Consider the following 55,081-nt stretch of genomic DNA (forward strand, 5'->3'; position numbering starts at 1 on the left):
CATCCTTTAAAGATAGCGTAACAGCTCACTGGTCTAGTCAAGAGGTCCTGCGGCGAAGATGTAACGGGGCTCAAGCCACGAGCCGAAGCTTTGGATGCACTGTGAAGTGCGTGGTAGCGGAGCGTTCTGTGATATAGAACGCTGCCTCCTTACTTCCTTAGGGAAGATTGGAGGCAATGTTCTGACTGTGAAGCCGGGCTGTAAGGCATCCGGTGGAGTGATCAGAAGTGAGAATGTTGACATGAGTAGCGACAAACAGGGTGAGAGACCCTGTCGCCGAAAGTCCAAGGGTTCCTGCTTAAAGCTAATCTGAGCAGGGTAAGCCGGCCCCTAAGGCGAGGCCGAAAGGCGTAGTCGATGGGAACCAGGTTAATATTCCTGGGCCGTGAGATGGTGACGGATCTGAACCGTTGTTCACACTTATCGGATTGTGTGGGCAGCCTACAGGTCCCTGGAAATAGCCTCTCTATAAGACCGTACCCGAAACCGACACAGGTGGACTGGTAGAGAATACCAAGGCGCTTGAGAGAACCACGTTTAAGGAACTCGGCAAAATGCCTCCGTAAGTTCGCGAGAAGGAGGCCCCATCGCTAGGCAACTAGTGGTGGGGGGCACAAACTAGGGGGTGGCGACTGTTTACTTAAAACACAGGGCTGTGCGAAGCCGTAAGGCGACGTATACAGTCTGACGCCTGCCCGGTGCCGGAAGGTTAAAAGGAGGGGTGCAAGCTCTGAATTGAAGCCCCGGTAAACGGCGGCCGTAACTATAACGGTCCTAAGGTAGCGAAATTCCTTGTCGGGTAAGTTCCGACCTGCACGAATGGCGTAACGATCTCCCCGCTGTCTCAAACGTGGACTCAGCGAAATTGAACTGTGTGTCAAGATGCACACTACCCGCGGTTAGACGGAAAGACCCCATGAACCTTTACTACAGCTTCACACTGGCATCAGGATTGTGATGTGCAGGATAGGTGGTAGCCTTTGAAACCAGAACGCCAGTTCCGGTGGAGGCATCCTTGAGATACCACCCTTCGCACTCTTGATGTCTAACCGCGGTCCGTTATCCGGATCCGGGACCCTGTGTGGCGGGTAGTTTGACTGGGGCGGTCGCCTCCCAAAGAGTAACGGAGGCGCGCGAAGGTGGGCTCAGACCGGTCGGAAATCGGTCGTTGAGTGCAATGGCAAAAGCCTGCCTGACTGCGAGACTGACAAGTCGAGCAGAGACGAAAGTCGGCCATAGTGATCCGGTGGTCCCAAGTGGGAGGGCCATCGCTCAACGGATAAAAGGTACTCTGGGGATAACAGGCTGATGGTGCCCAAGAGTCCATATCGACGGCACCGTTTGGCACCTCGATGTCGGCTCATCTCATCCTGGGGCTGGAGCAGGTCCCAAGGGTACGGCTGTTCGCCGTTTAAAGAGGTACGTGAGCTGGGTTTAGAACGTCGTGAGACAGTTCGGTCCCTATCTGCCGTGGGTGTAGGATACTTGAGAAGAGTTGCCCCTAGTACGAGAGGACCGGGGTGAACGGACCACTGGTGGACCAGTTATCGTGCCAACGGTAGTGCTGGGTAGCTATGTCCGGACAGGATAACCGCTGAAAGCATCTAAGCGGGAAGCCCCCTTCAAAACTAGGTATCCCTTGAGGGCCGTGGAAGACCACCACGTCGATAGGCTGGAGATGTAAGTGCAGCAATGCATTCAGTTGACCAGTACTAATTGCCCGATTGGCTTGATTTGATCCAGTAGTAGACAGACACTCCTGCAGATCAAAATCATGCATACAACACAACTTGACTTGGACGCTCTTTATTCGGTTTGGTGGTCATAGCGCTGGCTATACACCCGGTCCCATTCCGAACCCGGCCGTTAAGGGCCAACACGCCAATGGTACTGCGTCTCAAGACGTGGGAGAGTAGGTCACCGCCAAACCTAATAAAGAGCGTCATTCATCTCTATAACGATAACACCCCCCAAATCAGACACAAATAACGCGGGATGGAGCAGCCCGGTAGCTCGTCAGGCTCATAACCTGAAGGTCGTAGGTTCAAATCCTACTCCCGCAACCAAATTTAGCGAACGAGCCGCAGAGCCTCCCTAGGGAGGCTTTTTTGTTGCCTATCAACACCTTGGAGCGAAGAAGGGCCTCCGAAGAGGCTCCCTACATTGCTGATGATCGTGATCCGCATCCCGTCTCGACTGTCTGGGTCCCCTATGAGCTCGACACGGTCGATAAGGCCTGTGAGGAACGCATTGGCGGCGATGAGCTGATCCGAGCCCGTCAGCAAGCTCTCCAGCCTAACCAGTTGTGAGTGGTAGATTAGCTTGAGGTCTTTGAGCGTCGGCATCTTGATCTCTTCAGGTGCGGAGGTGGCGGCGAGTTCGGTTTTGAGAGCCTTCAACTCCTCCTCCCGTAGGCGCAGCCGGTCGAGCATGGTCGCGCATAAATTCGGCGAGGAGGCGGTGGTCGATCTGCGTAACTTCAGCCTTGACGGCCCCGAGCGCAAGAAGATCCGCGCGGCTTATGCCCGCGCACAGCGCGACCAGATGAGCTTCGAGTTGGTGGACGGCCCGCATGATCTTGCGCTTCTGACCGAGCTGAAGATCATTTCGGACATATGGCTCCGCTCCAAGATCGGTGAGGAAAAGGGGTTTTCGGTCGGCAGTTTCGATCCTGCCTATCTCGACCGCACTCCCATCGCCCTTGCGCACCGTCGCAAGGCTCAAAAGTGCAGGCCTGCCAGAGATACGGGCCCCGAGTTCCTGCAAGACTGCGATCGGCCATAATAACGCCACGGGGATTTTCCTGCTTGGCGCGGGTATCTGCGTGACCTTTTGATATATCGCCACCAGATCCTGCATTGTGACATGATGCCCAGCCGCACGAGATTATTGCCCAATAGCCCGGTGGCACCAGTGACGAAAACGGTATGCATGAAAGATCTCCTTGCGGGCGCGCTCTGCGCCGCTTAGCGATTTGATAGCAAAGCCGGGCTTTGCGTAGAACGCACACCATGGCAAAACAGCTTTGTCAAAATGCACAGCAGAGAGCCAAGATGAACTGGGATGACATCCGATTGTTGCTGGCGATCTCGCGGAGCGGCAGTTTCCTCAGGGCGGGCGAGACGCTCGGCATGGCTGCCTCGACCCTCTCACGCCGGATCACGCAGCTGGAACATCAGATGGGCGCGGCGCTGGTCGAACGCGGCGCGGATGGAACGCGCCTAACCGAGAGGGGATCGACTTTGATCCAAGCGGCGCAGGAGTTCGAAAGCGCGCTTATCCTGCCACAGAAGAGCGCTGGTCTTTCCGGTCGCGTCAGGGTGACAGCGGGCGACGGGTTCATCGGGTTGGTTGCTGATGTTGCCGCGCGTTTCATTTCCGAGCATCCCGGCTGCTCTGTCGACATCACCAGTTCGCCCGAGTTCGTAAAACTGGCGCAGGGTGCCTCCGATATTGCAGTGCGCACCGCACATCTGGGAGAGCCGTCGCTGATCTATCAACGGATGCCTGAGGTTTCACTCGGCCTTTACGCGATCAAAGATCTTGGCATCAAACGGAACGCTCGCCCCGAGGACATACCGATGATCGGGCTTTTGCCGCCAATGGACCAGTTGCCCTATATGAAAGCCGCGGGGGCAGCAGGATTTGGCAACATCCGCATTAGGGTCTCGTCTTTTGCGGCCCAGATTCAGGCCGTAAAGCGGGGGCACGGAGCGGCGGTTCTCCCACATTCGTTAGCGGTGGGGCTTGTGGAGCTTTTCCCTAACGTGAGCCTTCCGAAACTGGACGTGTTTCTCGTTACGCGGCCTCAAGCTCTGCGCCAAACGCAGATCAGGGCATTCGCAGATCTTCTGAAAAAGCAGATGTCAGAGCAGGTAGCATGATGAGGCTCTCGCGGTTCTGTCGCCCTATGCGTAACGAAGGTCAGCGTTCCTTGCTGCGCGGCGCATGAATGGCCGCTATCCCAAACTCGCCACAGGCGCCAAGCCGCACTGCCGCAAGTCCGCTTTCCGCCCATTGTGTTCCGCAGGAAAAGGTCCGGTAGCGTCTAAAGTTTGTAAACGGTAAGATTTCGGTGGTGTCAGGCTCCCGCAACCAGCTTTAGCGAACGAGCCGCTCCCGAAAGGGATGCGGTTTTTTGTTGTCCGTGGCCTGTGTGGGGCGCGGCTTCTGTTCCCGAAGGCCCGCCCCGAGACGGAGGTTATTTGACCTTCAGGACGATCTTGCCGATATGGGTCGAGCTCTCCATGCGGGCGTGGGCTGCGGCGGCTTCGGTCAGGGGGTAGGTTGAATCCAGCAACACTTTCAGCTTGCCCGTTTCGACCATCGGCCAGACCCTTTGGAGCAACTCGCTTGCGATAACAGCTTTCTGCGCATCGGTTTGCGGGCGCAGCGTCGAGCCGGTGATGGTCAGACGGCGGGTCATCACGGGGGCGAAATTGATTTCGGCTTTCGGCCCTTGGAGGAAGGCGATAAAGACCAGCCGCCCGTCCATTGCCAAAGCTTTGAGGTCGCGCTTGATATACTCGCCTCCGACCATATCGAGGATCAGATCCGCACCGCCCTGAGCGGTGAGAATCTTGACGAAATCCTCCTCGCGATAATTGATGGCGGTGGCGCCCAGATCCGCGCAGGCCTTGCATTTTTCGGCAGAGCCCGCCGTGGCAAAAACCGTGGCGCCGAGCGCGCGGGCGATCTGGATGGCGGTGGTGCCGATGCCGGACGAGCCGCCATGCACCAGAAAGCGTTCGCCACCTTTCAGACCGCCGCGCATCACCACGTTGGACCAGACGGTGAAGCAGGTCTCGGGCAGGCAGGCGGCCAGTTTCAGGTCCATACCTTTCGGGACGGGCAGGGCATGGGCAGCAGGACAGGTGACAAATTCGGCATAGCCGCCACCGGGCAGAAGCGCGCAGACCTCGTCGCCCACGGACCAGTCGCTGACACCCGGCCCGCACGCAGCCACACGGCCCGAACATTCCAGCCCGGGCAAATCGGATGCGCCGGGCGGGGGATCATAGGCTCCGGCGCGTTGCAGCGCATCGGGACGGTTGACACCTGCATAGGCCACCTCGATCAGGATCTCGCCATAGCCCGGCACAGGCACGGCGCGATGGGCGGGTTGCAAGACCTCGGGGGCGCCCGGTTGGGTGATTTCCATCACCTGCATTTCATGGGGGAGGCTCATTTTTCAGTCCTTATCCTGCGGGGCCGCGGTTTTGCCGGGCAGATCCTCGCAGCCCTGCGGCGCGCGAATGCCCGAAAGCATGGTCTTCACAAAGGGCAGCTTCATGACGCTGCCCTTCACTTTCTCGAATTGCATGACATCCTCGATCCGGCGGTCGATAAAGGCCCAGGTCTCTGCATGGTCTTCGCTTTCATCGCCCATCCAGTACAGCACTGAAGCCGAATAGACGCCGGTCAGTGTCATGCGTTTGGTGTACCAGTTGTAATCGGTCGAGCTGTCGCCAAGCGTGGTCCAGATCAGGTCGCAGGTGTCCCAGACCAGTCGGGTGCCGGTCGCGGCATTTTGCGGCAGGGCAAAAGTTGCGGCCCCTCGGCGCACCAGTTCGGGGTCGACAGCCTCGAGGCGGGCGCGCAGGGCAAAGGCGACCCTGTCACGGAATTGCATCGCTGACAGATCGGCGGTCTTCAGGGCGCTTACCATCGCCCGATCCCCGCGCCGGTGATATTCCACCGCCAGATCCAGCGCCCCCCGAGGGCAGAGGATCTTGGCGACACCCGGGTCGATACCCGAATCACTTACGGCCATATCGAAGGCCGGTTTGGCCCAGCCATCGAAAGGAACATGGGGCAGGATCGCATCCAACAGCTCTGATTTGGCGCGATCGGCATCGAGATGATCGTTTTTCATGGCCTTTCCCTTTCGGGCCCCTTTCAGGTGGTGGACAAATGGAAGGTTTATAGCTATATGAAGCGCTCCTGCAAACCGATGCAACTCTAACTTAGGAAGGTGGTGACACCATGCAGGTCAGCGTTCGCGATAACAACGTCGATCAGGCGCTTCGTGCCCTGAAGAAGAAACTTCAACGTGAAGGCGTTTTCCGTGAAATGAAGCTTCGGCAACATTTCGAGAAGCCGTCCGTGAAGAAAGCGCGCGAGAAGGCGGAAGCCGTTCGCCGTGCCCGTAAACTGGCGCGTAAAAAAGCACAGCGTGAAGGGGCTCTCTGAGTTTCGACGTGTTGAGAAAGCTGGCGGGTTTGCCCGCACCATGAACCCCCTCGGTTTCCTTGGGGGTTTTTTGGTGTCTTGCGTTCAGCGGATGCCATCCATCCGCGCATCCGTCAGGGGGCAGTCGCGGATCACATCGGCCCCGCAGGTGCGGGGCGTCAGGTCTTTCGTCAGGCAGATGCGCACCTCCTGGATGCGGTGGGATTGGCAGGTGACGGTCACGCCATCGGCGCTCAGCTGCGGATTGGCCTCAAGGAAGGCTTCTTCCACTACGCTGGCGGGCAGGGTGACATCCTTGCGCAGCTGCTCGAACACATCCGGGATTTTCACGCTGTCATAGGCGCGGCGGGCCAGATCCAGATAGGCCTGCGCCTCAAGCCCCGAGCAGCGCCCGTGTTTCTTCCACTGATACCAAGCCGCCCCCGTGGTGCCCATGATATCCGCCATTGCCGCCGTCTGCTGCTTGGACGGATCGCGTGCTGACATGTTGCAATAGCTGGGCCAGCCGGTTTCGTTTTGCGGCCAGAGCCCGTGCAGCACAAAATCATGCGGTCCGTTGCGGTCTGTGTCGCATTGCGGCGAGTTACGGGCATCGCCCGTTAAGGCACACCATGTTGGGGACCAGCTGAGCGCAAGCACATAATAATCGAATTGGCCTGCCTTTTCGCCCTCGGCTTGCGCAGAAAGACTGGTGCTCAGAAGTGCCAAGATTATCAGGAATACGCGAAGTTTCGTCATTTTCTCTTTTCCCGAGCTGTGGATTTGAGTATATACGAGGCCAATTCCCCACCAGAAATGGATCGCGGCGTAGGGATCTCCCGCCCGCAGCCGATTTCTCGGCACGGGAGAGATATGTAAAGGATGGCTGAGATGACCAACAAGCCCCTGATGGCAAGAGCGACCGCCGTGTGGCTGGTGGACAATACCACGCTGAGCTTCAAGCAGATCGGTGACTTCACCGGCATGCACGAGCTGGAAATCCAAGGCATTGCCGATGGTGATGTGGCTGTGGGCGTGAAGGGCCAGGACCCTGTGGCGCATGGCCAGCTGGACGCCAGCGAGATCGAGAAGGGCGAGAAAGACGCGCTCTACAAGCTGAAGCTGAAGTTCAACAAGGCAGCTGTTGGCGAAGACAAGCGCCGTGGCCCGCGCTACACGCCGCTGTCCAAGCGTCAGGACCGTCCGAACGCGATCCTGTGGCTGGTGAAATTCCACCCCGAGCTGGCCGATGCGCAGATCGCGCGTCTGGTGGGGACCACCAAGCCCACCATCGCCTCGATCCGTGAGCGCACCCACTGGAACATCCAGAACATGACCGCCATCGATCCGGTGGCTCTGGGCCTGTGCCGCCAGTCCGAACTGGATATGGAAGTGCAGAAGGCCGCGAAGAAAGCCGCTGCGATGGGCGTCATGACCGATGACGAGCGCCGCAAGCTGGTGTCCACCGAGCAGTCGCTGGAAATGTCGGACGAGCCGCGTCTGCCGTCCTCTATTGCGGGGCTGGAGAATTTCTCGCTTTCGAAGCCGGAAGATGACGACGAGCGTAAATCGCCCGCCGATTATTCCGATGCGGACAGCTTCTTCAACCTGCCGCATGGCGATGATGACGACGAAGAAGAAGACGAGCGCCGCTAAGGCCCCGATCTTTGTAACAGAAAACCGCCACGATTTTTGTGGCGGTTTTTTTATGGGTCGAATTGGGGCAGAGAGATCCGCAGCTCTTGTGCCAAGGCGCGGGTTGTATGGCGCTGCGCGGCCCGCATCGGCCAGAGCGGCTTGGCCGGAGTGGGGGTGCGACCCATGATCTTGCGGATCTTTCGGGCAATTTCCGGCGGTAGAAGCGACAGCGCCACCGGTCCGGGCCAGAAGCTCTCGCAGGGGAGGCCATTGGCAAAAATCACCGCATGCCGCTGTAGGACGATATGGATATAAGGCCCCGCAATTTCCGGGGCACGACCGATGCGGGGGCGGACAAGCAGCGAAGAGGCGGGCAGAAGCGCGTCAATCTCGGCAATATATACACGGTGATGCGCCGATAGAATCAGCGTCTTTCCGGGCAGACCATTGCCAAGCGCATGGGCCCGCAGGCGGATGGGCCGATGGTCGCGCGCGCTGTCCAGCGGAACGCGCGACTGCAAGAGCATGGCAACCGGCGCGGCGGTGCCATCGTGACAGCGCAGCATATCGCCTTGGCGCAGGGCTTGGGCCATTTTCTGCTGCCCGTCCGCCATAAGAAAGCGGGTGCGGGGGCCGAAGCAGGATGGCGCGGAGGTGGCATAGGCATAGCTGCCGCTTGTATAGTCAATGGCCTGTATCACCGTCAGCGGTTCGCCATAGGGCGGCGGCGTCCCCTGAATGACGAAGCCTTCGATATTCCACGCATCCCCATTCAAAGAGACGAATTGCAGCGTATAGGTGTTGCCCAGCGAATCCTGCACGATGACATCATATTCCGCCTCGATGATGGTGCCTGCCGCATAGTTGACCCCGCCGATCGTATATCCGGCAGCCAGAGTTTGCGTGTTGTCATCATCATCGAAGGTCGCGTTGGTTTGGTCATCGACCTGAAGGACGTCGCTCGTCGCGCCGGGTTGCAGGGTGATCGTGTCCACATTGACGGTGAACTGGTAGCCCCCATTATTGCTGAAGGTCCCCGCCGTGGTACTGGCATAGCTCAGATCAAAGAAGTTGAGGTTGAAGACGGCCATGACGGCTCCGTATGCGACGATCAGCCCTTATGATCCCGCAGAATGATTAAGTTTAATTTATCCGCGTTAAGTGTGATCGGGGAAACGGCGCCCTGCTGCCGCAGAAACCGGCGCAAATGTCATATGTTGGCCACCGCTTGCATTTTTTTCACCTTCGGGGGAACCGAGTTGCGGTCAATAGGCTTGACCGCTTACTGGAACATGAAAATAAGGTCCGGTTAACCCACGACCTGCCGATCTGCCCGGCAGGCGCTGGTTTGTAAAAAAGTTCCGAAAGGATTTGCTGCTGTGTCATCTCTATTTGTTCGTTTTCGCCTGCCGATGATTGCGGCTGCGGGGTTGGTTGCGCTGGCGGGATGTGCCGCACAGCCGCATACCGATAGCCCCTCGACCCGGATCTCGACAGCGTCGGTTCCGGCTGAATATCGCGCGCGCCAAGACGAACTGGAACCGGATGTGACCGTTCCGGCCATCAATCCGCGTTATCTGACCGAGCGTAACCGCCGCCAATGGGTTGATTACAACGGCCCCGAGGCGGTCGGCACCATCGTTGTGGACCCCTATGCCCGCGTGGCCTATCACATCGTCGCGCCGGGGCGTGCGATGCGTATGGGGGTTGCGGTCGGCAAGGCCGGTAAGGGCTTCTCGGGGACGGCCGTGATCCGTCGTAAAGAGGTCTATCCCAGCTGGACGCCGACCAAGAACATGATCCGCAATGATCCCGACCTCTATGGTCCGCTGTCGGGCGGGCTGAAGGGGGGGCTGGAGAACCCTCTGGGGGCGCGGGCGCTGTATCTTTATAAAAACGGTCGCGATACCTATTACCGCCTGCACGGCACGATGGACCCGTCCTCCATCGGCAAGGCGACATCGGCAGGGTGCATCCGCTTCTTCAATCAGGACATCATGGATATGTTCGACGAAACGGATCTGGGCACTGTCGTGAAGGTGCGTTCGAAGGCGGAAAGCCTGAAGATGGAAGGCCCGATGACCGAGCTGCATTCGGGATATGTGGTGCCCTCGTCGGATACCGCAGCCATCGAGGCGGATGCGAAAGCATGGGATGAGGGCAAGATCGAGGATCCGGCCATCTCCGATAAGGAAGCGCATGACCGCGCGGTGGCCGCAGCCAAGGCGCAGGCCTCTGGCGGGGATCCGGTCGCGGCAGCAGAAGCTGCGGAAAAAGCCGACGAGGCGATCTATCCGGCGGCCATGACCGATGCAGAGCGCGAGGCCGCACTGAGCGGGAACTGATCGCATAAACAGGTTTTCCCACGGGTGGGAAAAGGGGATGCGCGGCAGGCCGACCGGTCTGTCGCGCTTTCATTTATGCCAGGCCCGGACCGGCCTTTCGGGGGGCGGGTGGCACCTTCGTGGCAGGGGGTAGGGTTTTCTTTGCAATTGCAGAAACTGGGGGCTATTGCTCTGGCACCTGCATCGGAGGATATGCAGGCCAAAGGAGGACATAGCCCATGAGTGCTGCTGCAAAGATCTCGCGCAAGATGCCGAGCGATATTGCCGCAATGAAAGGCCAAAGCCGGATTGTCTGTCTGACGGCTTACACCACCCCTATGGCCCGTATCATGGACCCGCATTGCGATCTGGTTCTGGTGGGCGACAGTCTGGGCATGGTGGTGCACGGGCTTGAAAGCACCTTGGGCGTGACCTTGGAGATGATGATCCTGCACGGTCAGGCGGTGGCACGCGGGGCGCAGGCGGCCTGTATCGTGGTGGATATGCCCTTCGGCTCCTATGAGGAAAGCCCCGCGCAGGCGTTCCGGAACGCTGCCCGTATCATGGCCGAGACCGGCGCGCAGGCCGTGAAGCTGGAAGGCGGCGCGCATATGGCCGACACGATCCGCTTCCTTGTCCAGCGCGGCATTCCGGTGGTGGCGCATATCGGGCTGACCCCGCAATCCGTCAATGTTTTCGGGGGGTATAAGGTTCAGGGGCGTGGGGATGCGGCGGCGCGTCTGATGGCCGATGCCGTTGCGGTGGACGAGGCCGGAGCCTTTGCGGTGACGCTGGAAAAGGTGCCGCAGGGGCTGGCCGACCGTATCACCGCCGAGATTTCGGTGCCGACGATCGGCATCGGGGCCAGCGTGAACTGCGACGGGCAGGTGCTGGTGGTGGATGACATGCTGGGCCTGTTTACCGCCTTCAAACCGAAATTTGTCAAACGCTATGCGCAGTTGGGCGATGCGGCAGGGCAGGCGGTTGCTGCCTATGCCGAAGAGGTGCGCGCGCGCCGTTTCCCTGCGCCCGAACATATGTTTTCCGACGAGGTGAAGAAATGACCTTGGTGATCCGTAATTCCGCCGAACTTCAGGACAAGGTCGCGGCATGGAAACGCTCTGGTATGCTGGTCGGTGTGGTGCCGACGATGGGCGCGCTGCATGATGGGCATCTGAGCCTTGTGAAGGCGGCAAGGGCGCAGTCGGACCGTGTGATCGTGACGATCTTCGTGAACCCGATGCAATTCAACAATACCGATGATCTGAGCAAATACCCTCGCGACGAGGCGCGTGATCTGGCGCTTCTGGACGAGGCGGGGGTGGATGTGCTGTTTGCGCCCGACGTGGCCGAAGTCTATCCCGACGGGTTTTCCACGACCGTATCGGTCAGCGGGGTCTCGGCCCCGATGGAGGGCGAACACCGTCCGGGCCATTTCGACGGGGTGGCGACCGTGGTGGCCAAGCTGTTTGGCATGACGCAGGCAGGGCGCGCCTTTTTCGGAGAAAAGGACTGGCAGCAATTGCAGGTGGTGCGCCGGATGGTGCGCGACCTCAATCTGCCGGTGACCGTGATCGGCTGCCCGACCATCCGCGAGGCCGACGGTCTGGCCATGTCCTCGCGCAATGTCCGGCTGAGCCACGAAGACCGTAGCATGGCACCGCTCTTGCATCAGGTCTTGCAAGAGCTTGCCGCCAGTTTGCGCGCGGGTGCCGATGTCGGGGTGGCTTTGGCCTCGGCCCGCGCGGAGCTGGCTGCGAAAGGGTTCGGCACGGTCGAGTATCTGGATCTGCGCGCCGGAGACAGCCTTGCTCCGCTGGCGCAGCTTGAAGACAATGCACGCCTGTTGGTGGCATTATGGTTGGGCAATGTCCGCTTGATCGATAATATTCCCGTTTAGGCGCGGCGGGTGGCGGCGCCCCCCTCGGTGTGGAGAGCATATGCGCGCATTTCTGAGCTTTGCAGTCATCGGGTTCGGGGTTTTATGCCTGATCTACTGGCTGGTTTCGCTTTATGCGCGCTCGCGTGTCCGCGAGGGGCTGGAGCGCGCGGCGGACGGGCAGCTTGACCCCGAAGCCTATATTGCCGAAGGTCTGCGCGATTATGCGCGCTCCCTGCGCAAGCGCCTGCTGGTGCTGGTCATTCTGGTGCCGGTGGGCGTGGTGATCTGTATCGTCTATTTAATGAACTACACATGAGGCCATGATGCGGTATTTCAAATGGGGTTTCTTTGCGGTGCTTGCGCTGCTGGTCTTCGCCTTTTTCCACTACACCCTGCCGCAGCATGACATCGTCCGGATTGTCGGAACGGAGAATCGCCGCATCGATTACGGGCAGCATTCGATCTTCTGGGCAACGCCCGACAAGGCGGCGCAGGCGGTGGGCAGCCGCGATGTGTTTTTCATCCAGACGCAGCGCCCGAACGGCAAGCCGATGGTCTATCGCAACGAGGATACCGGCTGGGGCTGGCCGCCCTATTTCAAGCTGGACAGCTCTAACCTGCAAGCCGTGGCGCAGGATCTTGTCTCGACCAAGGCCAATCCGGTCTGGGTGTCGATCACCCATTATGGCTGGCGTAACGAGTGGATCTCGATCTATCCCAATGCGGTATCGATCAATGTTGTGTCGGGGCCGGATGCGACGATCGTTCCTTGGGCGAATATCGTTATCCTGACCTTCCTGCTGATCGTGCTGCTGTTTTTGCGCGCGATGTGGCGGCAGTTTCGCAGGCGCTCCATCGATCCGGTGATCGAGGATATGGAAGAGGCGTGGGATGGTGTCGAAGACCGTGCCGAAGGCCTCTGGGGGCGCGTGAAGCGCCGGTTGGGCGGGAAATAACCCCGCCCGCGCCAAGATCAGCTGCGGCGCATCGCGCCGCGCGATTGGCAGATAAGATTATGGGCAAGGGCCATGATGATTGCGGCAAGGCTGGCGGCCATCATGGTGCCGTCGCTCTGTGCAAGCGCGAATTCCGCCCATAGAAGCTTGAGAGTCAGCGCCGCGCAGATCACGGTGGTGCGCAGGCAGTCCGCGCGTAATGGCGGCTGGCAGCCTTCGCGCAGATTGGCGATGAAGCCGCGCAGCGCGCAGGCACCGGCGGCTGACAGGAGCAGAAGCTCGGGCGGGGCCAGGGTGCCCGCACCGCGTGCGGCCTGAAAAATGATCATCGCGAATATGGCCGTGAACAGGCCAAGCGCGAGTTCGCGGGCTTGAGGGATATACTGCATTTTGCTGCTCATTGGGCTGTGGAGCCCCTTTCCTAGCAGAAAGTGCTTTCCAAATAAACAACATCAAATGGGGCGGCTCTTCACAAAGTCCAGATATTTCTTTCCGCGAAGATGGTCCCATAATCTGGTATGATAGCGGGGTAAGTGGTGCGGCGGGTAAATGAAAGACGATTCGGCATTGAGAACTCAGAGCGTCGATGACCATGTGCCAGAGCAGCTTTTGGCCTTTGCTCTGGAGGCTCTGCTGACCCGCGAGACAGGGTGGGTCGATCTTGTTCCGGCGCTGGCGCGGCGTTTTCCCCATGCCGAGGCGGTGGATATCGCGATTGCACTGACCTCTGCTGCGGCGGAAATCGAACATAGTTTTGTGCCCAGCAGTCCGTCGATGGATGCGGCGCGGCACGGCTACAAGCTTGCCGCCGTCCTGATGCTGGAGATGCATGCCCAGCGGTTGCAGGGCAGGCCGGTGCGTATGGCGGGCGATCTGCTGGAAATGTGGCACGAAAGGCCGTTTCTCGATCTGGGATGACCGATACGGGGCAATCGGGCCGGGGCAATCGGGCAGGCGTGCGGGCGTGAAAAAAACCCCGCCTGAGGCGGGGCTTTTGTCGGGCAGGACGGGATCTCAGGCGTTGGCCGCGCGGATCTGCTCTGCCGCTTCCTTGTTGAACTCGATCCCTTTGTCGCTGAACAGCTGGTCAAGCTCGCCCGACAGGGTCATTTCGGTCACGATATCGCAGCCGCCGACAAATTCGCCTTTGACATAAAGCTGCGGGATGGTCGGCCAGTCGGAGAAATCCTTGATGCCCTGACGGATCTCGGCATCGGCAAGGACGTTGATATCCTTATAGGCGACCCCCATGAAATTGAGCACACCCGCCACACGGCTGGAGAAGCCGCATTGGGGCATTTCTTTGGTGCCTTTCATGAAAAGCACGACATCGTTTTCAGAGACGTCTTTCTGGATCTGGTCTTGCGCGCTCATGGCGAAGTTCCTTTGTTTGGCGTATGCGCAATGCATACAGGCCGTATGTGAGTGAGGGCCGATCCGCCCGACGGGGGCGTCGGTATGGCCAGCGGTCTTTGTCCGGACGCTGGTCGCCCGCGATGGACGACTCGGCGCGGCGGTAGGATTTTCGGTCGGGCATGACAGGAGGGCACGATGCCGCGCCTCCTGCCGGTCTGTTCTTGTTATTCGGGCGCCTTTGTCGTGAGCGCCAGCGCGTGGAGGGCGCCGCTCGGGCCGTCCATCGCGCCTTTGAGGGCAGCATAGACTGCGCGCTGCTGCTGGACGCGGTTCTGTCCGCGGAAGGATTCGTCGATGACCTCGGCGGCCCAGTGATTGCCATCTCCGGCGAGGTCGGTGATGGTGATTTTTGCCTCGGGGAACGAGTCTCGGATCAGGTTTTCGATATCCTGGGCTTCCATTGGCATGAAATAGGCACTCCTGCAGCTTCTTGTCTAAATTAGGGCCTGGACGCAGGCGCTGCAAGGGCTGTCCCCTGTCAGCTGGCGGCTTGCGTCCTTTCGCGGTCTCGTAAGGAGGCGATGAAATGCAGCGGTCCGGCCACCAGAAGCGTGCCGCATACCATGCCGCACGCCCCCAAGGCCGTCAGCTCGAAGGAATGACCGACCGCGCCTGCCTCGCCCGCCAGCAGGAAGCACATGTTGCAATCAAGGGCGGGGGCGGCGGTTTTCGGATGGGCGCGCAGCAGGGCCCCCGCAGCCACAAAAAGAATCGCAAGAATATAGATCTGCGGCTGGTTGAGGCCGAGGCTATCGATGATGGAGCGGTAGACCACCGCTGCGCAGACGCCCATGATTACGCCGGGCACCAGCCAGCGGATGATCGGGCGCGGATCGGTCATGGAGCCGATCACGGCGCTGAAAACGGTCATCGCTAGAGCGCCCGACATGATGGCGAAATTCGTTGTCAGTCCGGTGGCCGCCGTGCCGATGGTGCAGGCGGTGGCGGCAAAGGCCATCCGCAGGATCAACTGCTGGGTTGAAGGGGGCATGGGGCGCGGCGGGATGGGGCCGTGCCGGCTGGGGGTGAATGACCACGAGACCAGCGTGATGCAGGCGACACCGATCAGGGTGCACCAGATCCGTTCAAGCGCCAGCGCAATGTCGTTTGCGCCAAGTCCCAGCGAGGGCATGACCACCACACCGCAACTGAAAGCCATCAGGGTAAAGCCATAGCTATAGGTCGTGCCGATCCTGTAGGCGAGGCCGGTGCCGATGGCCGCAGTCACCCCGACGGCCAGACCGATCGCGACGGGACTGCCGAGATAGATCAGCGCCAGCAGGCCGATACCGGCCCCCGCCAGCGTGCCGATGACGCGTAAGATACCACGGACCACCATATCCTCACGCATGGGTTGGGCGATGACGAAAACCGGCATGGCCGCCCAATAGGTATTATGAAAGCCCAACAGCTCGGCGATGCTCAGGGCGATGATCGCGGCGAGAAACAATCGCAGGGCTTTTGCAGGGACGCTATCGGCAGCGAAGCGGGTCATTGGATACCTGAAAGCGGTAGTAAAAGGGTGGTGCCGATCATAGGCGCTGTGGCAACCTTCGGAAAGGCGCGGCAGTCGCTTTCTCTGTGCGGATATCGTGGGGAAGGCCTTGGCAGATGCGCAGGGCGTGACGTGCCGCGCATGAAAAAGGCCGCTTTGCAGCGGCCTTTCGGGAAGCAGGGGAGGCGGGTTAGCCGTTGATGGCTGCCGCAAAGGCTCCACGGTAGAGCTTGGCCAGATCCGCCAGAGGGGCGCTGTCGCCGCCGAAGCTGATCGAAGCGCCGCCGAAGGTGCCGACGCGGGCGATGGTGACGCCTGCGCTTGCGGCGGCGGCTTCCAGCGCGCTTGCGCCCGCCTCGGTTGCGGTGACCAGATAGCGGGCCTGATCCTCACCGAAGAGCTGACCGATATCGGCGGTATCGAGCGTGACGCCGACGGCTGCGCTTTCGGCCAGTTCAAAAGCTGCCAGAGCCACACCACCATCCGACAGGTCGGTGGCCGAGGTCAGCGACTTGCGGTTCGCGCGCAGGAAGGTGCCGTTTTTCAGCTCTGCATCCAGATCGACCTCGGGGGCCTGACCTGCCTCGATACCGAAGGCTTCAAACGCCAGCGCGGATTGATCCAGATGGCCCTTGGTCGCCCCGATCACCAGCGCGATGTCGCCTTCCGACGGCAGACCTGCGATCAGCTCGTCTTCAAGGTTTTCCAGAAGGCCCACGGCGCAGATCGTCGGCGTCGGCAGGATGCCCTGACCGTCGGTCTCGTTATAAAGCGAGACGTTGCCCGAAACGATCGGCATATCCAGCGCCTTCACAGCGGCATCGATGCCTTTGATCGCGCCCACGAATTGGCCCATGATTTCGGGCTTTTCGGGGTTGCCGAAGTTCAGGTTGTCGGTAGTGGCCAGCGGCTTTGCGCCAACGGCACAGAGGTTGCGGAAGTTTTCCGCGACCGCCTGCTTGCCACCCTCGAAGGGGTCGGCCTTGACATAGCGCGGCGTCACATCGGCGGTGAAGGCCACGGCTTTCGAGGTGCCGTGGATGCGCACAACGCCTGCACCCATGCCGGGGCGGCGGACGGTATCGCCCATGACTTGGGTGTCATATTGCTCGAAGACCCAATCCTTGGCCGCGTAGTTCGGCGAACCGATCAGCGCCTTCAGCGCCTCCATCGCGCCAATCGCGGGCAGGGCTGCTGCCGGAGCGGGCTTCGGCGTTTCGACCCACGGACGGTCATATTCGGGCGCGGTCGAGGAGAGCTTCGACAGCGGCAGGTCGGCTTTGATCGCGCCATTGTGCTCGATCAGGAAGCGGTCTTCCGCGATGGTCTCGCCGACGATGGCAAAGTCCAGATCCCATTTCTCGAAGATGGCGCGGGCCTCAGCCTCTTTCTCGGGTTTGAGAACCATGAGCATACGCTCCTGGCTTTCCGAGAGCATCATCTCATAGGCGGTCATATTGGTCTCGCGCTGGGGAACATTCTCCAGCTTGAGGTGGATACCAAGGCCGCCCTTATCGCCCATCTCCACAGCCGAGCAGGTCAGGCCAGCAGCGCCCATATCCTGAATCGAGATCACCGAGCCCGAGGCCATCAGTTCAAGGCAGGCTTCCATCAGGCATTTCTCGGTGAAGGGGTCGCCGACTTGGACGGTCGGGCGCTTGTCCTCGATGGTGTCATCGAATTCGGCCGACGCCATCGTCGCGCCGCCCACACCGTCACGGCCGGTTTTCGCGCCAAGATAGACGACCGGCATGCCGATGCCGGATGCGGCCGAGTAGAAGATCTTGTCGGCATCCGCGAGGCCCGCCGCGAAGGCGTTCACAAGGCAGTTGCCGTTATAGGAGGGGTGGAAACGGACTTCGCCGCCCACATTCGGCACGCCGAAGCAGTTGCCATAAGACCCCACGCCTTCGACCACGCCTTTGACGACATGGTTGGTTTTGGGATGCGAGGGCATGCCGAAGGACAGGCTGTCCATTGCGGCAATCGGGCGCGCGCCCATGGTGAAGACATCGCGCAGAATGCCGCCCACACCGGTCGCAGCCCCTTGGTGCGGCTCGATATAGGAGGGGTGGTTGTGGCTTTCCATCTTGAAGACGATCGCCTGACCGTCACCAATATCCACAACGCCTGCGTTCTCCCCCGGACCACAGATGACCTGCGGGCCTTTGGTGTGCAGCGTACGCAGCCATTTCTTGGATGATTTATACGAGCAGTGCTCGTTCCACATGGCCGAGAAAATGCCAAGTTCGGTGAAGCTCGGTTCACGCCCAATGATTTCCAGAATACGCTCGTATTCGTCGGGCTTGAGCCCGTGAGCGGCGATCAGGTCGGGGGTGAGTGCGGGTTCGGTCATAAATGTCCTCCGGCGGGCGCATCGGTTGCGCATGCCTTAGAACATTGAGCGCGTTGGGGGAAGGCCCCTTGTGCCGCAGGGCGGGATGGAATGGCGGATAGGTGCAAAAATAGGAAAGGACCAGCGCGTGGCTGGCCCTTTCTTGGGGGGAATCACATAAGGATTATGCGTCCTGCTGCTTCTTGAGCGTGTCCAGAAGGCCCGAAAGGGTCCACGGCAGCGACACGACGCCATCATCAAGGTCCGAGGCCGGGACGGTTACCTTGAACATCGACACCGGTGTATCGAGTTTTTCGGAGACGCGGATATACACGGTATCGGTGTCACCATTCTTCTCGACGCGTTCGATATTGCCGATATCCTGACCATCCTTCGACTTGGCCGAGCCGAGATCCTGTGCTGCGGTCTTGCTTTCGGCAATCCCGAGGCCGCCCTTGTAATTGTATTCGGCAGGGACTGCGGCTTGGGTGTTGTTGCCGTCCATCTTGCCCATCGTGCCCGCATCAGCTTCGGTCACGCCGGCATTGGCTTCGGTTTTCATCTGCACCAGACCTTTCCGGCCATCGGGACCGCCGGTCACATTGGCGCTGGCGGTCGCGGCAGCGGCGGCGTCCTTGGAGCTTTCATCTTGCATCTGAACGATGCCCATCTTATAGTCGACAAGGCCCGCAGGATCGTCCTGATACAGCGAATCCGCGGCGTCAGTGCTCGGCTGCGCGAATGCAGTCATCGGCATGGCGAAGGTTGCGGTAAGCAGCGTGCCGGTCAGAAGTTTATGTGCGGTTTTCATATCTTGGCTCCTCTCGGATGTCATGTTTTAACCGTTGCGGTTCATGCTCCCTCAACCCTGAAATCCGCGCGCCAGTTCCGAAAAACTTTGCCCTTTTTTGCAATTTATGCCGCTTATCGAGGCTAATTCTCTGCGAAATATACGATATTCACCGGCGGTGTCCGGTGCTTGGCAAGGCGTGCCTGCGGGAAGATTTCGTGAGGAGGAGCCAAAAAAAAGGCCGAGCAAAGCTCGGCCATAGTCCAACAGGGAGGTAGAAGCTGATGAGCGTTTCCGCATACCATCTGCTTCTGCGCCTGAAATATGTGCAGTTTATGAATCGTTCAAGGGTTTTCTGGAAAGGTTTTTGCAGAGCCGCTATGCGTTGGCGGCATGTATGGCCCGCCACGCCTCCTTGCGTGTTTGTTGCGGGCCGGATGCCGGAGCCTGTCAGCTTTGGTTTTCGCTTGCCTGAACACGGCGATAGGCCTGGATCTCTTCCTGAATGAAGTCGCGGAACGCGGTGACACGCCGCGATTGGCGCAGCTCTTCCGGATAGGCCAGAAACACCGGGACTTCATTTGAATCGATGTCGTGCAGGACCCGTTCGATCTTGTTGTCGACGGTGAGATAATCGGGGAGGATGCCGATGCCCACATGGTTCAGGACAGCCTGAAGGATGCCAAAATAATTGTTCACGGTCAGTGTGCTGGGCATGTCATAGGCCAGCGCGCGCTGTGCAAGCGCGGCGCCCGCCGCCACTTGCGGCACCGAGGGGCTTTGGCAGATCAGGCGGTGTTTCTTGAGATCTTCAAGCGTTTCCGGACGCCCGTGCTGTTCGAGATATTGCGGGGTCGCGTAGAAGCGCATCCGGATATTCAGAAGCCGTTTGCGCACCAGATCGGCCTGTGCGGGCTCTTTCATGCGGATCGCCACATCGGCTTCGCGCATCGGCAGGTCCAGCACGCGTTCTTCCAGCATTAGGTCGATCTTCAGCTCGGGATATTTCTCGTAAAGCTTGTTGAGACGCGGAGCCAGCCACATGGTCCCAAAGCCGGTGGTCGCGGTTACCCGCAGGTCGCCATAGACCTCTTCCTCCGAATCGCGGATGCGGGCCGAGGCGGCATCGAGCTTTTTGGCCATCGTCGAGGTGGCGTCAAACAGCAGTTCGCCCTGCTCGGTCAGGATCAGGCCGCGCGCATGACGGTGGAACAGGGTCGTGCCCAGCATTTCTTCGAGCGAGCGGATCTGACGGCTGACCGCCGATTGTGACAAGTGCAGCGCGTCGCCTGCATGGGTCAAAGACCCCGCATCGGCCACCGCGTGAAAGATTCGCAGCTTGTCCCAGTCCATCACGCCCTCTATTTCCTTAGCCAGTCTTACGATATCTGCATAACAGCTATGCTTTTATAGACGAAGCCCCTAGATCACAAAGAGAAACCGTGCCGCAGGTGCAAACAATCGCGGAACGTGTCCTTTCCGTCCTGATTTGAGGCGCTTGCTCACATTATTACGTCTTTCCATCCGGGATCATGCAGGCGTAAAACACTTGCAAAACGATGGGCGACAATCCGGAAGGAGTATCCAATGGCGGTCGGCATTTTCGATAGCGGTCTTGGCGGGCTGACGGTTTTGGATGCGGTGTCCCGGCGGTTGCCGGAGGTGCCTTTTGTCTATCTGGGCGATAACGCGAATGCGCCTTACGGGGTGCGCGATGCCGAGGATATCTACAACCTGACCACGCGGGCCGTCGAGCGCTTGTGGGAGGAGGGCTGCGATCTGGTCATTCTGGCCTGCAATACGGCCTCGGCTGCGGCGCTCAAGCGGATGCAGGAAACATGGCTGCCCAAAGACAAGCGCGTCTTGGGGGTTTTTGTGCCGCTGATCGAGGCGCTGACCGAGCGCCAATGGGGTGATAACTCGCCGCCCCGCGAGGTCGAGGTCAAGCATGTGGCGCTTTTTGCGACCCCTGCCACTGTCGCGAGCCGTGCGTTCCAGCGTGAACTGGCGTTTCGTGCGATCGGTGTGGATGTCGAGGCGCAACCCTGTGGTGGCGTGGTTGATGCGATCGAGGAGGGCGATGACATTCTGGCGGAGGCGCTGGTGAAATCACATGTCGAGGCGCTGCGCCGTCGTATGCCCCGCCCCGATGCGGCGATCCTTGGCTGTACCCATTACCCGATCATGCAGCAGGCCTTCCAAGAAGGTCTTGGCCCTGATGTGAAGGTTTACAGTCAGGCCAATCTGGTTGCGGAAAGTCTGGCGGACTATCTCGAGCGTCGTCCCGAATTTATCGGCGCCGGAACGCAGACGAAGTTCCTGACAACGGGGGATCCCGGCCATGTTGCCAATCATGCAACCCGTTTCCTGCGTCGCAAGGTTGTCTTCGAGCAGGCTTGATCTGTCGCAAGGTCGGTAAAAATCCTGCGTGATAACTTGACGGGCGCGGGCACAACGCGGAAAACAGCGTCAAACTGGGTGGTCTGGCCAAAAGGGGCGGGCCAGTCCGGTTTTGTCGTGGCTTACAAACAGGTTTGGTCCGCGCCGGATCGCCTGCGAAAGGATCGCATATGACCCAGAAAATCGCCATTCTCGGGGCATCCGGCTATACCGGTGCCGAGCTTGTCCGCTTGATTGCAACCCATCCCACGATGGACATCGTCGCTTTGTCCGGCGAGCGTAAGGCCGGTATGGCGATGGGGGATGTGTTCCCGCATTTGCGACATCTCAATCTTCCGAACCTTGTGAAAATTGAGGAAATCGATTTTTCCGGCGTGGATCTGGCCTTCTGTGCCCTGCCGCATGCGACCTCGCAGGAGGTTATTCGCGAACTTCCGAAAGATCTGAAGGTCGTTGATCTGTCGGCTGATTTCCGTCTGCGCGATCCGGCGGAATACGAGAAATGGTATGGCAAGCCGCATTGCGCCGTCGAGATGCAGAAAGAGGCGGTCTACGGGCTGACCGAATTCTACCGTGACGACATCCGTAATGCGCGGCTTTGCGCGGGCACCGGCTGTAACGCGGCGGCGGGGCAATATGCGATCCGCCCGCTGATCGAGGCGGGGGTGATCGATCTGGATGACATCCTGCTGGATCTCAAGAACGGGGTCTCGGGGGCAGGGCGCTCGCTGAAGGAAAACCTTCTGCATGCCGAGCTTTCGGGCGGCACCTATCCCTATTCGGCGGGCGGCAAACACCGCCATCTGGGCGAGTTCGATCAGGAATTCTCGAAGATTGCGGGGCGTCCGGTGCTGGTGCAGTTCACGCCGCACCTGGCCCCGATGAACCGTGGCATTCTGGCTTCGGCCTATGTGAAGGGCGATCCGGAGGCGGTCTATAAGGCATTGGCGGACCGTTACACGGCCGAGACTTTTATCGAGGTGCTACCTTTTGGCGGCTTGCCTTCAACGCGGTCTGTGGCAGGGTCCAATTTCGTGCATGTGGGCGTAAGTGCGGATCGTATTCCGGGCCGTGCGCTGGTTGTTGTGGCGCTTGATAACCTATGCAAGGGCTCTTCGGGGCAGGCGCTGCAAAACGCCAACCTGATGCTGGGCAATGAGGAAACCGCAGGGCTGATGCTGGCCCCCGTGTTCCCGTAAGATCTGATCATCAAGGCCAGGCCGCCCATCCGGTGGTCTGGCATCATGGGGAAGCGATGAAAAGTCTCAAGAAGAAACGCCGTATTCAGGTTCTGGTGGCCGCGGCTGTTGCGCTTGTCGTGGCGGTTGCGATGATCGGCTATGCGTTCCGTGACGGGATCAACTATTTCCGCGCTCCCTCACAACTGGCCACAGAGCCGGTCCGGCCCAATGAAGTGTTCCGTCTGGGTGGGCTGGTCGCCCAAGGATCGATCAAACGTGACCCAGATGGCACGATCCATTTTGCTGTGACCGATGGCGGTGCCACTGTGCCTGCCCGTTTTAATGGTGTGCTGCCCGATTTGTTCAAGGAAGGGCAGGGCATGGTGGGCACGGGGAAGATGGAAGATGGCGTCTTTGTCGCCAGCGAAATTCTTGCCAAACATGACGAAAATTATATGCCCAAAGAAGTTGTGGACGCGCTCAAGGAACAGGGTGTTTACGAGCCGCCTAAAAGCTGAGGCGGCAACGCGCGCACGTTGCGGCTGCCGCTGTTTAACCTTTGCCTGTGAGGATTTTTCCCGTGAGATCAATCGGGAGAACAGGCATGCCAAGCGTGAGAGAGATTGCCGAAGGGATCGTGGCCCGTGAGGGAGGGTTTGTAAATGACCCCTCCGATCCGGGAGGCGCGACCAATTATGGTGTGACCATCCATACGATGCGGAAGCTCGGATTGGACCTTGATCATGACGGAAAGATCACGGAAGCCGATGTGCGTCGGCTGACCCGTGCACAGGCGGTCGATATCTTTGTCCGGCATTATTTCGATGAGCCTGGCTTGGGGCAACTGCCCGAGATGTTGCAGGCCTCGGTTTTCGACATGTATGTCAATGCCGGCCGGAATGCCGTGAAAATCCTGCAGCGTCTTCTGAACGACATGGGGCAATCGGTTGGGGTCGACGGTCTTCTGGGGCCACAGACGGTTTCTGCGGCGCAGGCGGCGGCACGGGCCGCCCCCGCGCATATTGCCGATGCCTATGGGATTGCGCGCCGGAACTATTACTACGCGCTGGCCGATAGCCGTCCTGCCAGCCGCAAATACGCCACCACCCGCAAGGGGCGTAAGGGGGGCTGGATTACCCGCTCGGAAGAATTCATCTCGCCGCGCTTTCATCTGAGCGATGCCGAGCATCAGGCACGGGTGGCAGCATGGGGTTGATCGGCAGGCTCTTCGGGAGTGCGGGCGGGGCGGCGGCAATCGGCAGTGCCGCCAGTCAGGTTGCAGAGATATTCACGGTGAATGCGACGAAGAAGATGGAAACGTCGCATGATGCGTTCATGGCCACCCAGCGTGCCTATGGCGAGGAATTCTCCCAGCCGCGCGCATGCTGGTTTGACGGTTTCGTCAACGGCCTGAACCGCTTGCCACGACCGCTTCTTGCGTTGGGGACGCTGGCTTTGTTCATCTATGCGATGGTCAATCCGGCTTCTTTTGCACAGCGCATGGTCGGTCTTTCCTATGTGCCCGAGCCGCTTTGGTGGCTGCTGGCGGCGATTGTCGGGTTCTATTTCGGTGCGAGAGAGGCGCATTACTTTCGTACCCCGAAACCAACGCCCCCCGCGTCCACCGCGCCCAGCACCACCCCGTCCAGCACCACCACGCCGCTCGCGACAAACCCCGCGCTGGAGGAATGGAAACAAAAGGGCGGTTGAAGAGTAATCGCTTCATGCCGGATGAGATGACGGGTTTCTTCGTGTAGCTCTTTCTGGCTTGCCTATAGCGCACCGAATGCAGCGAATAGGGTTCTGTCGCGTGTTTGCTTGCGAGGGCAAATGCTTCCGTTACTGCTCGGGCGCTTTGCATGGGGTGCAGCGGCATGGCAGATGGCGAAGACCTGATCTGGCGCGTCCGAGCCGTCTATCAGCGCGAAGACGCGGTAGGTGTCGAATGAGACGGGCCTTTGTCCGCTCTGATCGCCAGCTACTATCAGACGAGTGACTTCACGAGGCTTAAGGACTCTACGAAAGCAACCTATCGCGGCATCATGGAACGCTTCCGGGCGGAGCATGGCGACAAGCGGGGTGCCCATATGGAAATGCGGACGGGCTGGGCGGCTTTACCTATGTGAACCGGCTCTCGCTCGTCACCCTGCAGGCGACCGGCATGGGCTTCTTCGGCCTCTACGGCTCGACGACTGCTCTGGCCACGACCCTGACGTTGTCGGCCGTGGTCAATTGCATCGGCATCGGCTTCCAGCGCGGCTACCAAGAGGCTACATGCGGGGATCATGATCATTTGATCCAAACCGCCATGCGCTGGTTCAGCTGCGAGTAGCAGCCGAACCAGCTTGCGCCGCCTTGTCGGCATATGTCGCCGCGAAAATCGTCTCTGAGAGCCACTTCTTAAACGATGGATTGTCGCTGAACTGTTTGAACAGCTCGGTATGGTCCGACAGCAGTTCGATCACTGGCGTCACGCTGGTCGCCACCGACGCAGGCCTTGCCGCCATTGGCATCGAACCGGACACCTCAGCTGCCCCCGAACCCGCGCCCAAGACGCGCACGCCGCGCGAAGGCACCAAGCAAGCTGCCCTGATCGCCATGCTGCGCATGCCGGACGGCGCGACCATCGAGGAGATCATGGCCGCGACGGGCTGGCAGTCGCACACGGTGCGCGGCGCGATGGCCGGAGCCCTGAAGAAGAAACTTGGTCTCGAGGTGACCTCGGAGAAGGTCGAGGGCCGAGGGCGGGTTTACCGCATCGCTTGATTTGACGCAGCTTCACAAGAGCACACCACTTCAAGAGGCATGAATCATGCCTCTTGACGAATCCTATCGCTGACCCGCAAGATGCGTGCATCAACCCTCTTGAAAGGTGTGCGTATGGTCGACTCAATCACGGTTCGACTGGATCCCAATCTGGCATCCCGTCTCGACGAATTTCTAACTCAGAACCCCAGTCTATCAGCTGCATCTGTTGCCGCTCGTGCCTTGGACGATTTTCTGCCGAAGGCTCCCAAGGTCGTATCGACAAAACCCACCAAGCCAGGTGGCGGACAGGACGAGTTCACCGGCCGCGAGGGCTATGAGTTTGGCATCTCAGCTGGCCGTGCACTTGCGAGTAAAATCGGCGACCTCGTCAGCCCAGTGGCAACAGAGCTCACACTACCTGACGGCCGGCGAGCTACGTTGCGCACCGCGAAGGGACGCAACACCCAATGGGGATGTCTCAACACTCTTCTCGAGCGGATCGACGTCGTTCTCTGTGCGTTCACCCCGGACGGAACGAACTTCGATGTCTGGGAAGTCGACGCCAAGGTCTGGGCTCGCGAGGCCCGAAATGCATCTCCCGGGCACAAGCTGCACAACAAGCTGACGTTGCTGGGCAAGTCGGGCGTTCAGAAGTTCGGAAAACCCTTCGGCAGCTACTCCATCTAGTAGCCCCGCATCCGGATTGCCTCGAACACCCGCCGCAAGGCGAAGGACCGCGCGATGCTGACCGCGGTGAACACCGCCCCCATCTTCAGGTTCTGCGCCAGCGTCGTGTGCAGCCCGAAGATCGGGAAGATCAGTATCTGCGTCACGACCGCAACGCCGTAGCCGACGACAACGTTGGCGACGGCCTCGACCAGCGACATCAGGCGGGACTGTTTCATGCCGCTGCGTCATCCATCGGCCAGCAGTTCAGCTACCAGAGTTCGCAGCGCATGCGCCGCAACCAAGGGGACCACGCCGTTGCCACAGAGGCGAAGCCGGTCCACCCGGTGGGCCAGCCCATCAGCGCCTCGACGAACAGCGGGTTCAAGGTCCGGCGCGGCTCGGAGGTATCGCTCCCAGCCATCGGCGTCACCAGGACCTGGCGGCCAAGCAGGCCGTTCACCGGCGTGTTCGCCAAGATCGTCGCCCCGTCCTTGTGATCCCGCGCCGTCGGAGTCATCCACATCTGACTGGCATGGGTAAGGTCTGCCGTCCGGCGATTGCCGGCGCTCGGCTTGTTTCCGTCCGTTGCCATTGGCGTCGGCCAATCCCGCGCCATCCGGTCCAGACCTTTCTCGTCGCGCCTGTCGCCACCTCGGCTCCGAAAGCTGTCGGTCTGCGGCGTCGGCCACATCGCGGCCGTCGTCGCGAGGTTCATGCCGTGCTGTCCCGCTGCCTGCGAGGGCGTCGGCTTCGTCTGCCGGTTCTCGTTCGCACTGGCGCGGGGCGTCGGCCAGAGCCGCAACAGTTCCGTCCGGTTCGCGCCACTCGACCTGGTGCCAGAGCAGGCGCGCGGGGGCGGCCAGCTCGTCCCCCTCGCGGATGGCGAGGATGAAGAGCCGCTCGCGCTTGTGGGGCGCGCCGACTTCCGCCGCCGTAAAGAGGCCTGCCGCAAGGCGGTAGCCCATGCCGACCAGTCCTGCGGCGACTTCGGGAAAACCGAGGCGGAGATGATGGGCGACATTCTCGAGGAAGACGAAGGGCGGTTTGATTTCGCCGATGATCCGGGCGACATGCGGCCAGAGGTGGCGCGGGTCGTCCGCGCCCCGACGCTTGCCCGCGACGGAGAATGGCTGGCACGGATAGCCCGCAGTGATGATGTCCACCGCGCCGCGCCATGGGCGGCCGTCGAAACTGGCAACATCGTCCCAGACAGGCGCGTGATCCAGGGACGCGTCTTCCATCCGCGCCACGAGAGTGGCTGCGGCGTAGGTTTCCCGTTCGACATGGCCCACAGCACGATATCCGGGCAAGGCGATGGTGAGTCCGAGGTCGATGCCACCGGCGCCGGAGCAGAGCGAGAGGCCGAAAAGGCATGGTCGAGGACGCCATCGTCACCGAGGTCCGGCGCATTCTGCAAACGCCCGAGGTGGTCACGCAGGTGCTGGCGGCGCTGAAGCGCGATCAGGTGTCCGAGGCCGAGGCCATCGCGGCGCTGCATGATTTCAACACCCTCTGGGCGCAGCTGTTCCCGCTCGAGCAGGCGCGGATCATCCAGCTTCTGGTCCGGCGCGTCACCGTCACCGCCGCCGGGCTCGAGGTCGACATCCGGCGCGAAGGCGTCGCGGGCGTCATCCGCGAGATGATCGCCCCACGCGATATGGAGGCCGCCGAATGAACCGAGGCAATGACACGATCCGCGTGCTGATCCCCCTGAAGCTGCGCAAGAAGAACGGGCGACCCAAGATCATGCCGCCCGCCGATTATAGCCCCAGCGAGGATCAGACGCAGGACCCCCACATCCTGCACGCCATCGGCCGGGCATGGGGCTGGCGGCGGCGCATGACGGTGCCTGGTGTAGGCCCGATCGCTGCTCTCACATTCAAAGCCGCGGTCGATAGCCCCAATCGGTTCAAACGTTCTCGCACAGTAGCAGCGCACTTTGGCCTCACGCCGAGGCGATACCAGTCCGGCGAACATAACAATCCAGGTCGCATTTCCAAAGCTGGTGATCAGAATGTCCGAGCGACGCTTTACGCTGCTGCAAATGCGTTGCTCATGCGAACGATGGCCGGATCGCAGATCAAGTCATGGGGCATGCGCCTAATGCGCACCAAAGGTCGGCGTCGAGCCGTTGTGGCTGTCGCCCGTAAACTCGCCGTTCTTCTCCATCGGATGTGGATTGACGGCACAGAATTCCGTCAGGAAAAAGTGGGAGGCCAGGCATGACCCAATAGCCCACCACCTGACCTGAACGGGATCGTCCATCCGGACGAGGTGTGTGGATGAAGCCGAAAATGTCTGCTGCGCAACTTGAAGCGCGCCGGAAAGCGGGGCTCTCCACTACCAATCCGACACATGCATGCAGCGGCGCCCTTCGAACGCCAAACCAGACTGCGAAGAGAAGCGTGACCCGGAAAAACGGTCCTTATGACGAATGAAAGAAAACGAGCTTGACCAAGATGCCCAATTAGAGAAGCGGACTTTCGCTGCGCCTTGGGCGAACGGCAGCAATGCGCGGATAGCGGACACGGCACTCGATAGGAGCGCACCTGGAGCGGCTGTCGCTTTGGGCCCAAAGTCGCCGATGGAGCCGAGTTTGGCGAAGGCCCGGAACTATGCCTCGACAAAGACTTGTGAGCGATCCGGCGAGTTGCATGGCTCCATGAAGAGTAAGCTGCGTGCCCGGCCTGTTCGGCAACCGTCTTGACCATTCTCTCTGTCTTCATTGTGTTCGAGCTAATCCGTTCTTGCCCGATTTCGGATCATCCTGAAAGATTTTCTTTTAAGTTGTAGTGTGGCGAATGCGGACGGTATCTATGGCCATGGAGGACTTGAACCGGTCAGCTCCTGATGCGGTTCCACACCGATCACAGGCGATAGAAAGAGGACAATTTGAAGCTGGAAAGAATTCGTCTCGAGAAATTTCGAGGAATCCGTAGCGCAGATATAGAAGTCGGAACAGAACTCGCACTTGTGGGGCAGAATAGTGGTGGAAAGTCCTCCATATTGAGGGCTCTCAATGCCTTCTTTAATTTTTCTGAAGAGCGAGAAAATTTTGAATCATCTCGACACGCTTTTCAAAAAACTTCCACCGCCGTTATCGACTTAGAGTTTTCAAACGCTCCTGTCGAATGTGACTTGCCAAGGGTCGTCGCTGGAGGGGCTAGTGTTCGGCTTCGCTTGAAATACAGGAAATCCGACACTTGGGAAGTGTTCAGCGACGGGGGATGGAGAGCTGCGCCGCAAGGGTTTCATGAAACTCTGCAAGAGTTTATTCGATATGTGTATATACCAGTTTCTCGCACTGAAAAAGTGTTGAGTTGGGGGCAAGGGAGTATTCTGCAGGCGGCGGTTTTGTCATGGGTCAAGAATTACACGAAAAACAGAGATCGAATTTCCCCAAAGGTTGCAGAGGCCACTAGTATTATTAAGGATCGGACCTTTAGTGGATTAAGTAAACACTTGCGGAAACTGACGCATCTCAGTGGTTCTTTCGAGTTTGAGCTCGATTACGCTTCCTCGCCTGACTATAGCCTGCTCATCCAGGATTTAGCTCTAAGAGTAATAGACGGGAAAACAACTGTCGACATTTCCGACTGCGGCAGTGGCACGCAGAGTCTGGCGACCATTGGACTTTACTCTTACCTGGCTGAGACACTGGGTGGTACTTACATTTTAGGAATTGAGGAACCCGAACAAAACCTGCACCCCCAGGCGCAGAGGTCGCTACTTGCAGCATTGAAGCAGATGCCGCTTCAAGTTATCTTCACCACGCATTCGACCGTAATGCTTGATAGTCTTGAGCATGAGGAAGTCGCACTCTGTCGCAGAGTTGCGTCGAGCACCCGCGGATTTGAGATAACTGTCACTCAATTGTCGAGGAATTTTTGGGTCGATAAGGGAATTGATAGGTCGAAGTATTACAATTTTTACAGAAGAAGAAACTCAGAGTTTTTCTTCGCTGACTATGTGGTCCTCACAGAGAGCCCAATCGACTCGGAGCTTGTAAGGCACCTCCTGGAAAGTGGCGGGTTAAGCTTTTCGAAAAGCAGCGTTTCCATTGTGAGCTTGGATGGCGTCACTTCATTACCTTATGCCTATCATCTTCTAAGAGAGCTCAGAATCGAGTTCTCCGCAGTAGTCGACAAGGATTACTTTCTCCCTTACCTGCATGACGAGCTCGACGCCAGCAGGGATCCTCGGGGATTCCCAAGATACAAAAAGGAATTCAAGGAGAGTTGCCTGATAGAAACCATGCTTCCCGATGCAGATAAGAGGGATGCGCTTCTGGATTTCTTCCATTCCAACCACTCTCGCGCCATGGGAATTTTGGAGGAGGTAGGTGTTTTCTGCTTCAGGTATTCAATGGATATTGATCTGGTGGGCTCAAATACAGCAAGTGGGTTGCTTTACAACTACTTATCCATTCCGATCGCGGAGCGCAAATCCCAAGCCATACTGATCAACCGAAAGAATAAACTGAAGAAGCAGGAAACAGTGTTGGGTGTGACGAGGGCACTTGCCCCTGGTAGTTTGCCAAACTCCTACAAGAGAATTCGAAAGAAAATTCCTGAGATCGTTAATGCGCTGCAAATGTAGATCAGTCCCGTGCCTATGCCCGAGTGCCCTATATGAAGAGGCGACCGTGTAGAGCAAAATTCGGCGAGATAAGGATGTCATTCACAGGGTAAAAGGCTTCTCTTCTTGATGATCTGCCCTCGAATCATGCGGCCGCTCGCGCCTACTGCCGGACAGTCCGACCATAAACTGAAAGAGTATGAAGAAGGCATGTCATGATCCAAGGCTGCGGACCAGACTGTTGCATGCAACTCGGGGAAGTTCGGCTCTCGGCCCTCCTGGTCTGTTTTGGGGCAACGTGCCTCCGGGATGAGTGGATGGCGGCTTTGGCTTAAATGCTGCAGCCGCCATGCCGCTGTGCCGCAAATCGGCTTCTCGCCCTTCGTGTCGGTGCTTGGCGACATGCCGCTTCTTGCACGGATGTCGTTGAAGGGCTTACACCGGTCATCCGCAGCGCCTGGCACGAAGGTCGGCATAGGGCCGAACGCGTCGATAGGGTGACGCGGCCCTCGTGATGAGGCGCCGCGCCGCCGCATGACCGGTTTGAGCCCTTTGTCCCGTCTTTGTGCGGCAGTGCCATGTTGCAGCCTAGGCTCGTGGTATAGAGGATTCAAAACGGCATTGCTCTTATACCGCCTTTCCGGAGCTATCGATGAAAACCGACCTCGTCATTGCGATAAAAACCCAGAAAGACCTTACCTCTTGGGAGGATGGCGAGAGGTTGCTGTCTGCGGTGTTTTCCGAACCTAAACTCGCCCCCCAACGTATTGCGACCTTTAGCGAGGTCTCCAGCCGCAACGGCAGCGATGTCAGCGCGCTCGCCGACTGTCGTGCGCATTGGGCGCTCAAGGCCACGATAGAGGCCAAGGGCGCTAAGTCAGAGTTTACGCAGGACTTTCATTGGCTGCGCAAACAGGTGGCCAAGTCGCAGGGGGCCATCACCTTTGCGAGCGCGACCAAGCCGCGAGCGCTCCCACAGTTCAGTCGCATCAACTTTTGGGCGCAGTACCGACCTGACGTCGACTGGGCAGGGTTGTTTCGTGAATGGTGCCGGCAGACACAGCCCTATGCGGCGATGCTGCATCCGCTTGTGTTACACGATGGTCCGAACGTAGGCGCGCCGCGCAGTGAGGTTTGGCGCGGTGTAGATGAGCTGCAACAAAAGGCATGGTCCCGCTTTCTGGGCGGGAGTTTCTTCACCGAGTTTCGCGCGGGAGATTTGAACTCCCAGTATTCTGGGCTCACCAATCCAGGCTGGGCTTCCTGGTTTGGAGGACCCTATGCGCAGGAGGTCGATATCGCGGCACTCCGATCGACAGGGTTTCCGGTCGAAAAGATCGGGTCGGGATATCTTGTGCAACTTACGGCGCAGCTCGGCGAGGTTGCCAGTGATTTCGGGCTGTTTTCTCGCCGCCGTGCCGCTCTAAAAGGGCTGTTTAGACCAAAACTATTTATGATTGAGGGCGAGCCGGATGGCTGCTGAAAGGCACGTCTGACGAATGGCAGCAATGAGCCCTTTCCGGACGGGTCACATCGAGCTAAAGCTGGCTAATAATTTTGGAGGGCATGGTTTGGGTAACGCACTAGTTCCGGAGTTTTCGGTCTCGGATTGGCGTCGTTCAAAGGCGTTCTATTGCGATGTGCTTGGTTTCAAGTGCGCCTATGAGCGTCCCGAAGAAGGCTTCTGCTATCTCCAACTTGGCGATGCGGAACTGATGATCGATCAGATAGGACAAGGCCGCACCTTCGATGAGGGGTATCTTCCTGTAAGCTATCCCTTTGGTATGGGCCTGAATGTTCAAATCCGTGTGCCCTCTGTGGACCCGCTTGTTGAAGCTCTAGCCAACATCAACCACCCACTTTTTCTTCCTGTGGAGGAAAAATGGTATCGTGTAGGGGATGGCGAGGGAGGAAACAGGCAATTCGTGGTTGCCGACCCAGATGGCTATCTGTTGCGGTTCTTTCAGGACCTCGGAATGCGTAACCCCGGGGCTTGATGCAGGCCCAAGACGGAATGTCGGTTTCGTCCGCATTTCTGACGTTTGCAGCGGATGTGTCGCGCAGGTTCGGCGCGACATAACACCCGTTGAAGGCCAATGGCAGCTTCGAGCCCGGACTGATTGATGCTGCGCACGAAGTGAATGTCTGTTAACCAAGCTCCTAACGGACTGATTTTTGGAACAGGACCGCATGCACCCAAATATTAAGCGACGCTTGTTGCCAAAGTGGGGAACCACCTACGGCCCCTCAGGAGAGGGCAAATTTCCGGGCCTCTTGATCCTTCATGGCTCCGAAGGCGGTGTTTCAGGATGGTCTCATCGAACGGCTGCAATGCTCGCAGCGGACGGTTTTTTATGCTACCCGCACAGTTACTCAAAAGGCGGCAACGCATGGAATGCAGGCCACATAGAAGACGTAGAACTTACCGAAACCGTCAGTGCCCTTTCAGCTCTTAGAAACTTCGAGGCATGCAACGGGAAAGTTGCCGTTTATGGCGTATCACGCGGAGCAGAACATGCTTTGCTCTTGGCCAGCTTGATGGGCGAGGAAGATATGCTAGGCCAGCCCGATGCCGTGGCGTGCTTGGCCGCTCCGGACGTTATCTGTGGCGCGTTCGATGCGCGCGGTTTTCGAGATAGCGGCGATCCGGGCTGGCAGGCGTGGGATCCGTCTCGGCGCGCTTGGACATGGAACGGATCGTCTGACAAACTCTTACCGTCGGAGCGGATTAAAATAGAGTGCTACGCTCGCCCGCTTTTCCTATCAGTTGGGCTAAAAGATCTGACTTGGTCCCCGGAAATGACAAAAAGACTGCATAAACGAAGAGAAGCCAATGGCTTACCTGTTGAAGCACACTACTATGAGCAGGAGGGACATGTTCCCGGGAGTGAAGGTGAGAATCACCACCACGAACTGCTGTTGTCTTTTTTGCAGCGATCTTTGGGGCAGTAGCATCACAAGGTCGTCGAAGAGCAGGCGCTGACGTATCCGCGACGAAAGCACACTTTGTCCGCATTGCTGACGTCGAGCAACCGAGTCGTGCTGCACAGTGCCACGAATGGCTGGTTCAGTGAACTACACCACCGCGTAGATCGGCCCGATGAATGGCCAGTAAGGGCCGAGCACGTCGGCGCAACCTCGCTGCATTTGCGCGACGGTGCGCCGGCGGGGTTCAGCACAAGCACTTGGAGCGGACAAAAGCTGCTTGAGCCACTCGCGGCCTTTTGCCGAGTTAGGCATTTTCCGAAGCTATCTCATGTTTTTAAGCACGTGTTCTTGGCCAGCCGCTTCACCCGTGCTTTTTAGGGGCAGGATGCTGCACTGCATTCGTTGTGTCCCGTCGGCAGCGCCAATAGGGTGCCACCGTTATTGCCAGAATCTTGTGCTCCGAGCTGGCCGACCGCACATATGGAGGCTAGTATGCCTTACCCGTTGAATGATTGGCAGTTGCCGCCGGTTTGGCGAGTGCTGTTTCGTGGATTGGATGGGCTTGATCAGGCCAAGCCGCTTTACGGCAGATTGTGTGCGCTTGCTGAGGGCGGGCCTAAGGTACTCGACGGTGAGCTGGTGAAAAGCTGGAACGTCGAACAGGACGGCGGGCGTTTTACTGCAGCGCTGAACACCGGCGATACGCTGGAGGCGCGGGTGGCCTTTCTTGGTACGCATGATGGGCAAAGCTTTTTGTGGGCTGATGCCAATCCGTCGTTGCATGCCGAGCTTACCTCGCCCGCTACAATGTTACGAGGGCAGCTGCCGCAGGAATTGGCTTTGATCGGACCGCGGGACGCTAACGAAATTACTTACCGCGATGCCATCGCCTTGCTTGGCCTTGCCGCCGAGCATCTGCCCTGCGACTTGGTTTATCCGGCGCGCTCGAACGGACGGCTGGTGCTGATGGTGCTAAGCGAGGCCCAGCTTAACACGGCGCGCGAGCCCTCGTTCCTTAAGCGGCTGCTGACGCGGCCAAGGGCGCCAACTGTGGCCGAGCAGCTGGCGGCGCTGCGTCGCACCGTTGATCAGGCGTTGAACCAGTGGCAGCAAAACCTGTTGCCCTTTGACAAGCTCTGCGCGCTCGAGCCGCTCGCGGCCCGGGCGCATGCGGCGCTGATTGCAGGCAATGCAGGGCAAGCACTTGCCGCACTCGAGCAAATCAAGGCCGCGCTTGGCCGCTACGCGGTGGATCAGGAGCCGACCGGCTGGGTTTATTTTGCCGAGGGAATAGCGCGGCTAGCGGTCGGGAATTTGCCGCGCGCCCGTGCGGCGTTTGCTATTGCCGAAAGAGCGATCCTGCCCGAGCCAAAGTGTCTTATTTTGCTGGCGCAGGCGCGGGCAGCGGAGCCGAACGAAGGTGATCATTTTCTGAAATCGGCCTATCTGAGCGCGCCCGCGGTCTTTGCGGCGCAGGCCAACGAGCACGAACAGACGCAGGTGCGGGCCGCACTTGCTGCGCTTGCCGCCACGCGGGCGGACCTTGCGCCTGAAGGCCTGGTGAAAAATGTCATTGCCGCCTTTTGTGATTTTGAACGTGCCGCCTTTGCGCGCCATCAGGCTGCAATACAGTTCCGGCAGGAAAGACATGTTCTGTGCGAGGCCGACGAGGCGGCAAAACTGGCCAGCAACAAGGCATGGGTCGACCTTTTGCTGACTTGGGCCACGCCGGGGCGCGCCACCGCGCCTTCGTCACTTTCCTCCGACCCTCATCTCGCGCCGGATCGCATAGAATGGTTTGGCGAGGTAAAGACTACAGGGGCCGAGGCGACGGTTACGGTGGGGTTCAGGGGCCGCTTCGCAGAAGCGGCGGGACGACAAGTTTGCTACACGCTGCGCCAAACCGAGATCCCGATGCTTGAGGGGGCAATGTGGCGTCTAGAGAGCGCGCGAGACGTTACCGACGCAGTTTCTTACGACCTGATCTGACGCCGCTGCAAAATCTAACTAGACGTCCTGCTCTCTCTTGGCGGATTTACCGGTTAGTCCTCGTAAGTCGGAACGTTAACAGGATCTAACCAGTTGTTCGCCATGCCACGCGACGAGGCACCTGTCCGCGACATTCTGCCTTGAGTTTTGCTGCACGATGCCATGGATTTCCGGTTTGGGGAAGCTGCATGGCAGCAATAGGCCGCCCCTTGAACGGCAGCAATGGGCCGAAGGTGCTATAGTCACACCATCGGTCCTTGTCTGTTATGTTGCTATTTCTTCCTAAACGCCTTTCGACGCTGCTCGACCAGCTTTTCGGCTTGCTCGAATTCCGGCGTACCAAGGTTCAGGCTGTGCTCATGATATGCCAGCATCAGCTCCATTTCCGACGAGCTAGAAGGTTGGACCCTCTCGAAGAGTTCGAAGATCTCGCCTCGGCGGGCATCTGAGACTTTGCCGTAATAGGTCCATGTAATCTCTTCTGAGCTATGACCTAAGTTCAAAGACCAAGCTTTGCGCTCTTCTGAATTGCGGCAGATGCGATCCCCGAGCTGGGCGAGGGTATGGCGCACCGAATGCGGCGAATAGGGTTCCGTCGCGCGCTTGCTCGCGAGGTCAAATGCTTCCGTCACTGCTCGGGCGCTTTGCATGGGGCGCAGCGGCGGGCGGTCTGGCTCGGTCGCCCGCTTCAAATCTGCAAGTTCGGGGAATAGCGCATCTTCCGGTCCCAAGCCGATCTGCTTTATTTCGGCAAGCCATGTAAGCAGCACGGTTTGAAAAGCCTCTGTGCGAGGAAACCAATTCACGACAAAGCTTTTGCCGTTCTTGGCGCGCAGCTCTGTGCCGTCGTGGTGAACTTGTCGCTTCTCCATATCGACATGGCGCAGACGCAGAGTAACCAGCGCATTCGCCCGCAATCCGCAGACATAGGCGCAGGCAAAGATCGCCTTGGCCCGCCTGTCTTTGAGAGTCAGGCTCGGCATGGCTGCCAAAAGGTGTTCTGCTTCCTCAATTTCGGCATAACCTTTGAGCTTAGGCAGAGCTTTCTGAGTAAAACGGCGGGGCAATTCGAGATAGTCGGGAATAGCATTCAAACTACGATAGCCGGGGCGTTTTGAGAGCCAGGTGAAGAAGGCGCGTAGATGCGATGCTTGGTGTTGAATGGTAGAACGCGAAAGCGCGCCACCTTTCCCAGTACCAGTTTCGCCGGCAATCACCGCGTCGCGCCAAGCCGCTGCATCTCCTGTATTGACGTCGGCAAAAGGTTTGAGCCCGCAATAGCTCTCGAACTGACGGATGGCGCGGAGGTGAGCGGCGATCGTCTTTTCGTCATAGCGTGCAGCCCAGTTCTGCCATTCGAGGATCAGACGATCGTTGGGCGACGCGCTGGGCGGCGGCACGATGGGGGCGCTTTGCCCAATACCAGCTTGGGTGTCGGCATTTCCTTCGTCTAACGCCGCTAGGCTCGTGTTGGATTTGAGGATGTTTTCGAATGCGTCTCGATCCGTTTCATTCAGTAGCTTCGAAATCCCACCGCCACAGTCCGGACAGGTCGCGAGTGCCTGCGCGGTGCCGGTCTTGGCATCAAGAAAGCGGAGCGTCGAGAGGTCAGGGAAGACGCGGGCCTTGCAGCTCATACACTTGAATTGGCCGCGCCGGAGCGGTGTCTTGATCCCAGCGCGCTCCTGATGGAAGCGTGCGAGCTCCGCGCCACGAAAAATGCGCGGTTGATTTGCATCAGAGGGGAGCAGGCCGCTGGCGATCCAATTTCCTAACGTGTTACGACAGATACCGTAGAGCGAGACCACCTGCTCAACGCTGTAAACGCGATCGAGCTTGGGGCGGATATGGGTGTAGTTGCGGCTCATTACTTCCGCTCCTGCGCCATTGAACAATCATGCCGATCAAGATCCGCAACCGCCCAGCGCGTTGTGCCGGACCCGAATCGATAGGGTTGGGGAAATATGTCGAGTTTGAGCCAGCGCCAGATGGTGGGTACTGAAACCGAATAGCGCCGGGCTACGTCGCTCACAGGAATAAAACGGGGGCTAGGCTCGGTATCTGATGGCGTGGAGCTGACTTGCTGCTGTTTTGTTGGTTGGTTGGATGGCTTTAAGAGAAGCGACTTAGCGCTTGGTGCTGCACCAGGATTGGAACCTGCGCAAGGCGGCTCTTTCGCAAAATCGTGAGGCGGAAAAAGGCTGAATTGTGTGGTTTCTGAAGACATGACGACGCCCCCGTTAAGGTTGGCGCTCGGTCACGTCCTATGCCAAGCAAGACTTTGAGTTCTAATCCCCTCCACATCCTATGCTCGGGGGAATGCGCCGAATTCTAAGGCCTATCGGCATAAGGAATCGGTTAATTCAGGATAAGACTATCTGCGACGATATGACCAGCGGAAAATATATCGAAAAAACTGTGTGGGGCTGGGTGTGGGGCTGATGCGGAGACCACATCGTTTATTGCATTAAAATCATATACTTGCTTTGGTTTGTTGGCGGATGGGGTGGGTGTGACACCGTTAAGCAAATACAATCGCTTACAGTGTCAACCTCGCTGAAATCGTCTCGTTGTTTTCCATAGCTTTTCGCTGAGACTGTCAAACGGCTTGCAGGGCCTCAACTGAGGAACTGCTATGCAAATGCACGTCATCACGCCGGATATCGCACACTTGGTGGGGAGAAATCGAAGGCTCGAAACAGAAAGAGCCGCTGCGGATGGTCCCCGCAACGGCTCGAAAAAAACACAGGATGAAAAAACACCCTATGACGGAATATATCACGACGCTGATGGATTGCTAGGGGGACTTTCACCTCTCGACCTTCCTTTGGCTATTACCCGATTTCGAAACGTAAAGGCGCAGAATCTCAGCACTGACACAATTTCGCTTAACATGCTGGCCGGAGTCATCCGGCGCATGCGTGCGAAAGAGAAAAACGCGCTACCGCTGTTGAAGCTGGGCACCTTTGGCGATGCCCGCACGCCAGGGGGTTCCTTGCGCCACGATGCTAATCTGGTGGCGATCAGCGGTATTGAAGGGGACTATGATGACGGGAAGGTCACAGCGCAGGAAGCAGCCGCCCGCATGAAGGCGGCAGGCATTGCGTGCCTGATCTATACGACGCCCTCGCATACTCCTGACGCACCGCGCTGGCGGGTCTTGGCTCCTATCTCGCGGAATGTCGCGCCAGCCAAAAGGGATGCGCTCTGCGCTCGTGTGAACGGGGCTCTTGGCGGCATTCTTGCGGGCGAGTCTTTCACATTGTCGCAGTCCTACTATTTCGGCGGTGTGGAAGCTGAGCCTGTCGTGCATCTAGTTGAAGGGCGCGCTGTCGATGATGCCACAGACGTGCCTTCGATCGGCAAGGTGTCAAGCTTCGTCGCTGCCGATATGTTCGATGATATCTTGGGGGGTGAAGTCGCGCCTGCCGCTTCGGTCAGCACGACCGAGACGCCCCCGCTAGGCTACACCGCGGCACAAGCTGCGGATTGTCTGCGCTATGTCCCGAACGGGGATCGTAGCTACATGGGATGGCTCGCAGTTGCTGCTAGCTTGCGCCATGAATCTTGGGGGCGAAGCAAAGCGGAGACTGCCCAATTCTGCCGCGCGTTCGTCGCTTGGTCGCGAACTTCGACAAAGCACTTTCTGAAGCATCCGAACCATGAGTCCGCTGACGCGGCTGCGCAGAAGCTGTTTTACAGCCTGAACCGCGAAACCGGTGTGGCTCGCACGATGCGGTCTATAGTGGCGGAGGCACAAGAACACGGCTGGTCCGATGTCCAGTCTGACGACCTCGAGTCCGAATTCGAAGACCAGCCCGAAGCGCCGCAGGCACCTGTTGCGAAGTCGCGACTGTCCTTCCTGTCGCCTGCCGATTGCGATGCTGCACCCTCGCGTTCCTATCTTATGAAAGGGCTTCTGGCGGAACAGGACGTGGCGTGTATCTTCGGCGCGCCGGGTGCAGGCAAGTCGCTGCTGGCCCCGTTCCTCGCGTATGCCTTGGCTCAGGGGCGTGAAGCGTTCGGGATGCGGTCGAAAGCGGGCGGCGTATTCTATGTTGCAGCCGAAGACCCGCACGGGATGCGCGGTAGGGTGAAAGCTCTTCGTATCGCGCACGGGGACGCGGAAGGTTTCCAGCTTGTCGAAGGTGTGTCGGATCTTCTGGCCAAAGAGTCGCCGGATCTGATGGCACTACGGAACGCGGTGAAAGAACAAAAGCCCAAGCTTATCATCCTTGATACGCTCGCCATGTCCTTCCCCGGCTTGGAAGAGAACAGCGCCGAAGCTATGGGCCGGGTTGTCGCTGTCGCGCGTGCCCTGACAAAATGGGGTGCAGCGGTAATCCTGATCCATCACGACACCAAGGCGGAAGGCGCGACCCCGCGCGGTCACAGCCTGCTGAATGGTGCGCTGGACGTGGCCCTTCATGTGAAGCGGGACGATAGCGGCATTATCCGAGGGAAGCTGACCAAGAACCGCAACGGCTCCTGTGATCGGGACATTGCATTCCGCATCGCGACGGAAGACGGCGGCGTTGATGAAGACGGCGACCGCATCACCTTGCCGCGCTGTGAAGAACTGGATGCTGCGCAAGCGCCTGAAGCCGTGAAAATGACACCTGCCGAACGGGCCACGCTCGACGTGATCCACAATGTCGGAGGTGTGGCGGAGGAAGCCGAATTGCGTCGGGTCTGTATCGAGGGGCGCAAGGTCTCTGCCTCGGACAATCCGGACAGTCGCAGACGTGTTGTTGATAGGGCGCTAAAGGGATTGATCCAAAAAGGAAGCGTGACCTTCCAAAACGGTATTTATCGCGTCTGGTGCGATGATGTCGATGATTTTGACGATCTGAGCGAGCCGGACAATCCGGACTCTGTCCGGACAAATCCCGGATTGTCCGAAATGGCAAAGCGTCGAAATCCGGACGGACTCGGACACACCCCTTTAGGGGTGTCCGGTTGTCCGGACGATGCGGGCGAAGGAGTCCTGTGATGCGAAAGACGATAATCTTTAAGCGCGTGTTGCTCTGCGAAGCCTTGACATTCCTACATGCTGCGAAGCTCCGCGCCGTAGGATGCGAAGCCTTGCGTCCCTTGTTCGGGTCCTTCCTAGGGGGTGGCGTCAGCGGGTCCGTTGAGTCGCACCAGAACGCTCTCTTCTGTTTTTTTGAAATTGGGGAATCCCGGTATGGATATGTTTGACGACATCTTGGGCTCAGAACCCTCAAAAAAGCCCCCTCAGAGTGATTCGGCAGCATTTCCTTATGAGATGGACGAGATGCGAAAACATTGCGCCGCCTGCGCCAAACCTTTGATAGCGTTGCGACGTTGGGCGGATCTCTCAGCGAATTCGCGATGGCAGTTGAAGCTATCAAGGCAGGGAAGGCAGTTACGCTGAATGTCACACTTCGCATGCGCCCTGAGCCGTGGGAAAAGTGGCATGCATTCCGTCTGAGCGGTCATAAGGAAAAGAGCGCACGCGCTACATCTGCTGCCGCGCAGCTTGATGTCCGTGATAAGATCGTTGATCGGGCAGTGCTGAACATTGACCTAACCGCCCTTCTGGGCGATTTCATAAAAGCGTTCGAATTCACCGCCGCGACCTCGCACGACGAGGATTGATTGCCATGGCATTCCCCTTCCGTCGTCGTAAAGCCGACCCTCCCCGCACCTCCGTTCGTATGCTTGAAGGCGCATCGGACAAGCGTTGGTCAAAGACACCTGCATTTGGTGCTACAGGCAGCGAAGTACTGGCGGGAGCGGCTCAGGTGCGCGGGCGCGGGCGGCATTTGCGCTTCAATGACCCGACTGCCGCCAATGCGACCGAGATTCTGCGGACGGCACTCGTAGGGTATGGCGCAACGGTGACGTGCGGCGATGAAGCCCGAGATGCCGATTTTGCGGAATGGTCCAGTGCAGCCCGCTTTTTCGCGCTTCAGGGTGAGGTCATAGACGCTCTGGTGACGGATGGCGAAAGCCTTATCATCATGCGCACCGATGATAACGGAGCCCTTCGGCTTCAGCATGTCCCTGCCGAACAGCTTGACGAAGCCTATTCGGTCGATCTGGACAACGGGTGGTATATCGCCGCTGGCATTGAATATGACGCGGACGACCAATCCGTTGCATATCACTTCCGCCCCTCGCGTCCGACCGACCAATATCAGACATTCCGCCAGCCCGTGCGGGTCGAAGCTGCGGACGTGATCCATCTTTTCCGCCGTCAGGGGGCAGGGCAGACGCGGGGCCTTTCGTGGTTCGCGCCGGTTATCCTGCCGCTCAATGAACTGTCGCAGCTTCAGGATGCCTTGCAGGTGACGGCGAAGGTTCAGGCCATGATGACTGGCTTTCTTATCGATCAGAACGGCACTGCGACGAGCGCATTCGGTGATGGCGAAAACCCGATGGATTTGAGCCTTGAACCCGGCACGCTGCGGGTTTTGCCTGCCGGTTGGGATATCCGCTTCAGCACTCCGCAGCAGATGGCGCAGTCGGTCGAGCTGGTCGCGGTATCTCTTCGCCAGATCGCCGCAGGATTGCAAATCCCCGAATTCCTGTTGTCGGGCGACATGCGAGGCGTGAACTACTCTAGCGCCCGCACGGCTCTTGTTCAGTTCCGCAGCCGGATCGAGGCTATCCAGCATTCGCTTCTGGTGCCTGTGTTTTATGAACCGATCTGGCGGAGATGGCTGGCGCTGGAAGCCTTGCGTGGAGCGGATGGCGTTGACCCCCAAACGAAGGTCGAAATTCACTTTCCCAAACCCCAATGGGTCGATCCTGAGTCCGACGCCAAGGCAACGCGTGAGATGCTGGACATGGGGCTTATCAGCCGCCGTCAGGCAGTGGCGCAGCTTGGCTATGATGTTGCTGTCGTGGACGCTGAAATCGCGGCTGATCGGGAGCGAGAAGCTACCCTTGGCCTGACTTTCAGCACGAAGCGGAAAGAACAAAAGGAATCCAAAGAATGAACGTTCGGTTGACGGGAGACCCTTCTAAGGCGTCTCGGATTACTCCGAGCCTGCTACTCCCCCCTTGCGATAAGACGCAAGGTGAACGCTTTTATCGCGCTGTGTCGCATGTGGGCGATCTGGACGACGATACGCGGACATTCCGCGCCGTCGTGGCCACCAACGCACCTGTAAAGCGCAAAGGTCCTCGGGGCATCTACTTTGAAGTCCTCGACCCGGCAGGGCTGGAATTCAACGAAGACGACGATTGGCCCTTGCTGACTGACCACAAGCAATCCGCTCGTGAGACTGTTGGGCGCGTGTCCGATCTGGTCATTGACGGCCCGAGCATCCGCGCAACCCTGCGCCTTGGGCAAGCTGACGACATTGCACCAATTTACCAGCGGGTGAAAGACGGCACCCTCCCGCACGTCTCCGTTGGTTATCAAGTTCTCGCATGGCGCGAGTCAAAGTCCCCTGACGGCACGAGGATCAAGACTGCCACACGCTGGCGGCTCTTGGAGGTCAGCCTTGTGCCTGTGCCTGCCGACCGCAATGCAACAATCGTTAGGAGTGCATCTGAAATGCCTTTCGATAATCCCGAAGACCGCGATTCGTTCGTGGAAAATATCCGCAGCCTTGCCGGGTTGTCGGTAGCATGGGCAGACAGTCTGCCCGAAGATGCCGATCCGGACGCTATCCGCGCCGCAGCCCGTGAGGCTCTGACGCAGCGTAGTGCCCCGCAAATCCGTATCCGTCAGGATCACACTGACCCGGGCCAAATTCAAACTCGTGCCGCCGATGCTCTGGCCTTCCGGATGGCAGGGGGCGATCTGCCCGAAGCTTCGCGCGAATTCGTCAACATGTCGATGCGCGATCTTGCCGCCGATGCTCTGACCCGTTCGGGCGTATCGGTGCGTGGCATGTCTGCTGATGATATTTTCACCCGTGCGCATGGCACCAGTGACTTCCCGCTTCTGGTCAGCAACGCCATGGGCAAGGTCGCAGCCCAAGCCTATCAGGCGGCTGAAAGCCCTCTGAAGGCTCTGGCACGTCAGCGCACCCTGCCGAACTTCAAAGAGTCGACCTCGATCCGGCTGGGGGAAATGGGGCGTCTCGAAGAAATGACGGAACACGGCGAGTTCAAACACACCAGCCGCGCCGAATCTGGCGAGAGTATGAGCCTGAAAACCTTTGGTGGCACCCTAACCGCCGCGCGCGCCCTGCTGATCAACGACGATCTGGGCCTTCTGGGCGATATGACCGCAGCAATGGGGGCTGCCGCTGCGCAGACCGAAGCCGAAGAATTGCTTGCCTTGCTGACGGCAAACCCAACCCTGTCGGATGGCACGAAAGTCTTCGCTGCTGGTCGCGGCAACTATGCCACCACGGGTAGCGCACTGAGCGAACAGGCTCTTTCGAACGCCCGCAAGGCGATGCGCACGGTCAAAGGGTTGGATGGCAAAACCATCATCGACGCAAAGCCCAAATACCTTGTTGTCGGACCGGAACTTGAAACCGCTGCCGAAAAGCTGCTGGCTTCGATCTATGCCACCACTTCGGAAGACGTGGCCGCATTCGCTGGCAAGCTGTCCCTTGTTGTCGAACCCCGTTTGACGGGCGCAGGCTGGTATCTGCTGGCAGATCCGGCCCGCGTTGCTTCGCTGCAATATGGTTACCTCGCCGCTGCCCAAGGCGTCCAGATCCAGCGCCAAGAGGCATGGGATACCCTCGGGCTGAAATATCGCGCTTGGCTGGACTTCGGGTGTGGCTGGCTCGACTGGCGCGGGGCCTATCACGCAACGGGTGCAGCATGACCAGCGTGACGAAACTGCGCGAATACCGCGAACAACTTCAGGACGCTCGATTTTCGGGCGTCCGCAGCTTGACCGATCAAAACGGGGAAGCGGTCCAATATCGCTCGCAAGCTGAAATTGAACGGGCGATTGCCGCTATCGACGCCGAAATCGCCACTCTCACGCGCGGGCGGCAAACGCTGATCCGCCTTCAGACCTCGAAAGGACTCTGACCATGGCTCGCAATTTTGTCCAAGTCGGTGACACTCTCACCATCCCGGCACCTGTCGCAGTCTCCTCTGGCGGTGTTGTTATTGCCGGTGCAATCGTTGGCATTGCTCAGGGGGATGCTGCACAAGCTGCGCCTGTCGATGTGACAACCTCGGGCGTCTGGGAACTGTCGAAGGTAGCCGCAGACGCGTTCACGCTGGGCGCACCTGTCTATTGGGATGCTGACGACGAGCTGGCGACCAGCACCGCAACCGACAACACGAAGCTAGGCGTGGCGGTCGAAGCTGCACCGGCTGACACCGGGTCTCTTAAAGTTCGGCTGTCGGGCTTCTGAGGTATATATGCCCGCCCAAGCCCGTCATCCTCAACATGGTTTCATGCTGCCTGAAAAGCGCGGCCTGAGCCGTGTTGAGGCGGCGGAATACATCGGCTTCGGCACAACGACCTTTGATAGAATGGTTTCCGACGGACTAATGCCAGCCCCTAAGCGTTTCGGCACCCGTAAAGTATGGGATCGGCACGCTTTGGACTTGGCATTCTTAGCTCTTCCGAGTGACGATTCAGGCTCTGATGGTGCAACAGACAGTTGGAGCGACATGTGAAACTAATGAACAAACCACCCAAATACTGCCAAGGCTTTATGAGACGCGGAAAGCCATACTGGTATTATCGCCGTCCGGGCTTCCCCCGCGTGCCGTTGCCGGGCTTGCCTTGGAGCCCTGAATTCATGGCCTGCTATGAAAGGGCTGCGTCTGGAGAAAAGCCTGAGATCGGCAAAACGTTGACGATGCAAGGTAGCGTTTCCGCGCTAGTGGTCAGCTTCTACAATACCAGCGACTTCAAGGGGCTGAGCGATTCCACAAAGGTCACATATCGGGGCATCATCGAACGCTTCCGGGCAGACCACGGGCACCGCCTTGTGAAAGAGATGCAGCGCGAACACGTTCAGAAGATCGTTGCCAAGAAGTCGGACACGCCTGCCGCCGCGAATAACATGCTGCGGATGATCCATTTGTTGATGCGTCATGCCGTCGAAAGCGGCTGGCGGCGCGATGATCCGACCCAAGGGGTCCGCAAGGTGCGCAACAAATCCGCAGGCTTCCTAACTTGGGAAGAGGACCACATCGCGACCTTTGAAGCGCATCACGACCCCGGCAGCCGTGCGCACCTCGCACTGGCGCTATTGCTTTACACAGGGCAGAGGCGCAGCGATGTAGTGCGTATGGGGTGGCAGCATGTCCGCAGCGGAATCCTTTCCATTAAGCAACAGAAGACTGGGCAGGACGTGCATATCCCGCTGCATTCCGATTTGTTGGCGCTATTGGAATCCAGCCCGCCCGATGATCCGTCGTTCCTCATGACGGCGCAGGGGAAGCCTTTCACGCCACCGGGCTTCACGAACTGGTTTCGGGATATGGTCCGCCAAGCGGGGTTGCCTGACGGCCTTTCGCCCCATGGCTTACGGAAGGCGACATGTCGCAGACTCGCGGAAGCGGGATGCACGGCGCACGAAATTATGGCTATATCGGGCCATAGATCACTGGCAGAGGTGACGCGATATACCGTTGCCGCCAGTCGGAAAGACCTCGCAACGCGGGCTATGCTCGCGCTCGGGAAAGCTGAAAACAAGTCAATAACTGTCAAACCTGCCGAATAAGTTTGACAAAATGCCCTGCAAGAATTTGATATTTAAGCGAAATATTAGGTAAATGGCGGATGGGGTGGGATTCGAACCCACGGTACGGTTCCCCGCACGCTAGTTTTCAAGACTAGAGCCTTAAACCACTCGGCCACCCATCCATGCGCCTCGGCGTCATCCGCCTTGGCGTTTGACGGGTCTAATCGCTTGTGGGGCCGCTGGCAAGAGACCGGCCTTCTCGGAAGGGCGCAATTTACAGCAGTTTGTTGCCGGGAAGGCGCAAATTGGAATAACTCGCGCGCCGATACCTTCCATCTGCCGATGTGGCGGGCCTAATATCGCGAAAATCCGGAGCATAGTTACAGGAAGGTTCCGCCCATGGCCCGTTTCGCTTTGTTGTCTTCTGCCGCGCTTATGGCGCTGGCTTTGCCGGTTTCGGCCCAGACCAATCTGACTGTGGCCAACTGGCTTCCGCCCTCGCATCCGCTGGTCGCGGACCTGATCGTGCCGATGACCAAGGCCATTGAGGAGGCCACCCACGGCGAGGTCAAGGCAACCCTGCTTCCGGCTCCGCTTGGCCCGCCCGCCGCACATTTCGATTTTGCCGTCAATGGGGTGGCCGATATTACCTTCGGGGTGCAGGGCTATAATCCGGGCCGGTTCAAAACCACCAATATTGTCGAACTGCCGTTTCTGGGCAATTCGGCGGAGGCGGTCTCGGTGGCCTATTGGCGCACCTTCCAGACGATGCTGCAGGACGCGGGTGAATATAAAGGCGTGCATGTTCTGGCCGTTTTCAGCCACGGTCCGGGGGAAGTTTTCCTGAAGGATGGCGATGTGTCGGATATCGACGTGCTCAAGGGGCGCAAGATCCGTGTCGGGGGCGGGATCGTGCATGAAATCGTCTCGAAGCTCGGGGCGGTGCCTGTGGAGGGACCGTCGTCGAAATCCTACGAACTGCTGAGCCAAGGTGTGGCCGATGGCATTACCTTCCCCTATGAATCGGTGAATTTCTTCAAGCTGATCCCCCAGTTGAACAAGGCGATTGCCGTGGATGGCGGGCTGTATAACACGTCCTTCTTCATTGTGATGAACAAGGCGAAATGGGATAGCCTCTCGCCCGAGGTGCAGGAGGAGATCAACTCGGTCACGGGGGAGGTTCTTGCGCGCAAGGCGGGGCAGATGTGGGATCGGGCCGATGCCGCAGGCCGCGAGGCGATGAAGGGCAAGATCGAGATTACGCCTGCGACCGATGCGCAAATGGCGGCGTGGAAGACCGCGCTGCAGCCGCTTGTCGATGCCAAGATCGAAGAAGCCTCAAGCGCGGGGATCGACGGGCAGGAAGCCTATGATTTCCTCAAATCCGAAATCGCCAAAGCCTCTGCCGAGTAACCTGTGACACACGAGAACTTTCCGCGCGTGCCCGAGACGGATCCGTCTTCGGGCCGCGATAGGGCACCGGTGCCCCGAAACTGGCCGCGGCTTGCGCTGGGGGTCGTCTGTGGCGCAATGCTTCTGGCGATGATGGCGCTGACGGTGGTGGATGTCATCGGGCGCTATGTGTTTGTCGCGCCGCTGCAAGGGGCCACCGAGCTGACCGAAATGCTGCTATGCGCGGTGATCTTTCTGGGGTTGCCTGCCGTCTGCTTCGACCGTGACCATGTGACGGTCGATCTGGTGATCGACCGCTTGCCGGCCTGCGTGCAGCCGTGGCGGGAGCTGGCCACCTCGTTGCTGTCTGCTGTGGTTCTGGGGATCGTGTCATGGCGGATCTGGGTCTATGCGGGGCAGAAGGCCAGCTATGGTGAGGCCACCAATTCCCTGCGTCTTCCCATCGCGCCGCTGGGCTATCTCTGCGCGCTCTGTTGTGCGCTTGGCGTTGTGCTGACCGTGGTGGCGGCGCTGCGGCAGTTGACCTTTCAGCTTCGGAGGCGGTGATGGAGCATTGGCCTGTAGGTCTGGCGATCCTGATCGTCCTGTTGCTGGCAGGGGTGCCGATCGCTTTTGCTTTGGCCGGTGTCGGCCTTGTGGGCGTGGCGATGATCATCGGCTGGACGCCAGCCCTTTCCCTGATCGGGTCGGCATTTTTTGACAACGGGCGGGAATATTCGCTGTCGGTGCTGCCGCTTTTTCTGATGATGGGCAATTTTGTGGTGCAGTCGGGGATCGCCTCCGAGCTGTATAACTCGGCCTATGCATGGCTGCGCCATCGCAAGGGCGGGCTGGCGATGGCCACTGTGGTGGCCTGCGGGGCGTTTTCCTCGGTCTGTGGTTCGTCAATGGCAACTGCGGCCACGATGACGCGGATCTCGCTGCCCTCCATGCGGCGCTTCGGCTATCCCGACAGGCTGTCGACGGCCTCGATTGCGGCGGGGGGAACGCTGGGCATCCTGATCCCGCCCTCGGTCATTCTGGTGTTTTACGGCATCATGACGCAGCAGGATATCGGCAAGCTGTTTCTGGCGGGGATCATCCCCGGCCTGATCGGGATTGTCGGTTATGCGCTGGCGGTGAAGATTTCCATCGGGATGCGCGGGATTGACCTGCCTGTCGAAGCGAAGCTGCCGCTGATCGAACGGTTTCGGGCGCTCAAGGGCACGGCGGGCGCTTTGGTGCTGTTTGTTTTCGTGATGGGCGGGATCTATCTGGGGGTTTTTACCCCCACCGAGAGCGCAGGCATGGGGGCAGCGGGCGCGCTGTTGCTGGTGGTCGTGTCGGGCAAGTTCACATGGGGCGGCTTGCTGAACGTGCTCTATGATACGATGAAGACCACCGCGATGATGTTTTTCATCCTTTTCGGCGCGCTGAGTTTCACCAATTACGTCAATATGTCCGGCATGACGGGCGATATCCAGAACTGGCTGTCGGTGTTCGGAGGTAGTCCCGTGGCGATGATACTGGCTATTCTGGTGATCTATCTGGTGCTGGGATGCATGCTGGAAGGTCTGTCGATGATCATGCTGACCGTGCCGGTCTTCTATCCCATCGTGGCGGCTCAGGGCTTTGATCTGATCTGGTTCGGCATTTTCGTCGTTGTGATCACCGAAATCAGCTATATCACCCCGCCGGTCGGGATGAATGCCTTTGTGTTGCGGTCGGTCGTGCCGGATGTACGGCTGGGCACCATCTTCCGCGGGCTGCTGCCCTTTGTGGCGATGGACATCGTCCGCATCGGCCTGATTATCGCCTTCCCGTCGCTGGTGCTCTTGCTGACCTGACCCATGCGCCGGAGCCGTTGGTTTGGTGGGGCGCTCAGGCGGCGAGGGTGCCGCTGACGGCCCAATAGCCGACGCCGCCCGCAAGTCCGATAAAGCATAGCCCGAACAATGCGATCAATCCGTCGCGCACCAGAAGCGACAGGGCGAGAAGGGTGACCGCCGCGCCAAGGATGGACGAGCTGAATGGCACCAGCTCCAGAAAGGGCATGGCGGCTCCGCATAAAAGGCAGGCGCCCTGTGTGACCCAGCGAAAGGGGCGATGCGTGAAAAGGCGCAGCCGTTCCTTGGTGTGCAGGTCCATCCACCGCGCAATGCCCTGCAACTTGCCCGTCGCTTTGCGCAGCTTGTCCCCCGCGATATGGCGGCGCGTCAGCAGGCGCGGCAGCCAGAGGTGGTCTCGCCCCAGCAGCATCTGTGCCGAGATCAGCGCGATCAGGATGCCGCAGGCACTCGAGAAGAGCGGGATGCCCGAGAGCGGGCTGACCACGAAAAGGGCAGGCACCAGTAGCACCGGCACGAAAGAGGCGCCGCCCAAAGAGCCAAGCACATCCTCGATGCGGATCTCGTCTTCGTCTCTCGCGCGCGCGTCAATGGCGGCGACAATATCGCGGACGGCGCGTCTGGTCTGGGTCTGGTTTTGCATAAAAATACCTCTGCGGGGAAACCCCGCAGAGGTCATCTGGTTCCGGTGCGAAACGGCTTCAGGTCAGACCTTCATCGAGCCGGTTTCGATGAAGCGCTGGTGCCAGCTTAGCGATTCATTCAGCAGATGCGGGCTCTGCTGGGCATAGCTGCCCTTTTTCGCACGTTCGAAATAATCGCGCAGCATCGGACGATAATAGGGATGAGCGCAGTTTTCGATGATCTTCTCGGCGCGCTGTTTGGGCGAGAGCCCGCGCAGATCGGCCAGACCCTGTTCGGTCACGATCACTTGCACGTCCTGATTGATGTGATCGACATGGCTTGCCATCGGCACGATGGCCGAAATGGCGCCGCCTTTGGCGGTCGAGGGGGTCATGAAGATCGAGACATAGGAGTTGCGCGCGAAATCACCCGAGCCGCCAATGCCGTTTTGCATTTTCGAGCCCATGATCTGGGTCGAGTTGACGTTGCCGTAGATATCCGCCTCGATCAGGCCGTTCATGGCGATACAGCCCAAGCGGCGCACCAGTTCGGGATTGTTCGAGATATCTTGCGGACGCAGCAGCAGCTTGTCGCGGAAGAAGGCCGCATTCTGGTTGAAATACTCGGCTTTTTCCGGCGACAGCGAGAAGGCCGTGGCCGAAGCCATGCGCAGGGTGCCCGCTTCAAGCATATCCAGCATGCCGTCCTGAATCACCTCGGTGAAGGCGGTCATGTCCTCGAACGGCGTATCGATCAGCCCCGCCATCACGGCATTGGGCACGTTGCCGACACCCGATTGCAGCGGCAGAAGCGAATTGGGCAGGCCGGCGCGCTTGGCTTCCCATTTCAGGAATTCCAGAATATGGCCTGCAATCGCATTGGCCGTATCATCGGGCGGCGAGAAGGGGGCGTTCCGGTCGGGGCTGTCGGTGACGACCACGGCCACGACCTTCGACGGGTCCACGTTGAAATAGGGCTGACCGATGCGGTCATCCGATTTCAGGATCGGGATCGGTTTGCGATGCGGCGGCAGCGCGGTGCCGTAATAGATGTCATGCATCCCGTCCAGCAACTCGGTCTGCCAGCTATTCACCTCAAGGATGATCTTATCCGCCAGATCCAGCCATGTCTTGTTATTGCCAACCGAGGAGGACGGGATCAGTTGACCGTCTTCGGTAATGCCCGAGATCTCGACCACGGCGGTGTCAAGCTTGCCCAGAAACCCTTCCCACGCCATCGGTGCAACCTGGCTGAGATGGATGTCGAAATAGGACATTTCGCCATTGTTGATCTGCTGGCGCGCGATCGGGTCCGAGTTGAAGGGCAGGCGGAAATCGATGCCATTGGCTTTGGCCAATGCGCCATCCAGTTCGGGGCCGGTAGAGGCGCCGGTCCAGATCGAGACCTTGAATTTCTCACCGCGGGCATGGGCCTCTTCGATTCGCTTGGCCAGCGCCTGCGGAACGGCTTTGGGATAGCCCGAGCCGGTAAACCCCGACATGCCGATAATGGCGCCGGGGTTGATCAGGGCGGCAGCATCCTCTGCCGACATGATTTTACGTTTAAAAACATCACTACGAATGCGTGAACTACTCACTTTGACATCAAAGCTCATGGGGTCCTCCTCAGGTGCTACCTCGGGGCCAAATAGCAGCGGGGCTCCTCAAGCACCCGCTATGACCAATGCTCAGTGGTAGCGTATTGTCGCCAGACTTCCTTTACGCATCGTGATTGTCCATAGTCTGGCAGCTATGCACTGTATGCATATGTATACGATAAGCAGGGTAAGGCTTGAAAACTTCTGTGTTTTCCATGTTTCCGCAGGATCGTTATATTTTTAGAAAATCAAAATTGCCGGAGTGTTGCCGGTCCTTGCCATCCGGTAACCGCCAATTTGCCCAGATCATGGCCTCCTCTGCCCGAGCTGAAGGTTCGAAATTTATCTAATCTATTTTTCGCGTTTAAGGCGAATCGGATTACATTGAGCTTGCTTATAGTGTCGGGAGGATATTATGCACCCAGTCTTCACCCTGTCCGGCGTCCTGTCGTTTCTGTCAGTGCGCCGTGATCCGAAAATCGATGCGCGGCTGACCGATCTGGGGCTGCGCAAGGCGCGCAGACATAGCTGCCCCATCTCGCCTTTCAGGCCGGTTTCGCCGTTCAGAGTGGTCCATCATGCCCTGTGACGCGGGGCAGGGGCGGCCTGATGCGGCGTTCAGAAATCGACCTCGACCCCCGGCAGGTTCAACTCTTTCATCAGATCGCGCAATTCCTGCCGGGCGGCGATATTTGACATGTTCAGGTTCTCGACGCCCAGATCCTTCAGATCCAGCAATGTGATGCCGCGCGGAAAGAGTTCGCGGAAGATGACCCGCTCGGAGAAGCCCGGCGCAACACGGAACCCGATTCGCTTCGATAGCTGTTCAAGCGCGGCTCCGACCTTGCGTTTGTTATGCATCTGTTGGGCACCCAGACGGTTGCGCAGCACGATCCAGTCAATGGGCTTCATCCCCGCACGGGCGCGCAACTGACGTGCCGACCAGACCATCTCCGAATAGATCGATGGCCCTGTGACCTTTGATGTATTCGGGTCAATCCGTGCCAGAAGGTCGAAATCGATAAAGCTGTCATTGAGCGGCGTGATCAGCGTGTCGGCCAGAGAATGCGCGACCTGACTGAGCCGCGTATGCGAACCGGGACAGTCGATCATGATGAAGTCGCAGCTTGTCTCCAGCTCGGTCACCGCTGCGGACAGGCGGTAGTCATAGGGGTTCTCGCCCGGAGGCAGGCTGGCGGCGTCGATCTCGGGCAATGTGCGATAATCGGGGCAGGGCAGGGTAACGCCCTCGCGCTCCATAAAGGCGCGACGGTTTTCGACATAGCGCCCCATAGAGCGTTGGCGCAGGTCAAGATCCAGCGCGCCCACGCGCCACCCCATGCGCACCAGCGCCGTTGCTACATGCATGGAGGTGGTCGATTTGCCCGACCCGCCCTTTTCATTGCCAGTCACGATGATATGCGCCAACTCTGCCGTCCTCACGTCATCTTGCGGGTGATCTTTATGACGTGACTATAGGGGGGAAGGCACAGCGGGGAAAGCGGAGTTGCACAAGAGTTTCCGCTTTGTCACATGTGGGTAAGATATTGATGTCGTGTTACATCATCTGACGGGCCAGAATGGCTTCGGGGCCTTTCAGGCTGGCGCGCGCGGCGGGATAGGCCTGCTCGGGGGTGCCGTCTTCCAGAGCCCCTTCCAAGGCCGGAAACAGCGTCAGGATTTCGGTGCGCTGCGCCGTCTCCATCGCGCCCATCACCTGGCAGCCGGGCTGGAAGCTCTCGCTCCAGACGCCATTGGCCAGAACCACCTCGTGGTGGTCGAACATCATGTGGATATAGGTCACGCTGTCGGGCCGGATCGCATGGATGCCGCGCGCCCCACAAAGATGGGTCGCCGCAATCAGCATTTCGTCTTCCGAAAAAGCCAGTTGCAGTTCCGGCCCGCGCAGAAGCATCCGGTGCTGCGGGCTGACCAGCAGATCAATGGCGGGCAGACCATCGCCCAGACTGCCTGCCGGAATGCGGATGGGGCGCAAGGCGGGGGCGTCCAGCGCCTCTGCCCCCAGGCTCCTGGCCCCCAGCCAGCGGATCGCCTGTAGCCCGTTGTCGCGGGTCACGACCTGATCGCCCAACCGGAGTTCCTCGATCCTGCGCGGCCCCTGCGCCGTCATGATCTGCGCACCGGGGGTGAAGCAGGGCACCCCGTTATGGTTGTCATCGGACCCGTTGCAGTCATCCTCGTGGTGGTTGCCCCCATTTCCATCGGGAGGAAACGTGCCAGAGCCGGAATTGCCCTGACCACCGGTGTTGCAGGTGTCGTCATGCCCTTGGGGGGAGGATGGCTGGCTATTGCACGCGTCCTGATGGTCGCTGGACTGGCTGTTGCAATTATCCTGCTGCCCCGAAGCGCCCTGCGCATTTCCCTGCGTGGTGCCGTTTGAAGCGTTGTTATTGCTCTGGGTCATGCCGGTCTCCTGTCTGGGGGCAGCCACATGCGCGAGGCGAGAACCCATCTGTTCAACGTGTCAGGGACGGTGATCCGGCGTATATTTGTTCTTATGGAGATTGGCGGTTAGCCAAGGAAACCCTTCCTTCGCGATCGAACGGGCGCAATGAAAAAGGGGGCGCAACGAAAAAGGGCGCACCAGTGGCACGCCCTTCATCATAACGGCAGGTCGGATCAGAAGCCCAGACCGGCATATTTGTTTTTGAACTTCGACACGCGGCCACCGGTGTCCATCAGGCGCGAGCTTGCACCGGTCCATGCCGGGTGCGAGGTCGGGTCGATGTCGAGGGTCATGGTGTCGCCATCTTTGCCCCAGGTCGAGCGCGTTTCGTAGGAGGAACCATCGGTCATCTTGATGGTGATGGTGTGGTAATCGGGATGAATTTCCGCTTTCATCGATCCGCTCCTCAAGCTTCGGTTTTGGGTTTGTAGGTGGTGTCTTCGGCGATACGTGCCGATTTACCGCGACGCGAACGCAGGTAGTAGAGTTTCGCACGGCGCACACGGCCACGACGCACGACTTCGATCGAGTCGATGTTGGTCGAGTACAGCGGGAACACACGCTCCACGCCTTCGCCGAAGGAGATCTTGCGAACGGTGAACGAGGCAGCAAGGGTCGAACCGCCTTTGCGCGAGATGCAGACGCCTTCATACATCTGAACGCGCGAGCGGGTGCCTTCGGTCACTTTATAGCCAACGCGAACGGTGTCGCCGGCTTTGAAATCCGGAATGGTTTTGCCGAGGCTGGCGATTTGTTCCGCCTCGAGTTGTGCGATCAGGTTCATCGCATGTCCTTTCATCTACTCACGGTATTGCCGTGAAGGTGGTTTCACGCCTCAGAGCTCCGGGTCTTCGCGGGTCCGCCATACTGCGCCCACCGGAGGATTCAGGTCATCCTTTAGCTGCTTTTTTCAGGCCGCAATGTGGCGGTGAAGGCGCCGCCGCGTGGTTACAGAAAAAAGGTCCGGTCACCGATTCCGGTACGGACCTGCGCGCTATACGGCCAAATGCGGTTTCGATCAAGCATAGAAGCACCGCGCCGTCCGAATTTCGGCCCGGTCGC

The 55,081-nt window shown here is 59.0% G+C and carries 55 protein-coding genes, 2 tRNA genes, 2 rRNA genes and 3 pseudogenes (1 of these 62 only partly in view); 40 read left to right on the plus strand and 22 right to left on the minus strand.

Annotation, left to right across the window (positions count from 1 at the left end; genetic code table 11):
* The 3 genes from WDB86_RS11205 to WDB86_RS11215 form a co-directional block, all read left to right on the plus strand.
* Positions 1–1,737, plus strand: a 23S ribosomal RNA gene (locus tag WDB86_RS11205); it begins 1,094 nt to the left of the window's first position.
* Positions 1,738–1,814: 77 nt separating this feature from the next.
* Positions 1,815–1,929, plus strand: a 5S ribosomal RNA gene (rrf, locus tag WDB86_RS11210).
* A 60-nt stretch (positions 1,930–1,989) separates the two neighbouring features.
* Positions 1,990–2,066: transfer RNA gene (locus WDB86_RS11215), tRNA-Met, on the plus strand.
* Positions 2,067–2,069: 3 nt separating this feature from the next.
* Here WDB86_RS11215 and WDB86_RS11220 read toward each other — a convergent pair.
* Positions 2,070–2,432, minus strand: a complete 363-nt coding sequence (locus WDB86_RS11220; RefSeq protein ID WP_406735938.1) for a hypothetical protein — start codon at positions 2,430–2,432, stop codon at positions 2,070–2,072.
* Between WDB86_RS11220 and WDB86_RS11225 the strand changes: the two genes are divergently transcribed.
* Positions 2,431–2,784 carry a phosphatidylglycerol lysyltransferase domain-containing protein gene (locus WDB86_RS11225; RefSeq protein ID WP_406735939.1) on the plus strand — a complete coding sequence of 118 codons (354 nt, stop codon included), beginning with the start codon at positions 2,431–2,433 and terminating at the stop codon, positions 2,782–2,784. The two genes, WDB86_RS11220 and WDB86_RS11225, sit on opposite strands and share 2 nt — an antisense overlap.
* Positions 2,785–3,011: 227 nt before the next feature.
* Positions 3,012–3,884 (plus strand): LysR family transcriptional regulator, encoded by an 873-nt coding sequence (locus WDB86_RS11230; protein WP_406735940.1) that lies wholly within the window; start codon positions 3,012–3,014, stop codon positions 3,882–3,884.
* 317 nt (positions 3,885–4,201) lie between these two features.
* Here WDB86_RS11230 and WDB86_RS11235 read toward each other — a convergent pair whose 3' ends face one another.
* Positions 4,202–5,188: an NAD(P)H-quinone oxidoreductase gene (locus WDB86_RS11235; RefSeq protein WP_406735941.1), complete on the minus strand. Its 987-nt coding sequence runs from the start codon at positions 5,186–5,188 to the stop codon at positions 4,202–4,204.
* 3 nt (positions 5,189–5,191) lie between these two features.
* Positions 5,192–5,875, minus strand: a complete 684-nt coding sequence (locus WDB86_RS11240) for a COQ9 family protein (RefSeq protein ID WP_406735942.1) — start codon at positions 5,873–5,875, stop codon at positions 5,192–5,194.
* 110 nt (positions 5,876–5,985) lie between these two features.
* On the opposite strand from WDB86_RS11240, the gene rpsU reads away from it, so the two are divergent.
* Complete coding sequence (gene rpsU, locus WDB86_RS11245; protein WP_083217574.1) at positions 5,986–6,192, plus strand: 30S ribosomal protein S21; 207 nt, start codon at positions 5,986–5,988, stop codon at positions 6,190–6,192.
* 84 nt (positions 6,193–6,276) lie between these two features.
* Here the strand turns inward: rpsU and WDB86_RS11250 are convergent, their stop codons facing one another.
* Entirely contained in the window at positions 6,277–6,930 is a 654-nt protein-coding gene (locus WDB86_RS11250; RefSeq protein WP_406735943.1) for a ribonuclease T2 family protein, read from the minus strand.
* 132 nt (positions 6,931–7,062) lie between these two features.
* On the opposite strand from WDB86_RS11250, the gene WDB86_RS11255 reads away from it, so the two are divergent.
* On the plus strand, positions 7,063–7,827 hold the full coding sequence (locus tag WDB86_RS11255) for a DUF1013 domain-containing protein (protein ID WP_406735944.1): 765 nt from the start codon (positions 7,063–7,065) through the stop codon (positions 7,825–7,827).
* 50 nt (positions 7,828–7,877) lie between these two features.
* On the opposite strand, the gene WDB86_RS11260 is transcribed toward WDB86_RS11255, so the two are convergent.
* The gene (locus tag WDB86_RS11260; RefSeq protein WP_406735945.1) at positions 7,878–8,900 is read right to left on the minus strand and encodes a Hint domain-containing protein; all 1,023 of its coding nucleotides are present in this window, start codon (positions 8,898–8,900) and stop codon (positions 7,878–7,880) included.
* A gap of 288 nt (positions 8,901–9,188) precedes the next feature.
* Between WDB86_RS11260 and WDB86_RS11265 the strand changes: the two genes are divergently transcribed.
* From WDB86_RS11265 to WDB86_RS11285, 5 genes are all read left to right on the plus strand, one after another.
* Positions 9,189–10,154 carry a L,D-transpeptidase gene (locus WDB86_RS11265; RefSeq protein WP_339108397.1) on the plus strand — a complete coding sequence of 322 codons (966 nt, stop codon included), beginning with the start codon at positions 9,189–9,191 and terminating at the stop codon, positions 10,152–10,154.
* 218 nt (positions 10,155–10,372) lie between these two features.
* Positions 10,373–11,197 (plus strand): 3-methyl-2-oxobutanoate hydroxymethyltransferase, encoded by an 825-nt coding sequence (gene panB, locus WDB86_RS11270; RefSeq protein WP_406735946.1) that lies wholly within the window; start codon positions 10,373–10,375, stop codon positions 11,195–11,197.
* Positions 11,194–12,033 (plus strand): pantoate--beta-alanine ligase, encoded by an 840-nt coding sequence (gene panC / locus WDB86_RS11275; protein ID WP_339108395.1) that lies wholly within the window; start codon positions 11,194–11,196, stop codon positions 12,031–12,033. The genes panB and panC overlap by 4 nt, the downstream gene beginning before the upstream one ends.
* Before the next feature lie 40 nt (positions 12,034–12,073).
* Positions 12,074–12,331 carry a hypothetical protein gene (locus WDB86_RS11280; protein WP_339108394.1) on the plus strand — a complete coding sequence of 86 codons (258 nt, stop codon included), beginning with the start codon at positions 12,074–12,076 and terminating at the stop codon, positions 12,329–12,331.
* A gap of 4 nt (positions 12,332–12,335) precedes the next feature.
* A complete protein-coding gene (locus WDB86_RS11285; protein WP_339108393.1) occupies positions 12,336–12,971 on the plus strand; it encodes a DUF1523 family protein in 636 nt (211 codons plus the stop codon).
* A 17-nt stretch (positions 12,972–12,988) separates the two neighbouring features.
* Here the strand turns inward: WDB86_RS11285 and WDB86_RS11290 are convergent, their stop codons facing one another.
* Positions 12,989–13,360: a hypothetical protein gene (locus tag WDB86_RS11290; protein ID WP_406735947.1), complete on the minus strand. Its 372-nt coding sequence runs from the start codon at positions 13,358–13,360 to the stop codon at positions 12,989–12,991.
* A 160-nt stretch (positions 13,361–13,520) separates the two neighbouring features.
* Between WDB86_RS11290 and WDB86_RS11295 the strand changes: the two genes are divergently transcribed.
* Positions 13,521–13,889 (plus strand): hypothetical protein, encoded by a 369-nt coding sequence (locus tag WDB86_RS11295; RefSeq protein WP_406721394.1) that lies wholly within the window; start codon positions 13,521–13,523, stop codon positions 13,887–13,889.
* 96 nt (positions 13,890–13,985) lie between these two features.
* Here WDB86_RS11295 and grxD read toward each other — a convergent pair whose 3' ends face one another.
* The 6 genes from grxD to WDB86_RS11325 form a co-directional block, all read right to left on the minus strand.
* Entirely contained in the window at positions 13,986–14,345 is a 360-nt protein-coding gene (gene grxD, locus WDB86_RS11300; RefSeq protein ID WP_339108390.1) for a Grx4 family monothiol glutaredoxin, read from the minus strand.
* 206 nt (positions 14,346–14,551) lie between these two features.
* Positions 14,552–14,794, minus strand: coding sequence for a BolA/IbaG family iron-sulfur metabolism protein (locus tag WDB86_RS11305; RefSeq protein ID WP_339108389.1), 243 nt, complete (start codon positions 14,792–14,794; stop codon positions 14,552–14,554).
* A gap of 71 nt (positions 14,795–14,865) precedes the next feature.
* Positions 14,866–15,882, minus strand: a complete 1,017-nt coding sequence (locus WDB86_RS11310; protein WP_406735948.1) for an FUSC family protein — start codon at positions 15,880–15,882, stop codon at positions 14,866–14,868.
* A 190-nt stretch (positions 15,883–16,072) separates the two neighbouring features.
* Complete coding sequence (purL, locus tag WDB86_RS11315; RefSeq protein WP_406735949.1) at positions 16,073–18,238, minus strand: phosphoribosylformylglycinamidine synthase subunit PurL; 2,166 nt, start codon at positions 18,236–18,238, stop codon at positions 16,073–16,075.
* Positions 18,239–18,401: 163 nt separating this feature from the next.
* On the minus strand, positions 18,402–19,028 hold the full coding sequence (locus WDB86_RS11320; protein ID WP_339108386.1) for a hypothetical protein: 627 nt from the start codon (positions 19,026–19,028) through the stop codon (positions 18,402–18,404).
* Positions 19,029–19,457: 429 nt separating this feature from the next.
* Positions 19,458–20,360: a LysR family transcriptional regulator gene (locus WDB86_RS11325; protein WP_339109448.1), complete on the minus strand. Its 903-nt coding sequence runs from the start codon at positions 20,358–20,360 to the stop codon at positions 19,458–19,460.
* Positions 20,361–20,594: 234 nt separating this feature from the next.
* Here WDB86_RS11325 and murI point away from each other — a divergent pair, with 234 nt between their 5' ends.
* The 8 genes and pseudogenes from murI (at position 20,595) to WDB86_RS11365 (ending at position 26,023) form a co-directional block, all read left to right on the plus strand.
* Positions 20,595–21,407 carry a glutamate racemase gene (murI, locus tag WDB86_RS11330; RefSeq protein ID WP_339108385.1) on the plus strand — a complete coding sequence of 271 codons (813 nt, stop codon included), beginning with the start codon at positions 20,595–20,597 and terminating at the stop codon, positions 21,405–21,407.
* A 170-nt stretch (positions 21,408–21,577) separates the two neighbouring features.
* Positions 21,578–22,606: an N-acetyl-gamma-glutamyl-phosphate reductase gene (gene argC / locus WDB86_RS11335; protein ID WP_406735950.1), complete on the plus strand. Its 1,029-nt coding sequence runs from the start codon at positions 21,578–21,580 to the stop codon at positions 22,604–22,606.
* Between the two features lie 56 nt (positions 22,607–22,662).
* The gene (ccmE, locus tag WDB86_RS11340) at positions 22,663–23,106 is read left to right on the plus strand and encodes a cytochrome c maturation protein CcmE (protein ID WP_339108383.1); all 444 of its coding nucleotides are present in this window, start codon (positions 22,663–22,665) and stop codon (positions 23,104–23,106) included.
* Positions 23,107–23,192: 86 nt separating this feature from the next.
* Complete coding sequence (locus tag WDB86_RS11345; protein WP_406721389.1) at positions 23,193–23,804, plus strand: holin-associated N-acetylmuramidase; 612 nt, start codon at positions 23,193–23,195, stop codon at positions 23,802–23,804.
* Positions 23,795–24,298, plus strand: a complete 504-nt coding sequence (locus WDB86_RS11350; RefSeq protein ID WP_406735951.1) for a holin family protein — start codon at positions 23,795–23,797, stop codon at positions 24,296–24,298. Before WDB86_RS11345 ends, WDB86_RS11350 begins: the two co-directional genes overlap by 10 nt.
* A 358-nt stretch (positions 24,299–24,656) precedes the next feature.
* A pseudogene (locus tag WDB86_RS11355) lies at positions 24,657–24,848 on the plus strand (hypothetical protein); the annotation flags it as partial.
* A gap of 95 nt (positions 24,849–24,943) precedes the next feature.
* Positions 24,944–25,354: a DUF3489 domain-containing protein gene (locus tag WDB86_RS11360; protein WP_406735952.1), complete on the plus strand. Its 411-nt coding sequence runs from the start codon at positions 24,944–24,946 to the stop codon at positions 25,352–25,354.
* 114 nt (positions 25,355–25,468) lie between these two features.
* Complete coding sequence (locus WDB86_RS11365; protein WP_406735953.1) at positions 25,469–26,023, plus strand: hypothetical protein; 555 nt, start codon at positions 25,469–25,471, stop codon at positions 26,021–26,023.
* Here the strand turns inward: WDB86_RS11365 and WDB86_RS11370 are convergent.
* Positions 26,020–26,241: a hypothetical protein gene (locus WDB86_RS11370; RefSeq protein WP_406735954.1), complete on the minus strand. Its 222-nt coding sequence runs from the start codon at positions 26,239–26,241 to the stop codon at positions 26,020–26,022. The genes WDB86_RS11365 and WDB86_RS11370 overlap by 4 nt on opposite strands.
* 9 nt (positions 26,242–26,250) lie before the next feature.
* Positions 26,251–27,354: pseudogene (locus WDB86_RS11375) on the minus strand (DNA cytosine methyltransferase); the annotation flags it as partial.
* 23 nt (positions 27,355–27,377) lie between these two features.
* Here WDB86_RS11375 and WDB86_RS11380 point away from each other — a divergent pair.
* From WDB86_RS11380 to WDB86_RS11410, 7 genes and pseudogenes are all read left to right on the plus strand, one after another.
* Complete coding sequence (locus WDB86_RS11380) at positions 27,378–27,680, plus strand: hypothetical protein (protein WP_406735955.1); 303 nt, start codon at positions 27,378–27,380, stop codon at positions 27,678–27,680.
* A 155-nt stretch (positions 27,681–27,835) separates the two neighbouring features.
* Positions 27,836–28,231, plus strand: a pseudogene (locus tag WDB86_RS11385) (transposase); the annotation flags it as partial.
* A 666-nt stretch (positions 28,232–28,897) separates the two neighbouring features.
* Positions 28,898–30,604, plus strand: coding sequence for an ATP-dependent nuclease (locus tag WDB86_RS11390; protein WP_406735956.1), 1,707 nt, complete (start codon positions 28,898–28,900; stop codon positions 30,602–30,604).
* A 631-nt stretch (positions 30,605–31,235) separates the two neighbouring features.
* Positions 31,236–32,066, plus strand: a complete 831-nt coding sequence (locus WDB86_RS11395) for a hypothetical protein (protein ID WP_406735957.1) — start codon at positions 31,236–31,238, stop codon at positions 32,064–32,066.
* A gap of 16 nt (positions 32,067–32,082) precedes the next feature.
* Positions 32,083–32,580, plus strand: a complete 498-nt coding sequence (locus WDB86_RS11400; RefSeq protein WP_406735958.1) for a bleomycin resistance protein — start codon at positions 32,083–32,085, stop codon at positions 32,578–32,580.
* A 178-nt stretch (positions 32,581–32,758) separates the two neighbouring features.
* The gene (locus WDB86_RS11405) at positions 32,759–33,535 is read left to right on the plus strand and encodes an alpha/beta hydrolase family protein (protein ID WP_406735959.1); all 777 of its coding nucleotides are present in this window, start codon (positions 32,759–32,761) and stop codon (positions 33,533–33,535) included.
* Positions 33,536–34,003: 468 nt separating this feature from the next.
* Entirely contained in the window at positions 34,004–35,500 is a 1,497-nt protein-coding gene (locus WDB86_RS11410) for a DUF6882 domain-containing protein (protein WP_406735960.1), read from the plus strand.
* 272 nt (positions 35,501–35,772) lie between these two features.
* On the opposite strand, the gene WDB86_RS11415 is transcribed toward WDB86_RS11410, so the two are convergent.
* Positions 35,773–37,368 (minus strand): tyrosine-type recombinase/integrase, encoded by a 1,596-nt coding sequence (locus tag WDB86_RS11415; protein WP_406735961.1) that lies wholly within the window; start codon positions 37,366–37,368, stop codon positions 35,773–35,775.
* A 767-nt stretch (positions 37,369–38,135) separates the two neighbouring features.
* On the opposite strand from WDB86_RS11415, the gene WDB86_RS11420 reads away from it, so the two are divergent.
* From WDB86_RS11420 to WDB86_RS11455, 8 genes are all read left to right on the plus strand, one after another.
* Positions 38,136–40,493, plus strand: a complete 2,358-nt coding sequence (locus WDB86_RS11420; RefSeq protein WP_406735962.1) for an AAA family ATPase — start codon at positions 38,136–38,138, stop codon at positions 40,491–40,493.
* A gap of 296 nt (positions 40,494–40,789) precedes the next feature.
* The gene (locus WDB86_RS11425) at positions 40,790–41,122 is read left to right on the plus strand and encodes a hypothetical protein (protein ID WP_406735963.1); all 333 of its coding nucleotides are present in this window, start codon (positions 40,790–40,792) and stop codon (positions 41,120–41,122) included.
* Positions 41,123–41,127: 5 nt separating this feature from the next.
* On the plus strand, positions 41,128–42,468 hold the full coding sequence (locus tag WDB86_RS11430) for a phage portal protein (RefSeq protein ID WP_406735964.1): 1,341 nt from the start codon (positions 41,128–41,130) through the stop codon (positions 42,466–42,468).
* Positions 42,465–44,264: a Mu-like prophage major head subunit gpT family protein gene (locus WDB86_RS11435; protein WP_406735965.1), complete on the plus strand. Its 1,800-nt coding sequence runs from the start codon at positions 42,465–42,467 to the stop codon at positions 44,262–44,264. The genes WDB86_RS11430 and WDB86_RS11435 overlap by 4 nt, the downstream gene beginning before the upstream one ends.
* The gene (locus WDB86_RS11440; RefSeq protein ID WP_406735966.1) at positions 44,261–44,476 is read left to right on the plus strand and encodes a phage head-tail joining protein; all 216 of its coding nucleotides are present in this window, start codon (positions 44,261–44,263) and stop codon (positions 44,474–44,476) included. The genes WDB86_RS11435 and WDB86_RS11440 overlap by 4 nt, the downstream gene beginning before the upstream one ends.
* Positions 44,477–44,478: 2 nt before the next feature.
* Positions 44,479–44,808, plus strand: a complete 330-nt coding sequence (locus WDB86_RS11445) for a DUF2190 family protein (protein ID WP_406735967.1) — start codon at positions 44,479–44,481, stop codon at positions 44,806–44,808.
* Positions 44,809–44,815: 7 nt separating this feature from the next.
* The gene (locus WDB86_RS11450) at positions 44,816–45,076 is read left to right on the plus strand and encodes a helix-turn-helix transcriptional regulator (protein WP_406735968.1); all 261 of its coding nucleotides are present in this window, start codon (positions 44,816–44,818) and stop codon (positions 45,074–45,076) included.
* 5 nt (positions 45,077–45,081) lie between these two features.
* Complete coding sequence (locus tag WDB86_RS11455) at positions 45,082–46,131, plus strand: tyrosine-type recombinase/integrase (RefSeq protein ID WP_406737044.1); 1,050 nt, start codon at positions 45,082–45,084, stop codon at positions 46,129–46,131.
* Between the two features lie 53 nt (positions 46,132–46,184).
* On the opposite strand, the gene WDB86_RS11460 is transcribed toward WDB86_RS11455, so the two are convergent.
* Positions 46,185–46,274: transfer RNA gene (locus WDB86_RS11460), tRNA-Ser, on the minus strand.
* 217 nt (positions 46,275–46,491) lie between these two features.
* On the opposite strand from WDB86_RS11460, the gene WDB86_RS11465 reads away from it, so the two are divergent.
* The 3 genes from WDB86_RS11465 to WDB86_RS11475 are packed head-to-tail and all read left to right on the plus strand — an operon-like array spanning position 46,492 to position 49,331.
* On the plus strand, positions 46,492–47,505 hold the full coding sequence (locus WDB86_RS11465; protein ID WP_406735969.1) for a TRAP transporter substrate-binding protein: 1,014 nt from the start codon (positions 46,492–46,494) through the stop codon (positions 47,503–47,505).
* Between the two features lie 3 nt (positions 47,506–47,508).
* Positions 47,509–48,051, plus strand: coding sequence for a TRAP transporter small permease (locus WDB86_RS11470; RefSeq protein ID WP_406735970.1), 543 nt, complete (start codon positions 47,509–47,511; stop codon positions 48,049–48,051).
* Positions 48,051–49,331: a TRAP transporter large permease gene (locus WDB86_RS11475; RefSeq protein ID WP_406721377.1), complete on the plus strand. Its 1,281-nt coding sequence runs from the start codon at positions 48,051–48,053 to the stop codon at positions 49,329–49,331. Before WDB86_RS11470 ends, WDB86_RS11475 begins: the two co-directional genes overlap by 1 nt.
* 34 nt (positions 49,332–49,365) lie before the next feature.
* On the opposite strand, the gene WDB86_RS11480 is transcribed toward WDB86_RS11475, so the two are convergent.
* Positions 49,366–49,974 carry an exopolysaccharide biosynthesis protein gene (locus WDB86_RS11480; RefSeq protein WP_339108371.1) on the minus strand — a complete coding sequence of 203 codons (609 nt, stop codon included), beginning with the start codon at positions 49,972–49,974 and terminating at the stop codon, positions 49,366–49,368.
* 63 nt (positions 49,975–50,037) lie between these two features.
* Positions 50,038–51,570 (minus strand): acetyl-CoA hydrolase/transferase family protein, encoded by a 1,533-nt coding sequence (locus WDB86_RS11485; protein WP_339108370.1) that lies wholly within the window; start codon positions 51,568–51,570, stop codon positions 50,038–50,040.
* Between the two features lie 397 nt (positions 51,571–51,967).
* On the opposite strand from WDB86_RS11485, the gene WDB86_RS11490 reads away from it, so the two are divergent.
* Complete coding sequence (locus WDB86_RS11490; RefSeq protein ID WP_339108369.1) at positions 51,968–52,141, plus strand: hypothetical protein; 174 nt, start codon at positions 51,968–51,970, stop codon at positions 52,139–52,141.
* A gap of 29 nt (positions 52,142–52,170) precedes the next feature.
* Here WDB86_RS11490 and WDB86_RS11495 read toward each other — a convergent pair whose 3' ends face one another.
* From WDB86_RS11495 to rplS, 4 genes are all read right to left on the minus strand, one after another.
* Positions 52,171–52,980 carry a division plane positioning ATPase MipZ gene (locus WDB86_RS11495; protein WP_339108368.1) on the minus strand — a complete coding sequence of 270 codons (810 nt, stop codon included), beginning with the start codon at positions 52,978–52,980 and terminating at the stop codon, positions 52,171–52,173.
* A gap of 130 nt (positions 52,981–53,110) precedes the next feature.
* The gene (locus WDB86_RS11500; protein WP_406735971.1) at positions 53,111–53,977 is read right to left on the minus strand and encodes a Hint domain-containing protein; all 867 of its coding nucleotides are present in this window, start codon (positions 53,975–53,977) and stop codon (positions 53,111–53,113) included.
* A gap of 215 nt (positions 53,978–54,192) precedes the next feature.
* On the minus strand, positions 54,193–54,414 hold the full coding sequence (gene rpmE / locus WDB86_RS11505) for a 50S ribosomal protein L31 (RefSeq protein WP_339108366.1): 222 nt from the start codon (positions 54,412–54,414) through the stop codon (positions 54,193–54,195).
* An 11-nt stretch (positions 54,415–54,425) separates the two neighbouring features.
* Positions 54,426–54,803: a 50S ribosomal protein L19 gene (gene rplS / locus WDB86_RS11510; protein ID WP_339108365.1), complete on the minus strand. Its 378-nt coding sequence runs from the start codon at positions 54,801–54,803 to the stop codon at positions 54,426–54,428.
* Between the last annotated feature and the right edge of the window lie 278 nt (positions 54,804–55,081).

The sequence above is a fragment of the Thioclava sp. GXIMD4215 genome (assembly GCF_045291555.1).
Taxonomy (GTDB): Bacteria; Pseudomonadota; Alphaproteobacteria; order Rhodobacterales; family Rhodobacteraceae; genus Thioclava; species Thioclava litoralis.

Excerpts from the sequence above, each read along its gene's own strand:
- WDB86_RS11225 (WP_406735939.1), top strand. The coding sequence starts at position 2,431 with ATGGTCGCGCATAAATTCGGCGAGGAGGCGGTGGTCGATCTGCGTAAC.
- WDB86_RS11220 (WP_406735938.1), bottom strand. The coding sequence starts at position 2,432 with ATGCTCGACCGGCTGCGCCTACGGGAGGAGGAGTTGAAGGCTCTCAAA.
- WDB86_RS11230 (WP_406735940.1), top strand. The coding sequence starts at position 3,012 with ATGGCAAAACAGCTTTGTCAAAATGCACAGCAGAGAGCCAAGATGAAC.
- WDB86_RS11235 (WP_406735941.1), bottom strand. The coding sequence starts at position 5,188 with ATGAGCCTCCCCCATGAAATGCAGGTGATGGAAATCACCCAACCGGGC.
- WDB86_RS11240 (WP_406735942.1), bottom strand. The coding sequence starts at position 5,875 with ATGAAAAACGATCATCTCGATGCCGATCGCGCCAAATCAGAGCTGTTG.
- rpsU (WP_083217574.1), top strand. The coding sequence starts at position 5,986 with ATGCAGGTCAGCGTTCGCGATAACAACGTCGATCAGGCGCTTCGTGCC.
- WDB86_RS11250 (WP_406735943.1), bottom strand. The coding sequence starts at position 6,930 with ATGACGAAACTTCGCGTATTCCTGATAATCTTGGCACTTCTGAGCACC.
- WDB86_RS11255 (WP_406735944.1), top strand. The coding sequence starts at position 7,063 with ATGACCAACAAGCCCCTGATGGCAAGAGCGACCGCCGTGTGGCTGGTG.
- WDB86_RS11260 (WP_406735945.1), bottom strand. The coding sequence starts at position 8,900 with ATGGCCGTCTTCAACCTCAACTTCTTTGATCTGAGCTATGCCAGTACC.
- panB (WP_406735946.1), top strand. The coding sequence starts at position 10,373 with ATGAGTGCTGCTGCAAAGATCTCGCGCAAGATGCCGAGCGATATTGCC.
- panC (WP_339108395.1), top strand. The coding sequence starts at position 11,194 with ATGACCTTGGTGATCCGTAATTCCGCCGAACTTCAGGACAAGGTCGCG.
- WDB86_RS11280 (WP_339108394.1), top strand. The coding sequence starts at position 12,074 with ATGCGCGCATTTCTGAGCTTTGCAGTCATCGGGTTCGGGGTTTTATGC.
- WDB86_RS11285 (WP_339108393.1), top strand. The coding sequence starts at position 12,336 with ATGATGCGGTATTTCAAATGGGGTTTCTTTGCGGTGCTTGCGCTGCTG.
- WDB86_RS11290 (WP_406735947.1), bottom strand. The coding sequence starts at position 13,360 with ATGCAGTATATCCCTCAAGCCCGCGAACTCGCGCTTGGCCTGTTCACG.
- WDB86_RS11295 (WP_406721394.1), top strand. The coding sequence starts at position 13,521 with ATGAAAGACGATTCGGCATTGAGAACTCAGAGCGTCGATGACCATGTG.
- grxD (WP_339108390.1), bottom strand. The coding sequence starts at position 14,345 with ATGAGCGCGCAAGACCAGATCCAGAAAGACGTCTCTGAAAACGATGTC.
- WDB86_RS11305 (WP_339108389.1), bottom strand. The coding sequence starts at position 14,794 with ATGCCAATGGAAGCCCAGGATATCGAAAACCTGATCCGAGACTCGTTC.
- WDB86_RS11310 (WP_406735948.1), bottom strand. The coding sequence starts at position 15,882 with ATGACCCGCTTCGCTGCCGATAGCGTCCCTGCAAAAGCCCTGCGATTG.
- purL (WP_406735949.1), bottom strand. The coding sequence starts at position 18,238 with ATGACCGAACCCGCACTCACCCCCGACCTGATCGCCGCTCACGGGCTC.
- WDB86_RS11320 (WP_339108386.1), bottom strand. The coding sequence starts at position 19,028 with ATGAAAACCGCACATAAACTTCTGACCGGCACGCTGCTTACCGCAACC.
- WDB86_RS11325 (WP_339109448.1), bottom strand. The coding sequence starts at position 20,360 with ATGGACTGGGACAAGCTGCGAATCTTTCACGCGGTGGCCGATGCGGGG.
- murI (WP_339108385.1), top strand. The coding sequence starts at position 20,595 with ATGGCGGTCGGCATTTTCGATAGCGGTCTTGGCGGGCTGACGGTTTTG.
- argC (WP_406735950.1), top strand. The coding sequence starts at position 21,578 with ATGACCCAGAAAATCGCCATTCTCGGGGCATCCGGCTATACCGGTGCC.
- ccmE (WP_339108383.1), top strand. The coding sequence starts at position 22,663 with ATGAAAAGTCTCAAGAAGAAACGCCGTATTCAGGTTCTGGTGGCCGCG.
- WDB86_RS11345 (WP_406721389.1), top strand. The coding sequence starts at position 23,193 with ATGCCAAGCGTGAGAGAGATTGCCGAAGGGATCGTGGCCCGTGAGGGA.
- WDB86_RS11350 (WP_406735951.1), top strand. The coding sequence starts at position 23,795 with ATGGGGTTGATCGGCAGGCTCTTCGGGAGTGCGGGCGGGGCGGCGGCA.
- WDB86_RS11365 (WP_406735953.1), top strand. The coding sequence starts at position 25,469 with ATGGTCGACTCAATCACGGTTCGACTGGATCCCAATCTGGCATCCCGT.
- WDB86_RS11370 (WP_406735954.1), bottom strand. The coding sequence starts at position 26,241 with ATGAAACAGTCCCGCCTGATGTCGCTGGTCGAGGCCGTCGCCAACGTT.
- WDB86_RS11380 (WP_406735955.1), top strand. The coding sequence starts at position 27,378 with ATGGTCGAGGACGCCATCGTCACCGAGGTCCGGCGCATTCTGCAAACG.
- WDB86_RS11395 (WP_406735957.1), top strand. The coding sequence starts at position 31,236 with ATGAAAACCGACCTCGTCATTGCGATAAAAACCCAGAAAGACCTTACC.
- WDB86_RS11400 (WP_406735958.1), top strand. The coding sequence starts at position 32,083 with ATGGCAGCAATGAGCCCTTTCCGGACGGGTCACATCGAGCTAAAGCTG.
- WDB86_RS11410 (WP_406735960.1), top strand. The coding sequence starts at position 34,004 with ATGCCTTACCCGTTGAATGATTGGCAGTTGCCGCCGGTTTGGCGAGTG.
- WDB86_RS11415 (WP_406735961.1), bottom strand. The coding sequence starts at position 37,368 with ATGAGCCGCAACTACACCCATATCCGCCCCAAGCTCGATCGCGTTTAC.
- WDB86_RS11420 (WP_406735962.1), top strand. The coding sequence starts at position 38,136 with ATGCAAATGCACGTCATCACGCCGGATATCGCACACTTGGTGGGGAGA.
- WDB86_RS11430 (WP_406735964.1), top strand. The coding sequence starts at position 41,128 with ATGGCATTCCCCTTCCGTCGTCGTAAAGCCGACCCTCCCCGCACCTCC.
- WDB86_RS11435 (WP_406735965.1), top strand. The coding sequence starts at position 42,465 with ATGAACGTTCGGTTGACGGGAGACCCTTCTAAGGCGTCTCGGATTACT.
- WDB86_RS11440 (WP_406735966.1), top strand. The coding sequence starts at position 44,261 with ATGACCAGCGTGACGAAACTGCGCGAATACCGCGAACAACTTCAGGAC.
- WDB86_RS11445 (WP_406735967.1), top strand. The coding sequence starts at position 44,479 with ATGGCTCGCAATTTTGTCCAAGTCGGTGACACTCTCACCATCCCGGCA.
- WDB86_RS11450 (WP_406735968.1), top strand. The coding sequence starts at position 44,816 with ATGCCCGCCCAAGCCCGTCATCCTCAACATGGTTTCATGCTGCCTGAA.
- WDB86_RS11455 (WP_406737044.1), top strand. The coding sequence starts at position 45,082 with ATGAACAAACCACCCAAATACTGCCAAGGCTTTATGAGACGCGGAAAG.
- WDB86_RS11465 (WP_406735969.1), top strand. The coding sequence starts at position 46,492 with ATGGCCCGTTTCGCTTTGTTGTCTTCTGCCGCGCTTATGGCGCTGGCT.
- WDB86_RS11475 (WP_406721377.1), top strand. The coding sequence starts at position 48,051 with ATGGAGCATTGGCCTGTAGGTCTGGCGATCCTGATCGTCCTGTTGCTG.
- WDB86_RS11480 (WP_339108371.1), bottom strand. The coding sequence starts at position 49,974 with ATGCAAAACCAGACCCAGACCAGACGCGCCGTCCGCGATATTGTCGCC.
- WDB86_RS11485 (WP_339108370.1), bottom strand. The coding sequence starts at position 51,570 with ATGAGCTTTGATGTCAAAGTGAGTAGTTCACGCATTCGTAGTGATGTT.
- WDB86_RS11490 (WP_339108369.1), top strand. The coding sequence starts at position 51,968 with ATGCACCCAGTCTTCACCCTGTCCGGCGTCCTGTCGTTTCTGTCAGTG.
- WDB86_RS11500 (WP_406735971.1), bottom strand. The coding sequence starts at position 53,977 with ATGACCCAGAGCAATAACAACGCTTCAAACGGCACCACGCAGGGAAAT.
- rpmE (WP_339108366.1), bottom strand. The coding sequence starts at position 54,414 with ATGAAAGCGGAAATTCATCCCGATTACCACACCATCACCATCAAGATG.
- rplS (WP_339108365.1), bottom strand. The coding sequence starts at position 54,803 with ATGAACCTGATCGCACAACTCGAGGCGGAACAAATCGCCAGCCTCGGC.